The 55,674-nt window shown below is 70.2% G+C and carries 54 protein-coding genes (2 of these 54 running past the window's edge); 35 read left to right on the forward strand and 19 right to left on the reverse strand.

The genetic code is table 11. The features are described 5' to 3' along the window. The 7 genes from DLJ53_RS06180 to DLJ53_RS06210 form a co-directional block, all read left to right on the forward strand. On the forward strand, positions 1-499 hold the 3' portion of the coding sequence (locus DLJ53_RS06180; protein WP_111343199.1) for an ABC transporter substrate-binding protein. Its footprint begins 689 nt before the window's first position; only the last 499 of its 1,188 coding nucleotides appear in the window; the start codon falls outside the window, past its left edge; the stop codon is at positions 497-499. Between the two features lie 62 nt (positions 500-561). After that, complete coding sequence (locus DLJ53_RS06185; RefSeq protein WP_111344141.1) at positions 562-1,377, forward strand: ABC transporter ATP-binding protein; 816 nt, start codon at positions 562-564, stop codon at positions 1,375-1,377. 18 nt (positions 1,378-1,395) lie between these two features. After that, positions 1,396-1,719 (forward strand): hypothetical protein, encoded by a 324-nt coding sequence (locus tag DLJ53_RS06190; RefSeq protein ID WP_111343201.1) that lies wholly within the window; start codon positions 1,396-1,398, stop codon positions 1,717-1,719. A gap of 58 nt (positions 1,720-1,777) precedes the next feature. Then, complete coding sequence (locus tag DLJ53_RS06195) at positions 1,778-2,482, forward strand: ABC transporter ATP-binding protein (RefSeq protein WP_111343203.1); 705 nt, start codon at positions 1,778-1,780, stop codon at positions 2,480-2,482. A 3-nt stretch (positions 2,483-2,485) separates the two neighbouring features. Then, the gene (locus DLJ53_RS06200; protein WP_111343204.1) at positions 2,486-3,499 is read left to right on the forward strand and encodes a branched-chain amino acid ABC transporter permease; all 1,014 of its coding nucleotides are present in this window, start codon (positions 2,486-2,488) and stop codon (positions 3,497-3,499) included. Beyond that, positions 3,496-4,815, forward strand: coding sequence for a branched-chain amino acid ABC transporter permease (locus DLJ53_RS06205; RefSeq protein WP_111343206.1), 1,320 nt, complete (start codon positions 3,496-3,498; stop codon positions 4,813-4,815). Before DLJ53_RS06200 ends, DLJ53_RS06205 begins: the two co-directional genes overlap by 4 nt. Positions 4,816-4,951: 136 nt before the next feature. After that, entirely contained in the window at positions 4,952-5,680 is a 729-nt protein-coding gene (locus tag DLJ53_RS06210; RefSeq protein ID WP_111344143.1) for a class I SAM-dependent methyltransferase, read from the forward strand. A gap of 42 nt (positions 5,681-5,722) precedes the next feature. Here the strand turns inward: DLJ53_RS06210 and DLJ53_RS06215 are convergent, their stop codons facing one another. Beyond that, positions 5,723-6,406, reverse strand: coding sequence for a GTP cyclohydrolase II (locus tag DLJ53_RS06215; protein WP_162408942.1), 684 nt, complete (start codon positions 6,404-6,406; stop codon positions 5,723-5,725). Positions 6,407-6,609: 203 nt separating this feature from the next. Here DLJ53_RS06215 and DLJ53_RS35730 point away from each other — a divergent pair, with 203 nt between their 5' ends. After that, entirely contained in the window at positions 6,610-7,188 is a 579-nt protein-coding gene (locus tag DLJ53_RS35730; protein WP_111343209.1) for a cytochrome b, read from the forward strand. An 8-nt stretch (positions 7,189-7,196) separates the two neighbouring features. Next, a complete protein-coding gene (locus DLJ53_RS06225) occupies positions 7,197-7,874 on the forward strand; it encodes a RibD family protein (protein WP_111344145.1) in 678 nt (225 codons plus the stop codon). Here the strand turns inward: DLJ53_RS06225 and DLJ53_RS06230 are convergent. From DLJ53_RS06230 to DLJ53_RS06245, 4 genes are read right to left on the reverse strand one after another with little or no spacing between them, the layout of a single operon-like run. Beyond that, entirely contained in the window at positions 7,856-8,635 is a 780-nt protein-coding gene (locus DLJ53_RS06230) for a class I SAM-dependent methyltransferase (RefSeq protein WP_111343211.1), read from the reverse strand. The two genes, DLJ53_RS06225 and DLJ53_RS06230, sit on opposite strands and share 19 nt — an antisense overlap. After that, on the reverse strand, positions 8,632-9,675 hold the full coding sequence (locus DLJ53_RS06235) for a glycosyltransferase family 4 protein (protein WP_111343213.1): 1,044 nt from the start codon (positions 9,673-9,675) through the stop codon (positions 8,632-8,634). The genes DLJ53_RS06230 and DLJ53_RS06235 overlap by 4 nt, the downstream gene beginning before the upstream one ends. Position 9,676: 1 nt before the next feature. Beyond that, complete coding sequence (locus DLJ53_RS06240; protein ID WP_111343214.1) at positions 9,677-10,075, reverse strand: 6-pyruvoyl trahydropterin synthase family protein; 399 nt, start codon at positions 10,073-10,075, stop codon at positions 9,677-9,679. 3 nt (positions 10,076-10,078) lie between these two features. Next, positions 10,079-11,077, reverse strand: coding sequence for a zinc-dependent alcohol dehydrogenase (locus tag DLJ53_RS06245; RefSeq protein ID WP_202913012.1), 999 nt, complete (start codon positions 11,075-11,077; stop codon positions 10,079-10,081). Positions 11,078-11,195: 118 nt separating this feature from the next. Here DLJ53_RS06245 and mdoH point away from each other — a divergent pair, with 118 nt between their 5' ends. The 3 genes from mdoH (at position 11,196) to DLJ53_RS06260 (ending at position 13,845) form a co-directional block, all read left to right on the forward strand. Then, entirely contained in the window at positions 11,196-12,992 is a 1,797-nt protein-coding gene (mdoH, locus tag DLJ53_RS06250; protein ID WP_162408944.1) for a glucans biosynthesis glucosyltransferase MdoH, read from the forward strand. 81 nt (positions 12,993-13,073) lie between these two features. Beyond that, positions 13,074-13,382, forward strand: coding sequence for an NIPSNAP family protein (locus DLJ53_RS06255; protein ID WP_111343219.1), 309 nt, complete (start codon positions 13,074-13,076; stop codon positions 13,380-13,382). Between the two features lie 82 nt (positions 13,383-13,464). After that, a complete protein-coding gene (locus tag DLJ53_RS06260; protein ID WP_111343221.1) occupies positions 13,465-13,845 on the forward strand; it encodes a VOC family protein in 381 nt (126 codons plus the stop codon). Between the two features lie 6 nt (positions 13,846-13,851). Here DLJ53_RS06260 and DLJ53_RS06265 read toward each other — a convergent pair whose 3' ends face one another. Next, positions 13,852-15,681, reverse strand: coding sequence for a trypsin-like serine peptidase (locus DLJ53_RS06265; RefSeq protein WP_111343223.1), 1,830 nt, complete (start codon positions 15,679-15,681; stop codon positions 13,852-13,854). A 178-nt stretch (positions 15,682-15,859) separates the two neighbouring features. Here DLJ53_RS06265 and DLJ53_RS06270 point away from each other — a divergent pair, with 178 nt between their 5' ends. Further along, positions 15,860-16,642 carry an SDR family oxidoreductase gene (locus DLJ53_RS06270; RefSeq protein ID WP_111343224.1) on the forward strand — a complete coding sequence of 261 codons (783 nt, stop codon included), beginning with the start codon at positions 15,860-15,862 and terminating at the stop codon, positions 16,640-16,642. Between the two features lie 28 nt (positions 16,643-16,670). Here DLJ53_RS06270 and DLJ53_RS06275 read toward each other — a convergent pair whose 3' ends face one another. Beyond that, the gene (locus DLJ53_RS06275; RefSeq protein WP_111343226.1) at positions 16,671-17,525 is read right to left on the reverse strand and encodes a metallophosphoesterase family protein; all 855 of its coding nucleotides are present in this window, start codon (positions 17,523-17,525) and stop codon (positions 16,671-16,673) included. Further along, positions 17,522-18,409 (reverse strand): diacylglycerol/lipid kinase family protein, encoded by an 888-nt coding sequence (locus DLJ53_RS06280; RefSeq protein ID WP_111343228.1) that lies wholly within the window; start codon positions 18,407-18,409, stop codon positions 17,522-17,524. The genes DLJ53_RS06275 and DLJ53_RS06280 overlap by 4 nt, the downstream gene beginning before the upstream one ends. Positions 18,410-18,590: 181 nt before the next feature. Here DLJ53_RS06280 and DLJ53_RS06285 point away from each other — a divergent pair, with 181 nt between their 5' ends. The 5 genes from DLJ53_RS06285 (at position 18,591) to DLJ53_RS06305 (ending at position 24,296) form a co-directional block, all read left to right on the forward strand. Next, positions 18,591-20,000: a YcjX family GTP-binding protein gene (locus DLJ53_RS06285; protein ID WP_111343229.1), complete on the forward strand. Its 1,410-nt coding sequence runs from the start codon at positions 18,591-18,593 to the stop codon at positions 19,998-20,000. Then, positions 19,997-21,106 carry a YcjF family protein gene (locus tag DLJ53_RS06290; RefSeq protein WP_111343231.1) on the forward strand — a complete coding sequence of 370 codons (1,110 nt, stop codon included), beginning with the start codon at positions 19,997-19,999 and terminating at the stop codon, positions 21,104-21,106. The genes DLJ53_RS06285 and DLJ53_RS06290 overlap by 4 nt, the downstream gene beginning before the upstream one ends. A 78-nt stretch (positions 21,107-21,184) precedes the next feature. Beyond that, positions 21,185-21,586, forward strand: a complete 402-nt coding sequence (locus DLJ53_RS06295) for a RidA family protein (RefSeq protein WP_111343232.1) — start codon at positions 21,185-21,187, stop codon at positions 21,584-21,586. An 85-nt stretch (positions 21,587-21,671) separates the two neighbouring features. Then, positions 21,672-22,856: a vWA domain-containing protein gene (locus tag DLJ53_RS06300; protein ID WP_111343234.1), complete on the forward strand. Its 1,185-nt coding sequence runs from the start codon at positions 21,672-21,674 to the stop codon at positions 22,854-22,856. A 15-nt stretch (positions 22,857-22,871) separates the two neighbouring features. Then, entirely contained in the window at positions 22,872-24,296 is a 1,425-nt protein-coding gene (locus DLJ53_RS06305) for a DUF3754 domain-containing protein (protein ID WP_111343236.1), read from the forward strand. A gap of 31 nt (positions 24,297-24,327) precedes the next feature. Here the strand turns inward: DLJ53_RS06305 and DLJ53_RS06310 are convergent, their stop codons facing one another. Continuing rightward, positions 24,328-24,792, reverse strand: a complete 465-nt coding sequence (locus DLJ53_RS06310) for a SixA phosphatase family protein (protein WP_111343237.1) — start codon at positions 24,790-24,792, stop codon at positions 24,328-24,330. After that, positions 24,792-25,634: an AAA family ATPase gene (locus tag DLJ53_RS06315; protein ID WP_111343239.1), complete on the reverse strand. Its 843-nt coding sequence runs from the start codon at positions 25,632-25,634 to the stop codon at positions 24,792-24,794. Before DLJ53_RS06315 ends, DLJ53_RS06310 begins: the two co-directional genes overlap by 1 nt. A 353-nt stretch (positions 25,635-25,987) precedes the next feature. Here DLJ53_RS06315 and dksA point away from each other — a divergent pair, with 353 nt between their 5' ends. The 3 genes from dksA (at position 25,988) to recA (ending at position 29,828) form a co-directional block, all read left to right on the forward strand. Next, complete coding sequence (gene dksA, locus DLJ53_RS06320; RefSeq protein ID WP_111344147.1) at positions 25,988-26,353, forward strand: RNA polymerase-binding protein DksA; 366 nt, start codon at positions 25,988-25,990, stop codon at positions 26,351-26,353. 411 nt (positions 26,354-26,764) lie between these two features. Beyond that, positions 26,765-28,504, forward strand: a complete 1,740-nt coding sequence (locus DLJ53_RS35980; protein WP_342353581.1) for an ATP-binding protein — start codon at positions 26,765-26,767, stop codon at positions 28,502-28,504. A gap of 223 nt (positions 28,505-28,727) precedes the next feature. Continuing rightward, a complete protein-coding gene (gene recA, locus DLJ53_RS06330; protein WP_111343241.1) occupies positions 28,728-29,828 on the forward strand; it encodes a recombinase RecA in 1,101 nt (366 codons plus the stop codon). A gap of 485 nt (positions 29,829-30,313) precedes the next feature. On the opposite strand, the gene DLJ53_RS06335 is transcribed toward recA, so the two are convergent. Both DLJ53_RS06335 and DLJ53_RS06340 read right to left on the reverse strand, forming a co-directional pair. Then, positions 30,314-31,069, reverse strand: a complete 756-nt coding sequence (locus DLJ53_RS06335; RefSeq protein ID WP_111343242.1) for a CoA transferase — start codon at positions 31,067-31,069, stop codon at positions 30,314-30,316. Continuing rightward, positions 31,066-31,881, reverse strand: coding sequence for a CoA transferase subunit A (locus DLJ53_RS06340; protein WP_211100542.1), 816 nt, complete (start codon positions 31,879-31,881; stop codon positions 31,066-31,068). Before DLJ53_RS06340 ends, DLJ53_RS06335 begins: the two co-directional genes overlap by 4 nt. A 145-nt stretch (positions 31,882-32,026) precedes the next feature. On the opposite strand from DLJ53_RS06340, the gene DLJ53_RS06345 reads away from it, so the two are divergent. Then, on the forward strand, positions 32,027-32,452 hold the full coding sequence (locus DLJ53_RS06345) for a DUF4112 domain-containing protein (protein WP_111343244.1): 426 nt from the start codon (positions 32,027-32,029) through the stop codon (positions 32,450-32,452). A gap of 15 nt (positions 32,453-32,467) precedes the next feature. On the opposite strand, the gene DLJ53_RS06350 is transcribed toward DLJ53_RS06345, so the two are convergent. The 4 genes from DLJ53_RS06350 to alaS all read right to left on the reverse strand — a co-directional run bounded on the left by DLJ53_RS06350 (position 32,468) and on the right by alaS (position 37,364). After that, positions 32,468-32,725, reverse strand: a complete 258-nt coding sequence (locus DLJ53_RS06350; RefSeq protein ID WP_111343246.1) for a hypothetical protein — start codon at positions 32,723-32,725, stop codon at positions 32,468-32,470. A gap of 57 nt (positions 32,726-32,782) precedes the next feature. Next, positions 32,783-33,517 (reverse strand): SH3 domain-containing protein, encoded by a 735-nt coding sequence (locus tag DLJ53_RS06355; RefSeq protein WP_111343248.1) that lies wholly within the window; start codon positions 33,515-33,517, stop codon positions 32,783-32,785. After that, positions 33,514-33,789: a cysteine rich repeat-containing protein gene (locus DLJ53_RS06360; RefSeq protein ID WP_111343250.1), complete on the reverse strand. Its 276-nt coding sequence runs from the start codon at positions 33,787-33,789 to the stop codon at positions 33,514-33,516. Before DLJ53_RS06360 ends, DLJ53_RS06355 begins: the two co-directional genes overlap by 4 nt. 926 nt (positions 33,790-34,715) lie before the next feature. Beyond that, positions 34,716-37,364, reverse strand: a complete 2,649-nt coding sequence (gene alaS, locus DLJ53_RS06365) for an alanine--tRNA ligase (RefSeq protein WP_111343252.1) — start codon at positions 37,362-37,364, stop codon at positions 34,716-34,718. 363 nt (positions 37,365-37,727) lie between these two features. Between alaS and DLJ53_RS06370 the strand changes: the two genes are divergently transcribed. The 12 genes from DLJ53_RS06370 (at position 37,728) to larB (ending at position 52,273) form a co-directional block, all read left to right on the forward strand. Further along, positions 37,728-38,477, forward strand: a complete 750-nt coding sequence (locus DLJ53_RS06370) for an ABC transporter ATP-binding protein (protein ID WP_111343253.1) — start codon at positions 37,728-37,730, stop codon at positions 38,475-38,477. Further along, complete coding sequence (locus tag DLJ53_RS06375) at positions 38,474-39,178, forward strand: ABC transporter ATP-binding protein (protein WP_226574835.1); 705 nt, start codon at positions 38,474-38,476, stop codon at positions 39,176-39,178. The genes DLJ53_RS06370 and DLJ53_RS06375 overlap by 4 nt, the downstream gene beginning before the upstream one ends. Before the next feature lie 37 nt (positions 39,179-39,215). Further along, entirely contained in the window at positions 39,216-40,427 is a 1,212-nt protein-coding gene (locus tag DLJ53_RS06380; protein WP_111343255.1) for an ABC transporter substrate-binding protein, read from the forward strand. Positions 40,428-40,494: 67 nt separating this feature from the next. Continuing rightward, positions 40,495-41,418 carry a branched-chain amino acid ABC transporter permease gene (locus tag DLJ53_RS06385; RefSeq protein ID WP_404801130.1) on the forward strand — a complete coding sequence of 308 codons (924 nt, stop codon included), beginning with the start codon at positions 40,495-40,497 and terminating at the stop codon, positions 41,416-41,418. Continuing rightward, on the forward strand, positions 41,418-42,455 hold the full coding sequence (locus DLJ53_RS06390) for a branched-chain amino acid ABC transporter permease (protein ID WP_111343256.1): 1,038 nt from the start codon (positions 41,418-41,420) through the stop codon (positions 42,453-42,455). The genes DLJ53_RS06385 and DLJ53_RS06390 overlap by 1 nt, the downstream gene beginning before the upstream one ends. A gap of 3 nt (positions 42,456-42,458) precedes the next feature. Then, the gene (locus DLJ53_RS06395; protein WP_111343258.1) at positions 42,459-43,418 is read left to right on the forward strand and encodes an NAD-dependent epimerase/dehydratase family protein; all 960 of its coding nucleotides are present in this window, start codon (positions 42,459-42,461) and stop codon (positions 43,416-43,418) included. Positions 43,419-43,566: 148 nt separating this feature from the next. Next, the gene (locus DLJ53_RS06400) at positions 43,567-44,793 is read left to right on the forward strand and encodes a metallophosphoesterase family protein (protein ID WP_111344157.1); all 1,227 of its coding nucleotides are present in this window, start codon (positions 43,567-43,569) and stop codon (positions 44,791-44,793) included. After that, positions 44,793-48,260, forward strand: a complete 3,468-nt coding sequence (locus tag DLJ53_RS06405; RefSeq protein WP_111343260.1) for an ATP-binding protein — start codon at positions 44,793-44,795, stop codon at positions 48,258-48,260. The genes DLJ53_RS06400 and DLJ53_RS06405 overlap by 1 nt, the downstream gene beginning before the upstream one ends. 66 nt (positions 48,261-48,326) lie before the next feature. Continuing rightward, entirely contained in the window at positions 48,327-49,613 is a 1,287-nt protein-coding gene (locus DLJ53_RS06410; RefSeq protein WP_111343261.1) for a nickel pincer cofactor-dependent isomerase, group 22, read from the forward strand. Position 49,614: 1 nt separating this feature from the next. Beyond that, complete coding sequence (larC, locus tag DLJ53_RS06415) at positions 49,615-50,760, forward strand: nickel pincer cofactor biosynthesis protein LarC (protein ID WP_244935013.1); 1,146 nt, start codon at positions 49,615-49,617, stop codon at positions 50,758-50,760. After that, the gene (larE, locus tag DLJ53_RS06420) at positions 50,757-51,599 is read left to right on the forward strand and encodes an ATP-dependent sacrificial sulfur transferase LarE (protein ID WP_202913014.1); all 843 of its coding nucleotides are present in this window, start codon (positions 50,757-50,759) and stop codon (positions 51,597-51,599) included. Before larC ends, larE begins: the two co-directional genes overlap by 4 nt. A gap of 29 nt (positions 51,600-51,628) precedes the next feature. Further along, positions 51,629-52,273 (forward strand): nickel pincer cofactor biosynthesis protein LarB, encoded by a 645-nt coding sequence (larB, locus tag DLJ53_RS06425; protein ID WP_111344163.1) that lies wholly within the window; start codon positions 51,629-51,631, stop codon positions 52,271-52,273. 337 nt (positions 52,274-52,610) lie between these two features. Here larB and fghA read toward each other — a convergent pair whose 3' ends face one another. Further along, a complete protein-coding gene (fghA, locus tag DLJ53_RS06430; protein ID WP_111343263.1) occupies positions 52,611-53,441 on the reverse strand; it encodes an S-formylglutathione hydrolase in 831 nt (276 codons plus the stop codon). Positions 53,442-53,520: 79 nt separating this feature from the next. After that, positions 53,521-54,633, reverse strand: coding sequence for an S-(hydroxymethyl)glutathione dehydrogenase/class III alcohol dehydrogenase (locus tag DLJ53_RS06435; protein WP_111343264.1), 1,113 nt, complete (start codon positions 54,631-54,633; stop codon positions 53,521-53,523). 202 nt (positions 54,634-54,835) lie between these two features. Between DLJ53_RS06435 and DLJ53_RS06440 the strand changes: the two genes are divergently transcribed. Beyond that, complete coding sequence (locus tag DLJ53_RS06440; RefSeq protein WP_162408946.1) at positions 54,836-55,291, forward strand: MarR family winged helix-turn-helix transcriptional regulator; 456 nt, start codon at positions 54,836-54,838, stop codon at positions 55,289-55,291. Positions 55,292-55,306: 15 nt separating this feature from the next. On the opposite strand, the gene hemF is transcribed toward DLJ53_RS06440, so the two are convergent. Continuing rightward, a protein-coding gene (hemF, locus tag DLJ53_RS06445) for an oxygen-dependent coproporphyrinogen oxidase (RefSeq protein ID WP_111343267.1) crosses the window boundary here: on the reverse strand, positions 55,307-55,674 show its final stretch. 535 nt of this gene lie beyond the right edge of the window; the window shows 368 of its 903 coding nt (coding positions 536-903); its start codon lies beyond the right edge, outside the window; its stop codon occupies positions 55,307-55,309.

A 55,674-nucleotide genomic window follows, 5' to 3' on the forward strand; every position in this document is an offset into this window, starting at 1 on the left:
CCAGGGCGGCCGCGGCATCATCCAGGCGTCGCTGGACTCCGGCGCGTTCGACACCTTCTTCCTGCCGGACGGCATGGTCGGCGACGCGCTCGTCGAGGCCATTGGCGACGACCTCGACGGCTCCTACGGCGTGCTGCCGGGCTCCGACTCCGAGGGCTCGCAGATCTTCGCCGGCCTCGCCGAGAAGGCCGGCAACGTCACCGGCGTCTACGCGCCCGAGTCCTACGACGCGGCCGCGCTGATGCTGATGGCCATGCAGAAGAGCGGCTCCACCGATCCGGCGACCTACAAGGACGCCATCATGGACGTCGCCAACGCGCCGGGTGAGAAGATCCTCCCGGGCGAGCTCGGCAAGGCGCTCAAGATCCTCGCCGACGGCGGCGACGTCGACTACGTCGGCGCCAGCGACGTCGAGCTGATCGAGGGCGGTGAGAGCGGCGGCTCCTTCCGCGAAATCGAGATCAAGGACGGTGCCATCGAGACGGTGCAGTATCGTTGATCACCACCGCGACGCCGGCCGCTGAGACGGCCGGCTCCTCCACCATGGCTCGCGGCGATCCGATGATCGCCGTGAGGGGCCTCGACAAGTGGTTCGGCGGGATCCACGCCGTCCGCGAGGTGTCGCTCGACATCGGCCGCAACACCATCACGGGACTGATCGGCCCCAACGGCGCTGGCAAGTCGACCCTCTTCAACGTCATCGCGGGCCTCTTCGCGCCGACCGGCGGCACCGTCCACCTGGACGGCGAGGACGTGACGGGCCTCCCCCCGCACACGTTGTTCCGGCGCGGCCTCCTGCGCACGTTCCAGCTCGCCCAGGAGTTCCACTCCCTCCCGGTGCGCGAGAACCTCATGATGGTGCCGCCGCACCAGCCGGGCGAGAACCTCTTCAACGCCTGGTTCCGTCCCGGCGCCGTCGCCGCCCACGAGGCCGAGCTGCGCGACAAGGCCGACGAGGTGCTGGAGTTCCTCACCCTGTCCCACCTCGCCAACGAGCGCGCGGAGAACCTCTCCGGCGGCCAGAAGAAGCTGCTGGAGCTCGGCCGCACGATGATGGTCGACGCCAAGATCGTCTTCCTCGACGAGGTCGGCGCGGGCGTGAACCGGACGCTCCTCGGCACCATCGCCGAGGTGATCCAGCGCCTGCAGGCGGAGCGCGGCTACACCTTCTGCGTCATCGAGCACGACATGGACTTCATCGCCAGGCTCTGCGACCCGGTCATCGTGATGGCCGAGGGCGCGGTGCTGGCCCAGGGCACCTCCGACGAGATCATGGCCAACGAGCACGTCATCGAGGCCTACCTCGGGACCGGCTCCAAGCACGCCCGGCCGAAGCAGGCGGGCGAGGGCGCGGCGCGCCCCGGGTCCCCGTCGTGACGGCGCGGATGAACCGTGATGTCGAGCCTCACCCGCTACCTCCTGATCGCCTTCGCCGCCATCCTGATCGCGGCGGCGCTGGTGCCGCTGATGGGGTACCGCCTGTTCGTCATCGCGCCGCGGCCGGGGATACCGGACGGGTTCGTCGCGATCGTTCGCGGGGCGGAGCTGACGCCGTTCGATTCGCCCGAGGCGGTCTGCCAGCGCTGGGGCGCGCGGCCGGACAACGACTGCGTGACGCGCGCGATCACCGAGGTGAACAGGACCGGGCAGATCCTGATGCGGCTGCCCTACCACCCGGTCCTCGCTGCGCTGTCGGGCGTTCCGGCGGACGCGCGATGACCGGGGGCGGGACGCTGAACCACCTTCGGGCGATGAACCATGGGGAGACCGTGAGCCGATGAGCTTCCTCGTCGCCCGCGACATGCGCGGCGGTTACGGCGCCGAAGACATCCTGCAAGGCTGCACCGTGGAGGCCGACCGCGGCGAGATCGCGGTGATCGTCGGCCCCAACGGGGCGGGCAAGTCCACCGCGATGAAGGCGATCTTCGGCATGCTGCGCCTGCGTGCCGGGTCGATCACCCTCGACGGCGCCGACCTCACCAGGATGAAGCCGACCGACCGCGTCAGGAACGGCATGAGCTTCGTGCCGCAAGTGAAGAACGTCTTCCCCTCCATGACGGTGGAGGAGAACCTCGAAATGGGCGCCTTCATCCGCCGGGACGACTTCTCCGGCACGATGGACGAGGTCTATTCGCTCTTCCCCGTGCTCGCCGAGAAGCGGCGCCAGCCGGCGGGCGAGCTCTCTGGCGGCCAGCGCCAGCAGGTCGCCGTCGGCCGCGCGCTGATGACCAAGCCCTCCCTCCTGATGCTGGACGAGCCCACCGCCGGCGTCTCCCCCATTGTCATGGACGAGCTGTTTGACCGCATCATCGACGTCGCCAGGACCGGGATCGCCATCCTGATGGTGGAGCAGAACGCCAAGCAGGCGCTGGAGATCGCCACCCGCGGCTACGTCCTCCAGCACGGCCGCAACGCGCACACCGACACCGGGGAGGCGCTCCTCGCCGACCCGGACGTGCGCCGCACCTTCCTCGGAGGCTGACCGATGGAAGGCTTCCTCAACGCCATCGTCCTCCTCGCGAACTTCGCGCTCGTGCCGGGCCTCGCCTACGGCTCGCAGCTGGCGCTCGGGGCGCTCGGCGTCACGCTCATCTTCGCGGTGCTGCGCTTCTCCAACTTCGCCCACGGCGAGACGATGTCTATCGGCGCGATGGTGACGATCTTCTTCACCTGGGCGCTGCAGTCCTGGGGCGTCTCCATCGACCCGCTGCCGACGGCGCTCCTCGCGCTCCCGGTGGGCATCGTCTTCACGGTGGCGCTGGTGCTGCTGACGGACCGGCTGGTGTACGCCTATTACCGCGAGAAGCGGTCGGAGCAGGTGATCTTCCTCATCGCCTCCGTCGGCGTGATGTTCGTGACGGCGGGCCTCATCCGCTTCATCATCGGACCCAACGACCAGATCTTCACCGACGGCGCCCGCTTCGTCTTCTCCGTGCGGGACTTCCGCGACGCGACGGGTCTCGACGAGGGTCTGGCGCTGAAGACCACCCAGCTCGTCACGCTGGTGACGGCACTGGTCTGCGTGGTGGCGCTGTTCCTGTTCCTGCAGAAGACGCGCACCGGCAAGTCCATGCGCGCCTACGCCGACAACGAGGACCTCGCCACCCTGTCGGGCATCGACGCGGGCCGCGTGGTGACCATCGCCTGGACGCTCTCGGCGACGCTCGCGGTGATCGCCGGCGTCCTCTACGGGCTCGACAAGAGCTACAAGCCCTTCGTCTTCCAGGAGCTGCTGCTGCCGATCTTCGCCGCGGCGATCGTCGGCGGACTAGGCTCGCCCGTGGGCGCCATCGTCGGCGGCTACGTCATCGCCTTCGCCGAGGTGCTGACCACCTACGCCTACAAGCGCTTCCTCGGCCATCTCCTGCCGGACGACTGGCTGCCGGACGGCCTCGCCCAGCTCCTGGGCACCGAGTACAAGTTCGCCGTCGCGTTCGTGATCCTCGTGATCACGCTGCTCATCCGGCCGACGGGCCTGTTCAACAGGAGATCGGCATGACCCGGAACAGTCGCGCCCGCACGGTGCTGCCGTTCGTGGTGTTCTTCGTGCTCGTTGCCATGACGGGCTTCCTGCAGAGCTGGACCGTCGCGCTGACGATCATGAACATGTGCCTGGTCTCGGCGATCATGGCGCTCGGCGTGAACGTGCAGTGGGGCTACGCCGGCCTCGTCAACTTCGGCGTCATGGGCTTCACCGCGCTCGGCGGCCTCGCGGTCGTCCTCGTCGCGGTGCCGACGGTGGACGAGGCGTGGGACCTCGGCGGGCCGGGCGTCCTCTTCGGCATCTTCATCCTCTGCGCGACGGCGGCGGTGACCCTCGCCGCCCGCACGCTGGTCACCGGGCGGGCCGCGCGGGCGCTCGTGACCACGGTGCTCGTCCTCGCCGGCCTCTGGGGCGCGACGACGGTGCTCGGCCCGTCGACGGCGGCGATCGAGGGCGTGAACCCCGCGCTGCAGGGTTTCCTCGGCGGCCTGGGGCTGCCGGTGCTCCTCGCGTGGGTCGTCGGTGGGCTGCTTGCCGCCGGCGCGGCGTTCGTGATCGGCAAGATCGCGCTGGGCCTGCGGGCCGACTACCTCGCCATCGCCACCCTCGGCGTCTCCGAGATCATCATCGCCGTCCTGATGAACGAGGACTGGCTCGCGCGCGGCGTGAAGAACGTCGTCGGCCTGCCGCGCCCGGTGCCCTACGAGGTGGACATGCGCACCACCGAGTGGTTCCGGGACCTCGCTTCGACGCTCGGCATGGCGCCGATCCCGCTCTCGTCGGTCGTCGTGAAGCTCGCATACGTCGGCCTCTTCGCCGTGGTTCTCGGGCTGATCCTCTGGCTCGCCGAACGCGCGCTCGCCTCGCCCTGGGGGCGGACGATGCGCGCGGTGCGTGACAACGAGGTGGCCGCGAACGCCATGGGCAAGGACGTCAAGCGGCTGCACCTCCTCGTGTTCATCGTCGGGTCGGGGATCATCGGCATCGCCGGTGCGATGCTGACGACGCTCGACGGCCAGTTCACGCCCTCGACCTACCAGCCGCTGCGCTTCACCTTCCTCGTCTGGGTGATGGTGATCGTCGGCGGCGCGGGCAACAACTGGGGCGCGACCGTCGGTGCCTTCCTCGTGTGGTTCGCATGGGTGGAGGCCGAGCCCGTCGGCACGTGGCTCATCGACTGGACGACGATCGCCCTCGGCGAGGATTCCGAGATCCGCCGGCACCTCCTGCAGAACGCGGCCCAGATGCGCCACGTGGTGATGGGCGTCCTGCTCCTCGTCGTCCTGCGCTTCGCCCCGCGCGGCATCATCCCGGAAACGGACCGGACGTAGCGGCGGACCCGCCCCTCCCGGATCACGCGTGGAACCGGCGGGGCGGGCCGGCCATTCGGACATCGTGTTATTGCGACGCGGGCGGGGCCTCCGGGTCCCGTCCGCGTTCGCGTTCCTGGACGGGATGGGGGAAGCCGTGGCGCAGAATATCTACGACGACCCGGCTTTCTTCGCCGGATACAGTCAGCTCCCGCGGCAGGTCCACGGCCTCGACGGGGCGCCGGAGTGGCCGGCCCTTCGTGCCATGCTGCCGGACGTCCGCGGCAAGCGCGTCGTCGACCTCGGCTGCGGCTTCGGCTGGGTGTCGCGCTACCTGCGGGGGGAGGGGGCGGCGTCCGTCCTCGGCATCGACCTGTCGCGGAACATGATCGCCCGGGCGCGGGCGACCACCGACGACCCTGCCATCGTCTACGAGGTGGCCGACCTCGAGACACTGATCCTTCGGGAGGCCACGTACGACCTCGCCTTCAGCGCGCTCGCGTTCCACTACATCGCGGACTTCGCCCGGCTCGCCGGCACGATCCATCGCGCCCTGAGCCCCGGCGGCGTGCTGGTCTTCACGATCGAGCACCCGATCTACATGGCGGCCGATCGCCCGGACTGGATCGCCGGCGCCGGCGGACGCCGGACGTGGCCGGTCAACGGGTACGCCCTCGAGGGCGTGCGGCGGACGGACTGGTTCGCGCCCGGCGTCGCGAAGCAACACCGGACCCTGGCGACGACCCTCAACACGCTGATCCGCGCAGGCTTCACCCTGACGGCGGTGGAGGAGTTCGCCCCGACCACGGAGCAGGTCGCAGCCGCTCCGGAACTCGCCGACGAGCTGGAGCGGCCGATGATGCTGATGGTCTCGGCACGGCGCTGACCGGCTCCGGCGGCCGGTCGCCCCGTCAGGGGGCTCGCCGCCTCAGCGGTCGTAGATGTAGCCGCGTGCGATCTTCTCGGCGAACTCCTCGGCCGCGCGGGCGGACATCGTCCCCTGGTGGAGGTCCTTCGTCGAGGCGATCTTGACGCCCTCGGCCTCGAGATCGGCGATCTTGCGCGGGTTGCCGGTCACGAGCTGCACCGACCCGATGCTGAGAGCCTTGATGAGCTTGCCGGCGATGTTGAACGAGCGCTCGTCGACGTCGTGGCCGAGGGCGAGGTTGGCCTCGTCGGACGTATGCCGCCGCTCCACCCGCTTGCCGTCCACGTAGCCGTACTGGAGCGCCAGGCACTCCAGCTTGGCGCGCATGCCGATCCCGCGCCCCTCCTGCCGCAGATAGATGAAGACGCCCTCGCGGTTCTCGGCCATCTCCTCCATCGCGACGCGCATCTGGCTGCCGCAGTCGCACATCGACGACCCGAACGCGTCGCCCAGCAGGCATTCGGAATGGATGCGCGTCAGCACCCCCTTTGCGCCGCGGAACTCCCGCTCCACGGCCGCGGCGAGGTCGTACTCCTCCAGCCAGTTCCGGCGGCTGTACAGGATCGCCAGATGCGGCGCGTCGCCCATCGACACGCCGAGCGGCTCGAACGCGACGCAAAGCGCGATCTGGCGGCGAATCTCCACCGGCGTCACAGCGACGAGATTGAGCGCTGCGAATGACATGGATTCCGACAGAGGCATTCGGATCAAATCTCCCACCAGCACGCTGTTGCCACCCTCATAATCGTTCGGACGGCGTGCGGTTTCGTGTTGGCCAGCACAATACGACCACGACGCGCCCTGCCAACAACTACGTGCTGTACTAGTTTGGGGTTGAATGACGGGCCCGACCAGCCCGGTGACCAACCGTCGCACGGAGCTCCAGCATGACGACCACGACCGGAGAGAAAGAGGCAACAATGGAGCGCGGCTCGTACTCCTCCGTCGCCAAAATATTCCACTGGCTTACGGTTCTGGCCGTCCTCTTCATGCTGGTGACGGGATTTACCATGACGTACCGGGGCAACCAGCTCGATATCTGGGACGCTCTGACGAACGGGCTCTATTCGAGTCATAAGCTTGTCGGGTTCACGATCTTGTGGCTGACGGCCCTGCGGCTGGTCAACCGCCTGATCCGCGGAATTCCGCCGATGCGGCCGCGCCTGCCGGTAGCGCAGCGCGTCGTCGCGGCGGCAACGCACTGGGCGCTCTACGCGCTCCTGATCGTCATGCCGCTCCTCGGCTGGACGGCGGTGTCGATGTTCCCGGCGCTGCAGATCTTCGACTGGTTCTCGCTGCCCGCGCTCACCGCGCCTGACAAGCAGGCCTACGAGGTCGTCGCCGGATGGCACGTGGTCGGCGCGTTTGTCCTGATCTTCTTCGCCGCGCTCCACATCGGCGCGGCCCTCTTCCACCTGGTCATCAAGCGCGACGGCGTCTTCATGCGCATGTGGCCCGGACGCTGACCGGCCGCATGCGCATAATCGAAGCGCTGCGGGAGGCGGCGGCGGCCGGCGCCCCGCTCGTCGTGGCGCAGCTCGGCCAGTCCCTGGACGGACGCATCGCGACCCCGTCCGGCCACTCCCACTACATCAACGGGCCCGAGGCGATCACGTTGCTGCACCGCCTGCGCGCCGAGGTCGACGCGGTGCTGATCGGCGCCGGGACCGCGCGGGCTGACGACCCGCAACTGACCGTCCGGCACGTCGACGGGCCGAGCCCGGCCCGCGTCCTCATCGACCGGCGCCGCTCGGCGGGGGCCCGGCTCAAGCTCCTCGCCGACGACGGCCGCCGGCGCATCGTTTTCGGCGCGCCGCTGGCCGACGACCCACCCGGAGTCGAGACGATCCCGGCCGACGCGCCGCTGGCGCCCGCCGCCGTGCTGGCGGCGCTCGCCGAGCGGGGACTGAATCGCGTGCTGGTGGAGGGCGGGGCGACGACGGTGAGCCTGTTCATCGCGGCCGGGGCGATCGACCGCATCGCCGTCCTCGTCGCGCCGATGATCATCGGCTCGGGACCGACCGGTATCGCGCTGCCGCCCATCGACCGGCTCGACGGAGCGATCCGGCCGGTCGTCGCCACCGAGACGCTGCCCGGCGGCGACGTGCTGTTCGACTGCGACCTGAGGGGTGGTCAGAACGTCGCGAGATGATCGCTGTGGCCGACGAAGATCGCGCTCGCGTCCCGCCGGGCCTCGCGCCACGCGCGGATCTCGCCGGCCCGATCGGGCATGATCTCCAGCGCCGTCTCCGCCCAGCCGTCCAGCTTGGCGTTCATGAGGTCGGCGTCGAGGGGCGCCGTGAGGGTCCAGGGGCTGTCGGCCACCTCGACCGTGGCGCCGACGGACTGCAGCGTATCGGTCAGGGCGCCGGCGGCGTCCGGGCCGAGCGCGCGGCCGAAGGACTTCATGCCGCGCTGGTGCGCATTGAAGGCGTCGATCATCGCGCCGTCGAACGGATGCTCCGGCTCGACGCGCAGCCGCCCGTCAAAGGTCAGCATCGCCAGAAGCGGGATCCGGTGCCGCGCCAGCGCCTCCGCCAGCCGGTCCAGGAAGGCCTGCGAGGTGAGGTCGAAGAGGGCGGAGGCGGTGACCGCGTCGGGTGGCTCGGACCAGAGCGGATCGACCGTCAGGTCCGCGTGGTGGGTGGCGACCCGGAGTCCCTGGTAGTGCTGGAGGTTCTTCTGGGCGACCTGCAGCAGATCGGCGTCAGCGTCGACAAGGGTCCAGTCCTGCGGCGGGCGTATGTGCGGGAAGAGCTCGCGAACGGTGGCGCCGGTGCCGGAGCCGAGGTCGATCACCCGCAGCGGGCGGCGCAGCGTGTCGGTCAGCTTGGCGAAGTGCGTCACCAGCGGCGAACGGGCGCGCCGGTCCGCGCCGCTGCGCATGGCGAGCCATGCCGCGGAGAACGTCATGCCGCGCCCACGGCGCCGGACAGGCAATCCGCGATCGCAGCGGCGGACATCTCCCAGGTGGCGGCGTCCTTCGCGGCGGCGCGCGCGCCGTCGGACAGCCGGGCGGCGAGGGTCTCGTCCGTCAGGACACGGCGCAGCGCGTCGGCGAGCGCGACGGGATCGTCGACGTCCACCAGCACCCCCGCCTCGGGCGGGACGACGGAGGGCACGGCGCCGCCACGCGTCGCGACGATCGGAAGTCCCGACGCCATCGCTTCGAGAAAGACCATACCAAATCCCTCATAGCGCGTGGCCAGCGTGAACAGGGTCGACCCGGCGTAGTGCTGGCGGATGTCGTCCTCGTGGAGGGCGCCGGTCAACGTCAGCCTGTCCGCCATGGGTGCGGCCATGGCCTCGATCCCGGCTGCCGTCTCGGGATCCCAGGCGTTCGAGCCGATAATGACCCCTTCCCAGGGAATGTCCATGATCCGGCTCAGGGCGTCGAGGAGAACGTCGTGGCCCTTGCGCGCGATGAGCGATCCGACCGCGACGATCTTCGGCGGTGTCACGGGGGTCCGCGGCTGCTGCCAGCGCGGGTCGAGGCCGGGGACCGCGACGGTGATCGCCTCGCGCGGGACGGCGAAGTCGGACACCAGCGTGTCGGCCGTCGGCGGGCTCGTCACCACGACGCGGGTCGCGACGGTCAGCGCCGACCGCTCGGCGGCGCCATAGCGCGTGGCGTCCGCCTCGGAGAGGCCGGTCTCGAGCGCCAGCGGGTGATGCACCAGCGCGACGAGCGGCGCCTTGACCTGCCGCAGCGCGCTCGCGGGGAGGACCGAGTAGGCGAGGCCGTCCACCAGCAGCACGTCCGCGTCGGCGGCCCGAAGCGCGGCGATCGTCTCGTCGATGTCGGACGCGGAGGGGTCGGGGAAGCTCCCCGGCAGGACGAGGTGGGTCACCTCGTGGCCGAGCGCCCGCAGCTCGGCCAGCATGCGGCGGTCGTAGCGGTAGCCTCCCGAGGGCGCGTCGATGTCGCCCGGGATGGCGAACGCGATGCGCATCCTAGATTTTGGCCTCGTACCACGCCTTGGCGATGTGCGACTCGTTCAGCGTCACGCGGATCCGCGCGACGTTGCGCCCGTCGTCGCCGAGGGTGCCGTCCTTGGCCGCGGCGGCGAGGCGGTCGAAGATCCAGCGGCACAGGACCTCGGTCGTCGAGCGTGTGGACTTGAAGTCCGGCAGCTCGTCGAGGTTGGCGTAGTTGAGGGGCGCGAGCACCTCCTTCAGCGTCTCGGTCGCGAGGCCGATGTCGATCACGATGTCGTTCGGGCCGAGCGTCTCGGTGAAAAAGGTCGCGTCCACCACGAAGGTCGCGCCGTGCATGTTCTGCGCGGGGCCGAACGCCGGGCCCGGCAGGCTGTGGGCGATCATGATGTGATCGCGGACTTCGAGGGCGTACATGGTCTACTCCGGGGCGTAGTCGAGCGTGATCGCGAGCGGTCCGTCATCCTGGAGCAGGCCGGGGAGGCGGTCGGGCGCGTCGGCGAATGCAATGCGGTGGGTCAGAAGCACGTCCAGCGCCGGGTCGTCCAGCAACCCCAGGGCGGTATCGAGCCGGCGGGCGTTCGACCACCGCGCCGCGCGGTTCGCCGGAACCTTGCCGACCTGCGACGAGACCAGCGACAACCGCCGCGAGTGGAAGGCGCCGCCGAGGGGGATCGCCGTCGTCCCTTCGCCGACCCAGCTCGCCTCGACGATGCGGCCCTCCAGGCCGACCGCGTCGATCGCCGCGGCGAGGGCCGCGCCGCTGCCGCTGGCGTTGATGGCGACGTCGACCTCGCCCGACGCCGTCTCGGCGAAGGCCGCGCCCATCGCCTCCGCAAAGGGCCGCTTGGCGACGTCGCGGTCGATCACCGTGACCGTCGTCGCGGGGATGCGGGCGAGGAGACGTGCGACGAGGAGGCCCACCACGCCGGCACCAATGACGAGGATTTGATCCCCGGGAGCGGCCCCGCTGTCCCATACGACATTGAGCGCCGTCTCCATATTTGCGCCCAATGTGGCGCGACGCGGTGGCACCGCGAGGGGCAACGGGATGGCCGAGGCTTGAGGGACCGTCAGATGGGTCTGGTGCGGATGGAGCACGAAGACGCGCTCGCCGAGGCGTTCGGCCGGGCCGTCGACGATCTCGCCCACCAGCGCGTAGCCGTACTTCACCGGAAAGGGGAAGGCGCCCTCCTGGTTGGGGCAGCGCATGCGCTCGGCCTCCGATTCCGGCACCCGGCCCTCCAGAACGAGGCGCTCGGTGCCGCGGCTGACGGCCGAGTGCGTCGCGGCGACGCGCACCTCGCCCGCCTCGAGCGGCGGGAGGGGGGCAGGCTGCAGCGCATAGCGACCGGGCGACTCGCACCACAGTGCTGTCGCATGTCGCACCATGCTGGACGTGGGGAATGATTTGTCCATATCGCCCCGTCGATAGAACTGACCTGCCGGTGTTGTCGAGTGGCGTTTTCGGCCGCACATGCGGTTCAACCAGTAAGAGTGGCGCTAGAGGTAAAGGCCAATAGGACCGATGGCTGAGATGACGACACCGACCACGGCCCCTGCGACCATTTCGCCGGCATCGGAGCTGCCGCGACGACTTGCCGGTCGCCGGATCATCTTTGCCGCGCTCAATATTGCGACGATCGCCGGTCTCGCCGGGGCGATGCTGGCGCTGCTCGCGGCCGACGGCGTCGGCACCGTCGAGGGGCTGATGTGGGGCGCGTACGTCCTGACCCTGCCGTGGCTGTCGATCGGCTTCTGGAACGCCGTCATCGGCACCGCCGTCATTGCGCGGGGGCCGCGCCCCGGCGATCCGCTGGCCCTCGATGACGCGGCCGGAACGCCCATCGTCACCCGCACCGCCATCGTCATGACCCTGCGCAACGAGGCGCCGGCGGAGGCGATCGGCCGGCTGCGGCTCATGCTGGACGACCTCGAAAGCTCCGGCGAGGCGGAGCACTTCGACATCCATGTCCTGTCGGACACGAACGACCCGGCGATCGCCGCCGCCGAGGCGGACGAGATGGCCCACTGGCGCCACGGCGCAACCCGCCCCGACCGCATCCACTATCGCCGCCGCACCGACAATCGCGGCTTCAAGGCGGGCAACATCGAGGACTTCTGCGACGCGCACGCCGGCGACTACGACTTCTTCCTGACCCTCGACGCGGACAGCTTCCTGTCCGCCCGGGTGGTGCTGCGCCTGGTGCGAACGATGCAGGCCGCACCGCACCTCGGCGTCCTCCAGACCCTCGCCATCGGCACGCCGTCGACGTCGGTCTTCACCCGTACCTTCCAGTTCGGCATGCGCCACGGCATGCGCGCCTACACCGCCGGCTCGGTCTGGTGGACGGGCGACTGCGGTCCGTACTGGGGCCACAACGCGCTGATCCGCATGGCGCCCTTCCATGCCCACTGCCGCCTGCCCGAGCTTCCCGGCGACGGCCCGCTCGGCGGTCACGTGATGAGCCACGACCAGGTCGAGGCGGTGCTGATGCGCCGCGCCGGCTACCACGTCCGCGTCATCGCCGAGGAGAGCGAGAGCTGGGAGGAGAACCCGCCCACGCTGCCGGACTTCATCGGCCGCGAGCTGCGCTGGTGCCAGGGCAATTTCCAGTACTTTCAGCTTCTCGGCATGCCCGGCCTGAAGCCCGTGAGCCGCGTGCAGCTCGTGCTGGCGATCCTCATGTACGTCGGCGCGCCGGCGTGGATGGTGTTCATCCTGCTCGGCGCCGGCGCCGTGGCGGCCAACGGGGCGAGCGTGCCGATGGGGTGGGGGCTGGCGCTGGTCGGCGTCATCCTCTTCATGTGCTTCGCGCCGAAGATCATGGGGCTCCTCGGCGTTTTCGCCAGCCCGACGCAGTCGCGCCGTTACGGCGGGCGGTTCCGCGTGGCGCTTGGCGGCGCGTTCGAGCTGGTCGCGTCCACCCTGATGGCACCCGCGGTCGCCTTCGCCGTCGCGGTGTTCGCCTTCGGGCTGATGTTCGGCAAGCGGGTCGAGTGGCGGGCGCAGGCGCGGGCGGTCCGGCAGGTCACGTGGCGCGAGGCCTGGGCGAGCTTCCTGCCGCAGACCGTCTTCGGCATCGCCCTCCTGGCGCTGTTCGTGGTGGCGGCGCCGAACCTCATCTGGTTCGCGGCGCCGGTCGTCGCCGGGCTCGTCCTGGCGGTGCCGTTCGCGGTGCTGACGTCGGACCCCGGGCTGGGCCTCGCCATGACGCGCACCGGGGTCTGCGCCATCCCGGAGGAGGCCGTGGTGCCCGCCGCGCTGGTGCGGCTGCGGCAGATCAAGGTCTCGCAGGGCGGCGACCCGGGCGCGGTCAGCGCCACCGCGTGACCGGGCGACGGTTCGGCCGGGACCGAACCTTCGGCGCCTCGTCACCGACTATCGGTGGTCTCGCCAACGGGAGAGACCGCCATGCTGACATGCGTGATCCGCTACCATATCGACCCGACGAAGCGGGACGCGTTCCACCGCTACGGCGCGGCCTGGGCCGAGGCGATCCCGCGCTGCGGCGCCGACCTCGTCGGCTACTTCGCGCCGCACGAGGGCTCGACGACGCTGGCCTACGGCATCTACCACATCGAGAGCCTCGCCGCCTACGAGGCCTATCGCGCCCGCCTCGCCGCAGATCCGGTCGGCCGGAGCAACTACGAGTTCGCCCGGGCGGAGAGGTTCATCCTGCGTGAGGACCGCACCTTCCTGAAGCGGGCGGTGGCACCTTGAGGCACCGCCAATGCTGCACGATAGCGCTTGATGTTCCATAAATGTTCTGACTATCCTGCCCGCCAACGACAAGGGGTGGAACATGGCGCACAGAAGCCGGCTCGGGGCGATCGTGGTGGACTGCAGGACCGAGGATCTCAGCGAGGCGCTCGCCTTCTGGACCGCCGCGCTCGGCGCGCCGGGGACCATCGATCCGGACGGCAAGTACGCGGTCCTCGAGGGAGGGGACGGCCTGCCCAAGCTGCTGCTGCAGGCGGTCGACCACGACAGCCGCGTCCACCTCGACATCGAGACGGACGACATCCCGGCAGAGGTGGCGCGCATCACCGCGCTCGGCGGCAGGCCCGTGGCCGAGTTCCCGCGCTGGACGGTGATGGAGGCGCCGACCGGGCACCGCTTCTGCGTCGTCCGCCCGCAGCGCGACGGGCTGGAGGAGGACGGCACCCTCTGGAACGCGGACTGACCGCCCTCAGGGGCAGGCGCCGTCGACCCAGTCCATCGCCGCCGCGATGTCGGTGAGGGGGAAGGCGTAGTGCCAGGCGATGCCCTCGGCGGTGGTGGCGTCAATGGTCAGCGTCTCTCCCGTGCGCATCGCGGCGGCGAGCGCCTGCGACTCGCCCGGATCGGCGACGAAGGCATGGACCCCGCGCGAGGTCATCGCGAACGTGCGGGCGTCGACGGTGGCGGTGACCGGCACGTCGGCCTTGAGGTCGATGCCGAGGGTGAAGGTCGGTACCTGGCGGGTGCCGGTGCTCGCACGGTTGGTGACGAAGAACCAGACGCCGCCGTGCGGCGCCCAAACCGGCCGCTTCCGCTCCGGGGCGGCGAGCGTGTAGCAGGTGTCGCCGACGGTGGCGTCGGTGATCTTGTAGGTGTTCCACCCGTTGAAGGCGCCGGTCGCCGCGGTCTCCGACCCTCCCGGGACGGCGTCCGGAGAGCTTTCGGCCGCGGCGGCGGGTGTCGCGGTCGCCTGCGCCGCGGCAAGGTCGGTCACGCCGGCTTCGGCGACGGATGCCACCTGCAGCCCCGACGCCTCGCCGTCGGCCGCGGTGATCGCGATCGTGTCCGGCGCCGCCGCGTCAGAGGACGCCTCGCTGGCCTCCGCGACCTGACCCAGCGCCGGGTCGCGGCCGGAGGACTGCGAGCCGCCTGGCGCGGAAAGGGCGACCGCCGCCTCCGTGGCGGCCGCTTCGGTACCGGCCGCCGCAATGTCCTGCGCCGCGGTGACCGGCCCGGTATCGTCGGGCGAGGGCGCGGCGGCCTCCCCGGCGCGCTGGAGCTCCGCGATGCGCGCCTCGGCGAGGGCGGCGTACTCGGTGTCCCTGTACTGTGCCGCGAAAAACTCAAGCACGCGCACGGACGTCGAGGAGCTGAGGCTCTCCCAGGTCTTGGCTGCGAGCGTGTCGCGCTGGTTCCCGCCCGGAGAAGCCGCGGCGACCGGCGCGGCGGTGGCGGCATCCTCGCGCGGCCTGGCGCCGGCCGACAGCAGGGTCGTCAGTGTCGGCGACGCGGCGACGATCGCGGCCAGCGAACGGCCGGTGCCGCCATCCTCGACCGCCTCGGTGTGGAGGCCGACCATCATGCGCGTCGTCAGGTCGAACAGCGGGGCGCCCGACGAGCCTGCGGCGGTGGCGCAGGTGTGCCGCAATGTCCCGTCGCCGGCGGGCGTGTCGGCAAGGCCGCAGCCGTCGAGCGTGACCGACTGTTCGGCGCCCGCGGGATAATGGACCGCGAACAGCGGCGGGCGGTCCTCGAGCCGTTCCGGGTGGAGCGGCACCGTCCCCCAGTCCTCGCCGACGTTGCCGTGGACGCGCAGGATCGCGTAGTCGAGCACCTCGCTCGTCTCCAGCGCCGGCAGCTCGACATGGTAGGACGCGACGCCGCTGCGTTCGCCGGGGGTGAGGTAGCCCATCCACAAAAGCCCCGCGAGGGCATCCGCGGCGCACTGACGGCTCGTCAGGACGAGGTCGGTGGCGACGACGCTCGCGGTGCAGTAGGCGATCCCGCCCGCCTCACGCTGGACCGCCAGGCGGCCGACGGCGCGGGCGGTGATCCTGAGCACGTCGCGCTCGTGGAGCTTGCGGACGGGCGTGATGCTGTCCGATCCTGCCGGCGCGGCGAACCCGCGCGGCGACGGGTCGAGGTCGTAGATCGTTCCGGACGAGTAGAGGGCGACCTGCGCCGCCGAAGGGTCGGGCGTCGCAAGGAAGATGGCGAGGAACGCGGACGCGGCAATGCCGGCGCGGGCGAGCCGAATGGCGGTGCGAACCCGAGCGGTGGCGGCGATCAGCGTATGCATCGATCCGGCCTCCGGTCCAACTTGTGGCGGTGCGTTTCATATGCCGGGCCCTGCCGCAGAGTGCTGTGACTGACGTCACGAGGCCGCTGATATCTCAGGATCCGTGCAGTAAAGCTTGTGCGTCAACTCATGGGCGCGCCACCGCCAGATGAGAGTATCGATCCGAGCGGAGTACAATATGACCGAATTGCCAGACGGACTTGCGGCGTTTTCGCTCGTGGGCCGGACCGCGCTCGTCACCGGGTCGAGCCAGGGGATCGGCTACGCCCTCGCGGCCGGTCTCGCCGCTGCCGGCGCGCGGGTCGTCCTCAACGGGCGCGACGTCGAGCGCCTCGCCGCCGCCGCCGCGCGCCTCGCCGGGGCAGGCGCGGACGTCGCCACCGTCGCCTTCGACGCGACCGACCATGCCGCCGTGCGCGCGGCCGTCGACGAGATCGAGGCCGGGGGCCGCGCGATCGACATCCTCGTCAACAACGCCGGGATGCAGCACCGCGCCCCGCTCGAGGAGTTTCCCGCCGAGGCGTTCGAGCGGCTGATGGCGACGAACGTCACCAGCGTCTTCAACGTCGGGCAGGCGGTGGCGCGGCACATGATCGGCCGCGGCGCGGGCAAGATCATCAACATCGCCTCGGTGCAGACGGCGCTCGCGCGGCCGGGGATCGCGCCCTACACGGCCTCCAAGGGAGCGGTGGCGAACCTCACCAAGGGGATGGCGACGGACTGGGCGCGCCATGGCCTCAACATCAACGCCATCGCGCCCGGCTACTTCGACACGCCGCTCAACGCGGCTCTCGTCGCCGACGCGGCGTTCTCGGCGTGGCTCGCCGGCCGCACGCCGCAGGGGCGGTGGGGTCGCCTGCCGGAACTCGTCGGCGCATGCGTCTTCCTCGCCTCGGACGCGGCGAGCTTCGTCAACGGCCACACGCTGTTCGTCGACGGCGGCATCACGGCGAGCCTCTGACGCCCTTCGGCGCCGCTCGCCGGCGGGACTATTTGGTGGCAGACGACGGGCGCTCGATCACGACCAGCGGATCCGGGTTGCGCGCCCACTTCACGCCGCTCCACGTGACGGCCCGGACCTCCATGCGCCCGTCGGCGATCTCGATCAGGTTGAAGGCGTTCGCCTCGCCGCGCGTGCGGGAGGAGAGGGCGGTTCCGGCCTGGATCACCGTCACGCGGTGCGCCGCCTCGCCGGCCTCGGCGACTACGGCCGAGGTCGCCGGCGCCGTCTCGAACGCGGCGGCGTAGGTGCGGTGGAGGTGGCCGGCGGTGACGAGGTCGACGCGCTCGTCCACGAACACCTTCAGCGCCTTCTTCGCCCGCTGCACGATCGCCTTCGGGCGCGTGGCGAGGTCCGCCCCCTCCTCCTCGAGGAAGGGGTGGTGGGCGACGATGATCCGGAAGGCGCCGTCGGGCGCCACGACGAAACGCTCGTCGAGGGTCCGGATCTGCCCGCGCGACAGGCTGCCGTGCGACCAGTCGAGCTTCAGGCGCATCCGCCGCGCCGTGTTCAGCCCCACCACCGCGACGTCCGGCCCGAACCAGGCCGGCTCGAGGTCCTCGGCGATGTAGTGGCGCCAGCGCCGCCACGGGTGCAGCAGGCGCTCGGGAATGTTCCAGGGGGTGACGTCGTGGTTGCCCGGCACCGCCAGCGTGGGCGCCTTCAGGCGGTCGATGAACTCCCGGGCGCGTTCGAACTCGTCGTGGCGGGCGGCGAGGGTGAGGTCTCCGGAGAGAATCACGAGGTCGAGCTCGGCGACGTTGAGCTCGTGGATGAGGGTTTCCGTCGTGGCCGGGTCTTCCGATCCGAAATGGAGGTCAGAGACCTGGGCGATTGTCGTCACGGCTCCTCCTTGGGGGCGAAGACTTTGATTTCCCCGCGGACGATCTCAACCGTGCAGGGTGAGGCGATCAGCGTGCTTTCGCCGTCCAGCATGGCATGCATGCGGCGGCGGGGGCCGGCGATGGTGGCGCCGGTGGCGACGACCTTGTCGACGTGCTCGTCGCTGGCGAGCTGGCCGAAGGCGCCGCGCACGAGGAGCCGGGCGACGTCCGCGCCGGTCTCGGGGTGGATCGCGAACACCGTCATCTGCCCGTTCGCGAAGGAGACGCGGCGCGGTCGTGGCAGCATCCAGTCGCCGATGGTTCCGACGAGGAGGGCGAAGGACGGCGCGGTGAGGACCTTCTCCCCGCCGTCGGTCGCGGCGTTCAGCGTCATCTTCGGATCGCGCGGCAGTGTCGTCAGCGCGTGCGCGGCGAGCCAGATGCGGTCGAGGATGCGCATCCTGCCGCGGCGGGCCTCGCGGTGGACGCCGATGCGCACCGGCAGCCCGGTGAACAGCGTGTGCATGAAGACCCGGTCGCCGACGCGTCCGTAGTCGACGTCGCGCGTCACGCCGTCGGCGATGACCCTGGCGGCCGCCTCCGTGTCCTCCGGAATGCCGAAGTCGTAGGCGAGGAGGTTCATCGTGCCAGCCGGGAGGATCCCGATCGGCCGGCCACCGCGGTGAGCCTCGATCGCCGCGCGGATCGTGCCGTCGCCGCCGCTGACGACGATGATGTCAGCTTCGGCGTCGCGGCTCTGTTTCAGCTGCGCGGAGAGGTCGCCCCGCATGGGCGTGACGGTGATGCCGACGCGCTCCAGCGCGGCGACAGTGGTGTCGAGGGCGTCATGGTGTTCCAGGTGTCGCCCGGAGGAGGCGTTGAAAATCAAGGCTGCCGACGGCATCGAGGTCTCGCGTTCCAGTCGTACCTGAACGCGGGAGCGTTCAGATTTGTTGCCACCGGCTGCAATTTCGTGAGCGCATGGCTGGGCCGGGTGTTCATAAACCGTTTCGCGATCTAATGGAGCCGGGGAGAACGAGGGGGCGAGCGTGCGCGAGCGTTGGCGGCGAATCGGTGGTGAGGCGATGACGGCGGCGGGGGCCGTCGGCGAGCGCCTGGGCGAGGCGTTCTCGCCCACACTGCGCCTCGGCGTCACCGGGCTGTCGCGCTCGGGCAAGACGGTGTTTCTCGCCGCGCTGGTGCATAATCTGGTCCACGGCGGCCGCCTGCCGCTGTTCGCGCCCTATGCCGAGGGGCGGCTCTCCAGCGCCGGTCTCGCGCCGCAGCCGGACGACGAAGTGCCGCGCTTTCCCTACGAGGACCATGTGCGCGCGCTGGTGGACGAACGTGTGTGGCCGTCGTCGACACGCAAGATCGCGCAGCTGCGCGTGACGATCGAGTACGAGAGCGCGCGGGTGCTGACGCGCCGATTCGGCTCCGGACGGCTGCACCTCGACCTCGTCGACTATCCGGGCGAGTGGCTCCTCGACCTGCCGCTGATGCATCTCGACTATGCGGCCTGGTGTCGCGAGGCGATGGACGAGGCCGCCCGCCGCCCGGCCGACGCGGCACCCTTCACCACCGCGCTCCAGGGCGTCGACCCCTCCGCGCCCGCGAGCGAGGCGGTGGCGCAGGCCCTCGCGGAGGCCTTCACGCGGTACCTGAAGGACGCGCGGGCCGACCCCAACGCGCTCGCCTCGCTGCCGCCCGGGCGCTTCCTGATGCCGGGTGACATGGAGGGGTCCCCCGCGCTCACCTTCGCGCCGCTGCCGATCACCGCCAGCGAGGCCGCGCCGGGCTCGCTGCAGGCGATGATGGAGCGGCGCTACGAGTCCTACAAAACCCATGTCGTGCGGCCCTTCTTCAAGGACCACTTCGCCCGGCTCGACCGGCAGATCGTCCTCGTCGACGTGCTGGCGGCGCTCAACGGCGGGCCGCAGGCGCTCGACGAGCTGCGGCGGGCGCTGCGCGGCGTGCTGTCCTGCTTCCGCACCGGCAAGCTCTCCTTCCTCGGCGCGCTGGTGGACCGGCGCATCCAGAAGATCCTCTTCGTCGCCACCAAGGCCGACCACATCCACCACGCCGACCACGACCGCCTGGAGCGCATCCTGAAGCATCTGGTCGCGGAGGCGGTGCAGACGGCCGAGTTCTCCGGCGCGGAGGTGGACGTCGCCGCCATGGCCGCCGTCCGGGCGACGCGCGAGGCGAGCGTGACGCGCGGCGGCGAGACCTTCCTCACCATCGCCGGGACGCCCATGGAGGGCGAGCGCATCGGCGAGCGCGTGTTCGACGGGCGCAAGGAGGTGGGGCTCTTCCCCGGCGACCTGCCCGACGACCCGCGCGAGGTGTTCGAGACGCCGCGGGACGAGTACGGTGTGACGACCTTGCGATTCCGGCCGGGCAGGATCGAGACGGCCGGCGAGGTGACGTTGTCGCTCCCGCACATCCGGCTCGACCGGGTGCTCCAGTACCTCATCGGAGACCGCCTCCAATGAACAAGCGCCGCCCCATCGTGTTCGATATCGACGAGGTCGAGTTCGACGACGAGGCGTTCGAGCCGGAGGCGCCCGAGGTCGAGGCCTTCGAGCCGCTGCCCGAGCGGGAGGCGGAGCCCGAACCCGCGGCCGCCTCGCCGACGGGCGGCCGGCGGTCGGGCCGGCGGGGACGGCGGGAGGCGGACCCCATCAACGAGCCGGAGTCGCGCGCGGCCCCGGTCGTGACGCCGGCGCCGCTCAGGCGCAGGCGCCGCTGGAGCTGGCTGTCGGTCTTCACCGTCGGCATCTCCGGACTGGCCGCGCTGGCGCTGTCCATCTCGCTCTACGCCTTCGTCGAGGACCTCCTGGCGCGGATCCCGGCGCTCGGCTGGCTCGCCGCCGTCCTGACCGCGCTCGTCGTCGTCGGGCTGTTCGGCATGGTGCTGCGCGAGTGGCTGGCGATCCGGCACCTCAAGCAGATCGAGAACCTGAGGCGCCGCGCCGACGAAGCGGTCGCCACCGACGACCCGGCCGACGCGCGCGACGTCCTGGCCGACCTCATCGACCTCTACGGCGACCGCCCTGCCACCGCCCGCGGACGCAAGGCGTTGAAGAGCCACATGCGCGAGGTGATCGACGGGCGCGACCTCATCGCACTGGGCGAGCGCGAGGTGCTGTCCCCGCTCGACCGGCAGGCGACGACGCAGATCGTCGCCTCGGCGCGGCGGGTGGCGGCGGTGACGGCCCTGTCGCCGCGCGCGCTGGTGGATATCGCCTACGTCGTCTTCGCGGCGCTGTCGCTGGTGCGGCAGATCGCGATGATCTACGGCGGGCGGCCGGGTACGCTCGGCTTCCTGCGCGTCCTGCGCCACGCCATCGCCCACCTCGCCGTGACCGGTGGGATGGCGGCGACCGACTCGCTGATCGGCGAAGTGATCGGCAAGGGGATCGCGGCCAAGCTCTCCGCCCGCCTCGGCGAGGGCATCGTCAACGGACTGATGACGGCGCGGCTGGGGCTGGCGGCACTCGACGTCCTGCGCCCGCTCCCCTTCCACGGCACGCGCCGCCCGCGCATCAACGACGTCATGGCCGAGATCGCCAAGATCGCGCCGAAGGACGACAGGTAGCCGGGTCGGGCAACACGTGCCGCCTTTGGTTGAGAGATAATAATGTTATCCTCGGGCGCAGTTTTCCGAGGATCTGGCATGAGATACGAACGCGAACTCATCTCGAACGGCAATCCGATGGAGGCGATCGTCGGGTTCAGCCGAGCCGTGCGCGTCGGCCCGTACATCGCGATCGGCGGGACGGCTCCCGTGGACGCGAGCGGCAGGACGGTGGGCGTCGGCGACGCGGCGGCGCAGGCGCGCCAATGCCTCGAAATCATCAAGGCCGCGCTGGAGCAGGCGGGATCCGGCCTGCAGGACGTCGTGCGGACCCGCGTCATCCTGACCAACATCGACGACTGGAAGGCCGTGATCGACGTGCGCAAGGAATATTTCGCCGACGTGCGTCCGGTCGACACGATCATGGCGGTCGATCGCTTCGTGAACCCCGAGTGGCTGGTCGAATTCGAGGTTGACGCAGTCGTCGCCGATCGCACGTAGAAAGGGTGGCGGTGACGCGGCCGGATGCGGCTCGTCAGCGCCGGCCGCGATGCTATAACGGCCGTCGGCCCAAAGGAGTGTCGCGATGTTCACGCCGTTGTTCGAAGGCCTGCGCAAGGAAGGCGTGCCCGTGTCCCTGCGCGAGTACCTGACGCTTCTGGAAGCGATGCAGGGCGGTCTCGCCGACGACGATATCGAGACGTTCTACTACCTCGCCCGCTCCACCCTGGTGAAGGACGAGACGAAGATCGACGCGTTCGACCGCGTCTTCGGCCGCGTCTTCCAGGGTCTGCAGTCGCTGTCGGAGGCGGCGGACGGCGTCGACGTCGCCGAGCTTCCCGAGGAGTGGCTGCGCGCGCTCGCCGACCGGGTCTTCACCGAGGAGGAGAAGGCCCAGATCGAGGCGCTCGGCGGCTTCGAGAAGCTGATGGAGACGCTGCGCCAGCGCCTCGAGGAGCAGAAGGGGCGCCACCAGGGCGGCAACAAGTGGATCGGGACCGGCGGCACCTCGCCGTTCGGCCACGGCGGCTACAATCCGGAGGGCGTGCGCATCGGCGGGCCCGGGCGCCACCGCCGCGCGGTGAAGGTCTGGGACAAGCGCGAGTTCCGCGACCTCGACGGCGACGTCGAGATCGGCACCCGCGCGATCCGCATCGCCCTGCGCAAGCTGAGGAAGCTCGCCCGCACCGGCGCGGCGGAGGAGCTCGACCTCCCCGAGACCATCGAGGCGACCGCGCGCGAGGGGTTCCTCGACGTCCGCACCCGGCGCGAGCGGCAGAACGCCATCCGCGTGCTCCTGCTGCTCGACATCGGCGGCTCGATGGACGACCACGTGAAGGTCTGCGAGGAGCTGTTCTCGGCAGCGAAGTCGGAATTCAACTCGCTGACGCAGTTCTACTTTCACAATTGCGTTTATGAGGGGCTGTGGACCTCCAACGCGCGCCGCCGCACGGAGGTGACCTCGACGATCGACATCATCCGCCGCTTTCCGCCGGATACGCGGCTGATCTTCGTGGGCGACGCGGCGATGAGCCCGTACGAGATCGTCGCCCCCGGCGGCTCGGTGGAGCACTGGAACGCGGAGGCGGGGGCGATCTGGCTGCAGCGACTTCTCGGTCATTTTACCAAGGCTGCGTGGATCAACCCGGTCCGGGGTGATCTATGGAAATACACGCAGTCGACCGAGCTGCTGATGGACATCATGGACGGGCGGATGTTCGAGCTCACGCTGTCCGGTCTCGACGCTGCCATCGACGCGCTGAGGCGGTAGGGCCGCGGGACGACTATGGACGCGAGAACTTCGGGCGAGACCACGGCCGCGCGGCAGAAGTCGCTGTCGGTCCTGCTGCGGGAGCTGGCCGGCTTCCCGTTGCCGCCCGAGCACGAGCGCCCGCACAGGCCGATCGCCGCCTCCCGGTTCATCCCGCTGTCGCGTCAGGCGGTGATGGCGCACCTCTGCCGCCACATCGAGGGCGAGAAGGACGGCGAGACCTTTGCGATGGCGGCGCTGCGGCTGGAGCGGCACCGCAACCACGACTACCGCCGCCTCGCCTCGGAGGTGCGCCGCGTCTACCTGCCGTTCAGCCCGGACAACGACACCGTCAACGTCCTCCAGTTCGAGCCGGCGGTGCGCGAGGAGATGGAGGACCACCTCTCCGGCCTGACGCGGCACCTGCTCACCCGGGCGAACTATACCGCGCTCGAGATGGACGAGATCGACGCCATCCTCTCCGAGCAGTCGAGCTACTCGCTCCGCATCGAGGTGGACCTCGACGAGTACGACCTGCTGCAGGTCTACGTGCGCGACGTCTACATGAAGCCGCATCACGTGCGCCGGCCGGAGACGGCCTACCTCAAGTCGTACACGTACAACATCCGCGCCTACCGGCGCCTCTTCATCCTCCTCAAGCTGAAGACCGACGAGGAGCGGGCGGCCGAGATCGCCGAGGTAGAGCGCGTCTCGCTGAAGACGGCGCGCAAGCGGGTGGCGAAGCGCCGCCGGCAGCTGCCGTCCGGGCTTTCGACGGACAACATCTACATCAAGGTCTTCAAGGACATGCCGGAGCATGACCTGCAGATCCTCTTCCCGCTGCGCCGCGTCCAGTTTCGCCCGTTCGACAAGCTGAAGTTCTATGCGACGGCCGGCAGCGGGACGATGTTCGGGATCGTCTCCACCACCGGCAAGGTGTTCGCGGCGACGAACCCGATCGCGGCGGTGGGTGCGCTCGTCGGCTTCGGCGGCATCCTGGCGCGGCAGGTGGCGGGGTTCTTCAACCAGCGCACGCGCTACCAGATGGAGCTTGCGCAGAAGCTCTTCTTCCACAACCTCGCCAACAACCGCGCCGCCCTCACTCTCCTCCTCGACCGCGCCGAGGAGGAGGACGTGAAAGAGGACCTCATCACGCTCTATTTCCTCGCCGGGGAGAGCGTCGACGAGAGCGAGCTTTCGGGTCACAAGCGGCGGATCGAGGCGGCGATCGAGGAGCAGTGCGGCGTCGGCGTGGACTTCGAGCTCGACGATGCGCTGCGCCGGCTGAAGCGCGACGGCATGGTGACAGTGCGAGGGACGACGCTGACTTTCGGCACCTTCGCCGACGCCGTCGCCCGTTACGACGCGCTCGCGGAGGAGCACGACGTCGACGACGCGCGCCACATCCAGGACCTGGAGACGTTCGACGTCTGCGAGTGCGCGGCCGCGAACGAGGCGTGAGCCCGCGACCGCCGCTCCCGGCGCGGCGGCGTCAGGGGGTGATCAGGCCGTCGAAGCGGATGGTGTCGAGGCCGAAGCCGAGGGTGAAGACGGCCGCCGTCGACGTCGGGAAGCCGTGGGCGAGCGCGGCGCCGTCCTGTCCCGCGAATTCCAGCGCCAGCTCGTGGACGGTCGGGTTGTGGCCGATCACGAGGACGCGCTGGCCGGTCACCTTGCGCAGCGCGTCGCGCAGGTCCGTCACGTCCGCCTCGTAGAGCGAGCGGCGCAGGTGGACGATGCAGTCGCCGGTCACGTGCGGCATCACGGCCGACAGCGTGTCGCGCGTGCGGCGCGCGGCCGAGCACAGGATGGTGTCGGGCGTCAGGCCATGCTCGGCGAGCTGGCGGGCGGTGGAGTCCGCCTCGTTCCAGCCGCGCTCGACGAGCGAGCGGTCGAAGTCCAGCTTGTTCTCGCCGGCCTCGGCCTTCGCATGGCGCATGATGATGAAATAGCGCATCAGCGACGCGCCCGGTCGAGGAAGGCGAGGCGCTCGAACAGGTGGACGTCCTGCTCGTTCTTGATCAGCGCGCCGTGCAGCGGCGGCAGGATGTTGCCGGACTTCTTCTCGGCGATCGCCTCGGGGTCGAGATCCTCCACGACGAGGAGCTTGATCCAGTCGAGCAGCTCGGACGTGGACGGGCGCTTCTTCAGGCCCGGCACCTCGCGCAGCGCGAAGAAGCTCTCCAGCGCGACGCGCAGCAGCTCCTTCTTGAGGTTCGGGAAGTGGACCTCGACGATGGCGGCGAGCGTCTCGGCGTCCGGGAACTTGATGTAGTGGAAGAAGCAGCGGCGCAGGAAGGCGTCCGGCAGTTCCTTCTCGTTGTTGGACGTGATGATGACGACCGGGCGGCGGACGGCGCTGATGTGCTCGCCGGTCTCCAGCACGTCGAATTCCATGCGATCGAGCTCGAGGAGCAGATCGTTCGGGAACTCGATGTCGGCCTTGTCGATTTCGTCGATGAGGAGCACGGGCCGCTGCTCGGCCACGAACGACTCCCAGAGTTTGCCGCGCCGGATGTAGTTCGAGATGTCCGACACGCGGGGGTCGCCGAGCTGACTGTCCCGAAGGCGGGCGACCGCATCGTACTCGTAGAGGCCTTCACGCGCTTTTGTGGTGGATTTGATATGCCACTCGATCAGCGGTGCGCCGAGGGTCTTGGCGACCTCGTGGGCGAGCACGGACTTGCCCGTTCCGGGCTCGCCCTTGACGAGGAGCGGTCGCTCCAGGGCGATGGCCGCGTTGACGGCGACGGATAAATCCCTGGTCGCAACGTAGCTCGCCGAGCCTTCGAATCGCATGGCACCTCACACGGACTTGCGCAGTCGGGCCCGGACGGCGTCGTCCCAGGCGCCATGTTGCATGAGCCTTGCCTACAGCTCCGAAGTCAAGGCGAGGCAGGGCAATTTCCGGCTCGGCCGCCCCGCCGGAGGGATAAGGAGAGACTTGGTGTGAGTTGATTTTGACGATGATTGCAAGGGGGCAACACCAGAGGTTAACCGCGTAACGGTTTGTGATGCTTGCCCCTTCCGCCTTGCATTTGTTCCATAAGAGTGTATAGCGACGGCGCAGTAGCGGGGGTGATACGCGCGTGGTTGAGACGGTCGAAGAACGGGTCAACGACGATTATCGTCCGTCCGAGGACGAACCGTTCATGAATGAGCGGCAGAGGGAGTATTTTCGCAAGAAACTGTTGGACTGGCGGTCCGATATCTTGCGGGAAGCGAAGTTCACGTTGGAGCAGCTCGCCGAGCGCGAGCGCAATCATCCGGACCTGACGGATCGCGCAACGTCCGAAGCGGACCACGCGATCGAGCTTCGGGCCCGCGACCGGCAACGCAAGCTGATCGCCAAGATCGACGCGGCGCTCGCCCGGATCGAGGACGGCTCCTACGGGTACTGCGAGGAGTCGGGTGAACCCATCGGCCTTCGCCGGCTGGATGCCCGCCCCATCGCGACCCTCTCCATCGAAGCGCAGGAGCGGCACGAACGCCGCGAGCGCATCCACCGGGACGACTGATCCCGGAGGACCGTCGATCCTCTGGATCGACACAGGCCGAAGGCGCGCCAACGCGCCTCGGCTCCACGAATCAGGCATAAGGACGGTATGAACGCCATACCGCCTCGTTTGGTCGAAGATCCTGCCGACGCGCCCCGGCGCGCCGAGGGGAGCGCGATGTCGCAAGGTGGCCCGTCGTCCGGGAGCCGGGCCGGCGGCAGGGCGGCGCTCGAGACGAGCCTCGCCACGGCCGGCGCGTTCACGGCATTGTCCGGATCGGCCGCGAGCATCGCCTTCGGCGCTCCGTCCGCGCTTTCGGGTGTACTGGCGGCTCTCGCGATCGGCGCGGCGGGCTATTGCGCGTGGCGCCATATCCGCCCCGCCGTGCCTCAGTCGGTGGCCGGGCCCTCTCCGATTTCCTCAACGAGTCCAATGGCCGTCACCACAGTGACCGGCACGCTGGTCGCGTCCAACGCAGCCTTTGCCCAGATGATGGGCAGTCGCGGGCAGGAAGCGCACCCGGACGCCCTCGCCACCGGGCCGGCCGCGGCGCTGGCGCTCTTTTCGCTGCGTCGGCAGTCGATCGCCGAGGGGAGTGCCGAAGGGTTCGTTCCGCCTTCCACATTCGCGCGGCTCGACTGCCGCGACGGGCGCATCGTCCACGTCTTCGAGCCCGCCGGGACCGAGGCGGGCGGCGACCACCCGGGGCTCGAGGAGACGCTCGTCGCCATCGTCCCCGCGGCGGCGGTCGTGGTCGGCGTCGACGGGGCGATCCATGCGGCGAACGCCCGCTACCGCGCCCTCGTCGGGGAAGGCTCCAACCTCGCCGACGGCCTCGCGGCGGAGGACGGCGTCGTCGCCCGCCTCGTGCGGCAGGCCCACCAGCACCACACCAGCCGCGTCGATGCGACGCTGCGGCATACGCCCGGCCGGCGCATCCGCCTCTCGGCCAACCCGTTCCCGGGCTCCGACGACCGGGCGATGATCGTCCTCTCCGACGTCACCGACCAGTCCGAGCTCGAGGCGCAGATCGCGCAGAGCCAGAAGATGCAGGCGATCGGTCAGCTCGCCGGCGGCATCGCGCACGACTTCAACAACGTGCTGCAGGCGATCATCGGCTTTTCCGACCTGCTGCTGCAGAGCCACCGGCCGTCGGACCCCGCGTTCCGCGACATCATGAACATCAAGCAGAGCGCGCAGCGGGCCGCGGGGCTGGTGAAGCAGCTCCTCGCCTTCTCGCGCCGCCAGACCCTGCGGCCGACGGTCCTCAACCTCAACGACGTGATCGCGGACCTGTCGATCATGCTCGACCGCCTGCTCGGCGAGACGGTGCGTCTCGATGTCGCCTACGGGCGCGACCTCTGGCCGGTGCTCGCCGACCAGTCCCAGGTCGAACAGGTCGTCATCAACCTCGCCGTCAACGCCCGGGATGCGATGAAGGGCGGCGGGACGCTCACCATCCGCACCCGCAACGTGCCTGCCGGCGAGGTCGAGAGCGACGGCGCCGACGAGGTGCAGGTCGACGCGGTGCTGATCGAGATCGAGGACGTCGGCACCGGCATGCCGCAGGACATGCTGGACAAGATCTTCGAGCCGTTCTTCACCACCAAGGCGACCGGGGAGGGGACCGGCCTCGGCCTGTCCACCGTCTACGGCATCGTCAAGCAGACCGGCGGCACGCTGTCGGTGAAGAGCGAGGTGGGGAAGGGGACGACGTTCCGGATCTACCTGCCCCGCACCGAGGTCGAGCAGCGCCCGGCCGCGGTGTCGGACGGGGAGCGGGCCCCGGCGGCGAGCGGGGACCTCACCGGCTCGGCGACGCTCCTGCTGGTGGAGGACGAAGAAGCGATCCGCACCTTCGCCGCCCGCGCCCTCACCGCGAAGGGCTATCGCGTGCTGTCGGCCGAATCAGGCGTCGAAGCCGCGGAGATCTTCGCCGAGGAGGGCGATACGATCGACCTCGTGGTCACCGACGTGATCATGCCGGAGCTCGACGGGCCGGGCCTCGTGCGGAAGATCCGCGCCGAACGGCCGGACCTCAAGGTGCTGTTCATGTCGGGCTATGCGGACGGTGCCTCGCTGGACGAACTCCCCGAGGCTCAGTTCCTGCCGAAGCCTTTTACGCTCAAGGCGTTGGCGGAAGCGGTCAAGCGCGAGCTGGGCCGGAGCTGAGCCCCGCCCGCGTGCACCGATTGTTCCTGTGAGAATCGTGCCGGGGGGCTCTTCGCGAGGCTCCTGTCGCGCTAGGTTAATCATGCCAAAGCGATCGATGGCGCGATACACCGTATCGTTAACGCAATCTTAACGTGTCGAACAGATTGCGAACGCCGTGGTTTTGTGAAACACTGAAATCCAGTCAAGGTGGGCCTTAAGAATGAAGCGCAAGGGATCAGCGATGGCGCAATCAGATCTACGCCTGGTTGAGGGGTCGTCCGTGGACAAGACGAAGGCGCTGACGGCTGCGATCAGCCAGATCGAGCGCTCGTTCGGCAAGGGCTCGATCATGAAGCTCGGCGCCGGACAGACGATCGAGGTGGAGACGGTGTCGACCGGCTCCCTCGGCCTCGACATCGCGCTCGGCATCGGCGGCCTGCCCAAGGGCCGCATCGTCGAGATCTACGGGCCGGAGTCGTCGGGCAAGACGACGCTGGCGCTCCACACCATCGCCGAGGCGCAGAAGAAGGGTGGCATCTGCGCCTTCATCGACGCCGAGCACGCACTCGATCCGATCTACGCCCGCAAGCTCGGCGTCCAGGTCGACGATCTCCTGATCTCCCAGCCGGACGCCGGCGAGCAGGCGCTCGAGATTGCCGACACGCTGGTCCGCTCCGCCGCGGTCGACGTGCTGGTGATCGACTCGGTCGCCGCGCTGACGCCGCGGGCCGAGCTAGAGGGCGAGATGGGCGACCAGCTCCCCGGCCTCCAGGCGCGCCTGATGTCGCAGGCCCTGCGCAAGCTGACGGGCTCGATCTCCCGCAGCCACACCATGGTCATCTTCATCAACCAGATCCGCATGAAGATCGGCGTGATGTTCGGCTCGCCCGAGACGACCACCGGCGGCAACGCGCTCAAGTTCTATTCGTCGGTGCGCCTCGACATCCGCCGCGTCGGCTCCATCAAGGACCGCGACGAGGTCGTGGGCAACCAGACCCGCGTGAAGGTGGTGAAGAACAAGCTCGCCCCGCCGTTCCGCGAGGTCGAGTTCGACATCATGTACGGCGAAGGCGTGTCCAAGCTCGGCGAGCTCCTCGACCTCGGCGTCAAGGCCGGCATCGTCGAGAAGTCGGGCGCGTGGTTCTCCTACGACAGCCAGCGGCTCGGCCAGGGGCGCGAGAACTCCAAGCAGTTCCTGCGCGACAACCCCGAGATCGCCAACGAGATCGAGCAGGCCGTGCGCCAGTCCGCCGGCATCATCGCCGACCGGATTGCCGGGAACCCCGAGCCGGACGGCGACGCCGACAGCCCGGACGAGGACGGCTACGACGCCGCCGAATAAGCCCTGACGCCGGGGCTGCCCGGCGTCTCGCCCCGCAGGGGCACCGCAGCGGCCTCACGGCCATGCCACGAAGGCGCGAGGGCGTTGCCCCTCGCGCTCCTTCGTCCCGCCCCCCACTCAGCTTGCAGATGGTCGGGTTTGCCGAACAGGCGGCCGCCGCGCGCTCGCCTATCAAATCCGATCCACGCAGGGCCGGCGGACGGCGGCCTCGATCAGGGGGCGCAGCGCGCCCGTCTTCGCCATTCTCACTGTGCTGCGCGTCGCTCCGTGCAGCGCATCGCCCCTGCCGCCCGCCCGAAGCCGCCTTCGGTCGCACGTCAATCGGGCGACCGTCGGGGTGGACCTTGGGTTTCGATCCGCGAGGGGCGGGCGACGGTGATCCGGCGTCCGGCACGTCAGCATGCGTGCCGCCAACGCGTGGCCCCCGGGGTGAGGCGCCGGGGACCGGATTTGCGGGGCAGACGGACGACGCCGTCCGGCGCGGGTCAGGCCGCGGCGGCTTCCATGTCGCTGCGGAGGCTGGCGGCGAAATCGGGATAGGTCTCCGACAGCTCATCCAGCACGCGGGTCCGCAGCAGGTCGAGGATCGGCCTGGGGGGGCGCGGCGTCACCGCCGGCTCCGCGGCGTGGTCGAAGGCAAAGCCCGTCGCCGCGGTGATGTCGGCAAGGTCCGACCCCGGGTGCACCGAGCGCAGCGAGAACCGGCGCCGTCCCTTGTCGAAGTCGAAGAGACCCTTGCCGGTCAGCAGCGCATGCGGCCCGCCCGGCCGGTAGACCCCGGGATCGCTGACCCCCGGCGCGGACACGAAGTCCACCTTCGGCACGAACACCCGCGGCGAGTGCTCCTCGCGGAAGAGGATCACGCGCGGCACCACGTAGTAGAGGTAGGCCGAGCCGAACGAGCCCGGCCAGCGCACGTCCACCTCCGGGTAGGTGCCCGCGCCGACGAGGTTGATGTTCGCCTCCCCGTCGATCTGCCCGCCGCCGAGGAAGAAGGCGTCGATCCGCCCCTGACCCGCGCAGTCGAACAGCTCCACCCCGCCGTTGGTGAAGAAGTTGTGCCGCACCGACCCCAGGATCGACAGCCGCACCGGCGGCCGGCCCGCGGCCTCGTTGAGCGCCCGGCGCAGCATCGCGCCCGCCGCCGGAATCGGCGACGACGCCCCCACCGCGACGTGCCGCACCCCGTCGAGGAGCTCGGCGATCGTGGCGATCAGGATCTCGCGGTTCCCCCCGCTCATGCCGGCACCCGGCCGGCGAGGGCGTCGATGTAGTCGGCGAGCGCCTCCGGCGAGCGCGCGGCCCTGGCGTAGGCCTTCATCGCCTCGACGTCGGTCTCGTACTCGCCCCACAGGGTGCAGGGCGCCGCGCCGCGTGGCGCGACCCCGATGGCGTCGACGTAGAGCGCGGGTAGGGTACCCGCGGCGCTGGCCTCCGTCGCCATCAGGTCGCCGTCGACGATGCGCTCGACCGTCACGATCGTGCGCCGCGAGGCGTACGCCATGGTGGCGAGCTCGCGCCGGCGGCCGATCTGCACGTTGCCGAAGCGGTCCGCCGCCGGAGCGTGGAACAGTGCGACATCCGGTGTGATCGCGGGGATGAGGACGACCGGATCGGGCGCGTCCGAGAACGGGTTGTCGATCACCTTCCAGTCCGGCCGGTTGGCGAGGATGTCCGACCCGATGAGGCCCCGCATCGGCAGGAACGGCGCTCCCTTCTGGGAGGCGATCAGGCCGGAGTGGATCGCCGGGCACGTCGCGTCCATCACCCGGATCGTGCCGGACTTCACCGCGCGGTTGAAGGCCGGCGCGCCGCCCGCCTCGCCGAGGGTGAGGGCGCTGGTTTCCACCGTCGCCACGGCGCCGGCGCCGATCAGGATGTCGGCCTGGATCCCGGCCGTCGGCACGCACACGAGGTGAAGGTCCTTCGCCCCGCGCCGCAGCAGCGGCGGCACCATTGCCATGGAGACGCCCGCATATTCGGCCGGGATGGCGAGCTTCGCACCGTCCTCGATCAGCTCGGCGAGGCGCTCGAGCGGCATGTCGATCGTCATCTGGGGCTCCCTGCTGCGGCTGCTTTTTATGCGCTTTGCGGCCGTTGTCCCGCGTTTGGTCCCGACGGGCAAGGGCGCAGAACGGCACACACAATTGGAACCTGTGGCGCCTCCGCAGAATTGAGTACGCGAAGGAGATTGCACAATGGCACCGACCATTACGATGAGCCGTGGCCGTGATCGGACGTATTCTTCGTCGGCGCCCTCGACGGCCGAGCTGGACCGCCTGGCGAACCTTTTGGACAGCAAGTTCAGCGTCCTCGGTGTCCGCTTCGGCATGGACGCCGTTTTGGGCCTGGTGCCGGGCATCGGCGACATGGCCGGTCTCGCCATCTCGGCCTACCTGATCGGCCAGGGCTACCGCCTCGGGGCCCGCAAGCGCACGCTGGCGCGCATGGCCGCCAATGTCGCCGGCGATTCGCTGATCGGCTCGATCCCGCTGCTGGGCACCGTCGCCGACGTCATGTGGAAGGCGAACAACGCCAACATGCGCCTCCTGAAGCGCGATCTGGCGCGGCCCGGCGTCACCCGCCGACATCAGACCTGGCGCGCCCCCTCCGGCGCGCCCTGACGCCCTGCCGGGAAGTCAGACGCCGGGCGGTGGCAGGTCCACCGCCGGCTCCTCGCCGCGCGGGGCGAAGAGGCAGCTCTCGACATCGTTGCCGACATCGAGGAGGCAGACCTCCAGCCCGTCGCCGTCGACCGTGGCCGTGATGCAGATCGTCGCCATGCGGTCCTCGGTGGCGAAGCAGAGCTCCTCCGGCGAGTCCGGTTGCGCCATCGCCGGAGGTGACGCGTCCGTGAGCGAGGCGAGGACGTAGGCGACCAGGCTAACCGCGCGCATGGGCGTCGTCCGGGAGGCGAGGACGCTGGGCGACGCGGCCGATCCGCGCGCGGGCCGTCACCGGACGACGCCGTGGCGGACGGTGCCGCCGTTCGGGCCGACGCGGACCGAGCCGCAGCCGACGCCCTTGGCGCACCCGCCGGCGGCCACCGCAGTTCGACCTCCCGGCCCTTCCACCACCCGCGCCCCGCCGCAGTGGCCGTTGCCGCATGATCCTGCCCGCGTGACCGAGCCGCCGTTGCTGCCGGTGACCTGCGTCGCGCCGCGGCACGCGCCGCCCGAGCATGACCCTGTCGCGGTGCGGTGGACGACCGTGGGAGGCGGCGGCGGGCCGGGATAGGCCCGGTAGTACGGCCGGTACACGGTCCAGCGGCCGTACCAGGGATAGGCCGTATAGTACGTGTCCCAGTAGGTCTTGGAGAAGCCGACGACCGTGATGCCGATGCGCGGCGCGGTCGCCGCCGTGACGGTGACCACCGAGGAATTGACCCTGGCCGTGATGTAGCCGGACGAGACCCAGCCGCGCGCGGTGCCGTAGCTGACGTCGCACCAGTCGAACGTGTTCACGCAGCCGTACGTGACGATGCTGGCGCCGACGGGGACCACGGTGATCACCGGGTAGCCCGTCGACGGGCCGGCCCGCATGTTGACATTGCCGGTCGCGACCGAGGGCGTCGCCGCCGAGGCCGGGCCGCTGATCGTCGCGAGCGACACCAGCAGCGCGAACAGCCAGAAGCCGGGGACGGAGCGGCGCAGCGAGGCGGCGCCTATATCTTCAGCACGGGTCCTCATGGGTTCATCACCTTGGCCAGAGTGTCACGGCAGTCGGGCGAGACGCTCTGCGCGTTCTCGCGCAGGCAGGCGGCGATCCGCCCGTCGCCGCGCTGGACGTTGGGGCAGAGCCGCTGCACGTCGGCCTTGCAGGCTGTCGCCACCGCCCGCGCGTCGGCGCGCGATATCTGCGGGACCTGCTGCGCCAGGGCCGCGCCTGTCGCCACCAGCGTGACGGTGGCCGCGACGAGGGCGTGGCGGAGGACGGACGTCAGGGTGAAAGTGCGGTTCATCTCAGAAGTCTCCGATAGGTCGTGGCCCGCGCCTGGCGGGCGGGGCCGATCGCGCCCGGTGGGCGGATCGGCGGCCGGGAAGGAAGGGTGGGTCGGCGCGCCCGGCGTTCGGGCGCTTGGACAGGCGCGCCGACCCGCGGGCCGAGTGGCGGTGCTCGGCCCGATGCGGTGCAGTCCGGGCGTCAGCGCCGGGAGAACCCGCGTCGACGTCGCGTCGGGGGATGGCAGAGGGGTGTCATGGTAGGTGTGCCTCCGTCTGTCGCCCGGCGTGTCGGACTTGATGAGGAGGAGACTGCGCCCGCAATGTCATCGCCCTTTGAAGCGGGCGAAACAGTCGGTCTCAAATTGTCGCCGTTGAATAACAGCCTGTAACAACTGTCCAATTCGGGACGGTCCAGTCGCGTTAGGGCAAAGATCACCGACACGGGCGCGGCGGCGCCGGTGGTCCCGGGCGCCGCGGAGCGGGAGCGACGGGTTGGCGCCCGGGCCCGGCCGACCGGCGTACCGCGATCCTCGCCATTCCATGCCGACGCTGTCGCAGCATGGATTCGGCGATGCGCGAACGTTGGTGGCACGCGGCGGCCGGCACCTGCCATCCCCTCCGGGATGCTGTCGTCCCTCCGGCAGGGGTGCTCCGGTCCGGCAATGGCGCCCGGCCGGTGGGCGAGGAGCGGGCGTTTCGTGCTGGTGTCGAACGTCGCCGGGGAGGGGGCAGCCCGGACGGCGTCGGGGCGCACGTCGCCGTCTCGTGTCGTACGGGTAGCCGGAGGCTCCGCGCCTGGCGCCGATGCACGCCGGCTCGATCTCTTGGGGGCAGGGGGAGCGCGGCGGCGGTCGCCGGGCCGTCGGAGCGCCGGCGCCGCCGGGGTGTTCCCGGTCGGTGGGGGCCGCGCCGGGGTGCCGGCGCGGCGTTTCGGGATGTCGAGCTAGGCTGCGGCTTCCATGGCTGTCGCGATGGCGGCGATGGCCTCGTCCGCCTTGTCCGCGTCGGGACCGCCGGCCTGGGCCATGTCGCGGCGGCCGCCGCCGCCCTTGCCGCCCAAGGCGGCCGAGCCGACCCGCACCAGCTCCACCGCGTCGAAGCGCTCGGCGAGGTCCGGGGAAATCGTGACGACCACGGACGCCCGGCCTTCCTCGCGGCCGACGATCACCACGACCGCCGAGCCCGCCGCCTGGCGCGCCTCGTCGGCGAGACCCTTGAGGGCCTTGCCGGGGAGGCCGTCCACCACGCGGCCGACGAAGTTGACGCCGGCGATCTCGCGCGCGGCCTCGGCCTGAGCCGGGCCGGCGAGGGCGAGCTTCTTCTTCGCCTCCTCCAGCTCGCGCTCCAGTCGGCGGCGCTCCTCGACGAGGACCTCCACCCGGGCCGGAGCGTCGTCCGGAGCGACGCGCATCGCGCCGGCGACGGAGCGCAGTCGGTCGCGCGCGCCGGTGAGGTAGCGGCGCGCGGTCTCGCCGGTCAGCGCCTCGATGCGCCTGACGCCGGAGGAGACGGCCGCCTCCTCGACGATGGTGATGAGGCCGATGTCGCCGGTGCGCGTCACATGGATGCCGCCGCACAGCTCCACCGAGAACCGGCGGTTGCCGTCGCGTCCCATGGAGACGACGCGGACCTCGTCGCCGTACTTCTCGCCGAAGAGGGCGCGGGCTCCGGACTCGATGGCGTCGTCCACGCCCATGACGCGCGTGTCGACCGCATCGTTCTCGCGCACGCGCTGGTTGGCGGCGCGCTCGACCGCGGCGATCTCCTCCTCGGTGATCGGCTTGGGCTGGGCGAAGTCGAAGCGCAGCCGCTCCGGCGCCACCAGCGAGCCCTTCTGCGCGACGTGGTCGCCCAGAACCCGGCGCAGGCACTCGTGCAGGATATGCGTCGCCGAGTGGTTGGCGCGGATCATGTCGCGCCGCTCGTCCTCCACCTGGAGGGTCAGCGCGTCGCCCACGGTCAGGGTGCCCGCCTCGAGCGTGCCGCGGTGCACGAAGAGGCCGTCGGCCACCTTCGTGGTGTCGGCGATGGCGAACCGCGTCTCCCCGGCCGTGGCGCTGCCGGTGTCGCCCACCTGGCCGCCCGACTCGGCGTAGAACGGGGTCTGGTTGAAGACGATGCGGGCTTCCTGGCCGGCACCGACCGTCTGGACCTCGGCCCCGTCGACGACGATGGCGGCGACGGTCGCGTCGGCGCGGGTCGTGTCGTAGCCGAGGAACTCGGTGGCGCCGACGCGGTCGCGAACGCCGAACCAAACGCGCTCGTCCGCGGCGTCACCGGAGCCGGCCCAGTTCGCGCGCGCCTTGGCCTTCTGCTCGGCCATGGCGGACTCGAAGCCCTCCCGGTCGACCTTGATGCCGCGCGGGCGCAGGGCGTCCTCGGTGAGATCGTAGGGGAAACCGTAGGTGTCGTAGAGCGTGAACGCGGTCTCGCCGGAGAACGAGGCGCCCTCGGTGAGCCCGGCCGACGCCTCCTCGAGGAGGGACAGGCCGCGCGTCAGGGTGCGGCCGAAGCGGACCTCCTCGGCCTCCGTGGTCTCGACGATGAGGCCCTCGGCGCGGGAGAGCTCGGGGTAGGCCTGGCCCATCTCGCGCACCAGCGCGGGGACGAGGCGGTGCAGCACCGGCTTCGTCGCGCCCAGCATGTTCGCGTGGCGCATCGCCCGCCGCATGATGCGGCGAAGGACGTAGCCGCGCCCCTCGTTGGAGGGGAGCACGCCGTCCGCCATCAGGAAGCCGAGCGCGCGCAGGTGGTCCGCGATCACCTTGAAGGACGGGTTGAGCGTGCCGTCGGCGTTGCGCGCCCTGACGCCGAGCGCGTCCTCCGTCGCGCCGATCAGGGCGCGGAAGAGGTCGATCTCGTAGTTGTCATGGACGCCCTGCAGGATGGTCGCGATGCGCTCCAGCCCCATGCCGGTGTCGATCGACGGGCGGGGCAGGTCGAGCCGCTTTTCGGGCAGCTGCTCGTACTGCATGAAGACGAGGTTCCAGATCTCGATGAACCGGTCGCCGTCCTCCTCCGGGGAGCCCGGAGGGCCGCCCCAGATGTGGTCGCCGTGGTCGTAGAAGATCTCCGAGCACGGGCCGCAGGGGCCGGTGTCGCCCATGCGCCAGAAGTTGTCGTCCGTCGCGATGCGGATGATTCGATCCTCGGGCAGGCCCGCGATCTTCCTCCACAGCTCGAACGCCTCGTCGTCCTCGGCGTAGACGGTCGTCAGCAGGCGGTCGGCGGGGAGGCCGAACTCCTTGGTGACCAAATTCCAGGCGAGCTCGATTGCGCGTTCCTTGAAATAATCGCCGAACGAGAAGTTGCCGAGCATTTCGAAGAACGTGTGGTGCCGCGCGGTGTAGCCGACATTCTCGAGGTCGTTGTGCTTGCCACCTGCGCGGACACACTTCTGTGACGTCACGGCACGCTGGTAGGGGCGGTGCTCGGCGCCGGTGAAGACGTTCTTGAACTGGACCATGCCCGCGTTGGTGAACAGCAGCGTTGGGTCGTTGCGCGGCACGAGCGGGGAGGAGGCGACGATCTCATGACCGTTGCTTCCGAAATAATCCAAAAATTTCGTGCGGATCTCGTTCACGCCGCTCACGAATGACCCTCCAGCGGTCAGCGCCGTCCGACCCTTTTCGGGAGCCGGGCGCGCGTTGGTTCTCAATCTCCCCCTGAGGTAGCGACAGTCCGTGCCGATGTCGACAGCGACAGTTGGGCGAGTGTGGCAGCCTCGCCCCTCAAACGCCCGATTTGCCTAAGACTTGGACTTGCGAAAGGCGTTTCCGCATGCATTGTAGCGGCAAGTGAAAAAGTGGATCACTCAAGATCCAATGGGAGGATAGGTGGCGTTCGAGCAACTCGATTGTCCACGCGGCAAGGACGGCGATGGCTGGTTGAGCCGGCTTAGTCTCGCGCGCGCGGGCGTTCCATCGGAGGACATCGCGGAGCGGGGCGAGGAACGTTGAGCGACATTGCGATTGAGACTGAGGGACTGACGAAGCAATTCGGCGGTTTCTATGCCGTGCAGGGTGTCAATCTCAAAGTTCGGCGCCATTCGATCCACGCGCTGATCGGCCCGAACGGGGCCGGGAAGAGCACCTGCTTCAACCTGATCACCAAGTTCCTGACGCCGAGCGCGGGCACGATCCGCCTCGAAGGCAAGGACATCACCCACGTCAAGCCGGCGGCGCTGGCGCGGCGGGGCATGGTACGCTCGTTCCAGATCTCGTCGGTGTTTCCGCACCTGACGTGCCGGGAGAACGTGCGCGTCGCCCTGCAGCGGCAGATGAAGAACTCCTACCAGTTCTGGACGCCGGAAAGCGTTCTCAACGCGCTCAACGACGAGGTCGACGCGATCCTGCAATCGGTCGGCCTATTCGACATGCGCGACACGCTGGCTGTCGAGTTGTCCTATGGTCGTAAACGACTCCTTGAACTAGCCACCACGCTCGCGCTGAAGCCCGACGTGCTGCTGTTCGACGAGCCGATGGCGGGCATGTCCACCGGCGACATCCAGCGCGTCGTCGACCTCATCCGCACCGCCGCCGAGGGCCGCACCGTGCTCATGGTCGAGCACAACATGGGCGTGGTCGCGGACCTTTGTGACACCATCACCGTGCTGCAGCGCGGTCAGGTGCTCGCCGAGGGGTCCTACGAGGAGGTCTCGAAGAACCCCGAGGTGATCGCCGCCTACATGGGAGGCCATGCGTGAGCGAGCCGCTTCTGAAGGTCGCGGGCCTCAACGCCTGGTACGGCGAGAGTCACATCCTGCACGGCATGGACTTCGAGGTGCGCGCCGGCGAGGTCGTCACCCTCATCGGGCGCAACGGCGCGGGCAAGACCACCACCTTGCGCGCGGTGATGGGCCTGGTGAAGAACCGCACGGGCTCGGTCCGCCTCGAGGGCCACGAGACCGTGAAGATGCCGGCCGAGCAGGTGGCCCGCCTCGGCATCGCCATCTGTCCGGAGGAGCGCGGCATCTTCTCCTCGCTCAACGTGACGGAGAACCTGACGCTCCCCCCCGTGATCGCCGAGGGCGGGATGTCGCTCGAGGAGATCTACGGCCTGTTCCCGATCCTCAAGGAGCGGGGCAAGAGCCAGGGCACCAAGCTCTCGGGCGGCGAGCAGCAGATGCTCGCCATCGCCCGCATCCTGCGCACCGGCGCCAAACTCCTGATGCTCGACGAGCCGACGGAGGGTCTTGCGCCGGTGATCGTCGAGCAGATCGGTCGCACGATCCAAGAACTTAGAAAAAGAGACTTCACCATTCTCTTGGTGGAACAAAACTTCCGGTTCGCCTCGTCGGTGGCCGATCGGCATTACGTCGTCGAACATGGTAACGTGATCGACGAGATCGCCAATGAGGCGATCGAACAGAACCGCGAGAAATTGACCCAATACTTGGGCGTTTGACGGTTCGGCAAACGAATAATGAAAGGGAGAGAGTAATATGGGTCTGAAGAAGGTCCTTCTGGCAGGTGTCGCTGGTCTCGCCATGACCATGAGCGCCCACGCCCAGTATTCCAACGACGGCATCACGCTCGGCGTGCTCACCGACATGTCCGGCGTCTACGCCGACGTCGGCGGCCAGGGTTCGGTGGTCGCCGCGCAGATGGCGATCGAGGATTTTGGCGGCACCTTCAACGGCCAGCCGATCAAGCTTCTCTCCGCCGACCACCAGAACAAGGCCGATATCGGCGCCAACATCGCCCGCCAGTGGGCCGATACCGACGGCGTCGACGCGATCTTCGACATTCTGAACTCCGCCGTGGGTCTCGCGGTGCAGCAGGTCGCGACCGAGAAGAACATCGTCTCGATGAACTCCGGCGCCGCCACTACCGCGCTCACCAACGAGCAGTGCTCGCCGAACGGCGTCCACTACGTCTACGACACCTACGCCCTCGCCACCGGCACGGGCGGCGCGATGGTGAAGGAAGGCGGCAAGAGCTGGTTCTTCATCACCGCCGACTACGCCTTCGGCCACGCCCTCGAGGCCGATACGTCGAACGCCGTGAAGGGCGCCGGCGGCGAGGTGCTCGGCTCGGTCCGCGCGCCGCTGTCCAACCAGGACTTCTCGTCCTTCCTGCTGCAGGCGCAGGCCTCCGGCGCGGACGTGATCGGCCTCGCCAACGCGGGCGGTGACACCGTCAATTCCATCAAGCAGGCGCAGGAGTTCGGCATCGTCGCGGCCGGGCAGAAGCTCGCGGGTCTGCTGATCTTCCTGACCGACATCCACGCGCTGGGCCTCGAGACCACCGCCGGCCTCACGATCACCACCGGCTGGTACTGGGACCTCAACGACGACACCCGCGCGTTCGCCAAGCGCTATTCGGAGAAGATGGGCGGCTCCATGCCGACCATGGTCCATGCCGGCGTCTACTCGTCGATCATGAACTACCTGAAGGCGGCGGAAGAGGCCGGCACCGACGATGGCAAGAAGGTCGTCGAGCAGCTGCGCAAGATGGAGATCAACGACGTCTTCGCGCAGGGCGGCAAGATCCGCGAGGACGGCCTGCACTTCCACGACATGTACCTGGCCCAGATCAAGTCGCCCTCCGAGTCGAAGGGGCCGTGGGACTACTACAACATCGTGACGAAGATCCCGGCTGCGGAGGCGTACCAGGCCCTCGAGGACGTGCGCTGCCCGCTGCTGAAGAAGTAATCCACCCGTCCGGTAACGAGAGCCGGCCCCACGTCTCGGGGCCGGCGATCCCGCGAAAGGTTTCGTCGTGATCGAATTCCTTGGCGTCCCGCTGCCGCTGTTCATGGGCCAATTGCTCATCGGGCTCATCAACGGGTCGTTCTATGCCGTCCTTTCGCTGGGGCTGGCTCTGATCTTCGGCCTCCTCAACATCGTGAACTTCGCGCATGGCGCGCTCTACATGGTGGGGGCCTTCGTCGCCTATCTGCTGCTGCAGTACATCGGCGTCGGCTACTGGCCGGCCCTGATCCTGGCGCCGATCATCGTGGCCGGCTTCGGCATGGTGATCGAACGCTTCCTGCTGCGCCCGCTGCACGACCTCGACCACCTCTACGGCCTGCTGCTGACGTTCGGTCTGGCGCTGGTCCTCGAAGGCAGCTTCCGCCACTTCTACGGCGTGTCGGGCCTGCCCTACAGCATTCCCGATTCCCTCTCCGGCGCGCAGCGCCTGATGCTGCCGTCCTGGATCACGGGCGGGGATCCGGCGTTCATGATGGCGCTGCCGAACTACCGCGCCTGGGTCATCGTCGCCTCGCTGATCATCTGCACGGCGACCTACATCCTGATCGAGCGGACCAAGCTCGGCGCGCTGATGCGCGCGGCCACCGAGAACCCGGACCTCGTGCGCGCCTTCGGCGTCAACGTGCCGATGCTCATCACGCTGACCTACGGCCTGGGCGTGGGGCTCGCGGCGTTCGCCGGCGTCCTCGCCGCGCCGATCTACTCGGTCAATCCCATCATGGGCTCGCACATCATCATCGTGGTGTTCGCCATCGTCGTCATCGGCGGCCTCGGCTCGATCGGCGGCGCCATCATCTCCGGCTTCATGCTGGGCGTGATCGAGGGCATCACCAAGGTCTTCTACCCGGAAGCGTCCAACGTCGTGATCTTCGTGGTGATGGCCATCGTCCTCATCGTTCGCCCCGCGGGCCTGTTCGGAAAGGGAGCGTGATGGCCACGAACACTTCCAGCACTTGGCAGGGCTGGGCCAAGTTCGCCGTCGCTGTCGCGGTCCTCATCGCGCTGCCGCACGTCCTCTACCCGGTGTTCCTCGCCAAGGTGCTGTGCTTCGCGCTCTTCGCGGCGGCCTTCAACCTGCTGCTGGGCTACGCCGGCCTCCTGTCCTTCGGCCACGCCGCCTTCTTCGGCTTCGCGGCCTACGTCTCGGCGCACACCGCGAAGGAGTGGGGCTTCACGCCGGAGCTCGCGATCATCGCCGGCACGCTGGTCGCGGCGGTCCTCGGCGTGCTGATGGGGCTGCTCGCCATCCGCCGCCAGGGCATCTACTTCGCGATGGTCACGCTGGCGCTGGCGCAGATGGTCTTCTTCATCTGCGTGCAGGCACCGTTCACCCACGGTGAGGACGGCATCCAGGGCGTGCCGCGCGGGTACTTCCTCGGGCTCTTCAGCCTGGAGTCGAACTTCGCGATCTACTACTTCGTGCTCGCGGTCTTCCTGATCGGCGTCATCATCATCCACCGCACGGTCCACTCGCCGTTCGGGCAGGTGCTGAAGTCGATCCGCGAGAACGAGCCGCGGGCCATCTCACTCGGCTACGACGCGGACCGCTACAAGCTGCTCGCCTTCATCCTGTCGGCGACGCTCGCGGGAATGGCCGGCTCCACCAAGGTGCTCGTCTTCAAGCTCGCCTCGCTGACGGACGTCGCGTGGCAGATGTCCGGCGAGGTCGTGCTGATGACGATGCTCGGCGGCGTGGGCACGATGCTGGGACCGATCGTCGGCGCTTCCATCATCGTCACCATGCAGAACTATCTCGCCGAGATCGGGCAGCTCACGCTCATCATCCAGGGCCTGGTGTTCGTGTTCTGCGTGCTGCTGTTCCGCCGCGGCATCGTCGGCGAGATCAAGCACTGGTGGACCAGGTTGCGCGGCGGCAAGGACGAGCCGGCCCACCTCGGCCCGTCCGGCTCCACGGGCCTCTCCGACGGCGACGCGGAAGCCGCGCACGCTCAAGAGCGAGCCTCCTAGGCGATGGCCCGCATCCTCATCACCGGTGCGGCCGGGTTCCTCGGCCGCACGGTGGTCGAGGCGCTGGTCCGGCACGGGGAGCTCGACGGCCCGGCGGGGTACGAGCCGGTCACCACCGTGACCCTCGTCGACCGCGTCCCGTCATCGCCGCCGGACACCCCGTTCGAGGTTCGCGTCACCGTCGCGAGCCTCACCGACACCGACCTCGCGCCGCTCGTCGCGGAGGCGGACGTCATCATCCACCTCGCCGCCTCGCTGACCATCGCGTCGGAACGGGACGTGCCGGCGGGCTACGACCTCAACCTCCAGGTCCCGATCCGGATCCTGGAGGCGGCGCGCCTGAGCGGGCGCAATCCCCGGGTGATCTTCCCGTCGTCCATCGCCGTCTTCGGCGGGACGCTGCCGGACCGGGTGTCCGAGGCGACGGTCACGACGCCGCAGACGTCCTACGGCACCGCCAAGGCGATGGTCGAGCTGATGCTCTCCGACTATGCCCGCCACGGCTACGCCGACGGTCGGGCGATCCGCATCCCCATCGTGGTGACCCGGCCGGGGCTGCCGCATCCGGTCGTGTCGGACATCGTCAGCGAGGTCATCCGCGGGCCGATCGTCGGGCGCAAGGTCGTCTCGCCGCTCGACCCGGACATGCCGTTCCCGCTGGTGACGGTCGAGCGCGTGGCGCAGAACATCATCGCCCTGGCGGAGCGGCCGACGGCGTCCTTCGGGGCGAGCCGCGCGCTGCACCAGCCGGGCCTCAAGACGACCCCGCGCGAGATGGTGGACAGCCTGCGCCGCATCGTCGGCGAGAAGGCGGCGAGCCGCGTCTCGTTCCAGCCGGACCTCGCCGTGACGCGGGTCGTCGCGAGCTGGCCGAGCGATTTCACCTCCGACGTCGACCAGCCGCTCGCGGGCGACGAGGACGTCGACGGCATCGTGCACGCCGCCGTCGCCCGCTTCAGCTGAGGGCGCAGCGGGGCGGGCGGGGAGCGCCCCTCCGTCGCGGTCACACATGGCGTCGGCCGGAAAGCTGGGGATCAGGCGCAACCACAGCGCGACCTTTCTTCCACCCGGGGGGCCGGATGCCGTAACCGTGGCGGTCGCGGAGGGTGCCGTGACGACGTTTCGGTTTTTGCATGCTGCGGATCTCCACCTCGGCAGCCCGTTCAGGGGCCTCGCCGTGCGCGACGAGGCCGTGGCCGGCCGCTTCGCCCAGGCGACGCGTACCGCGCTGACCCGCCTGATCGACGAGGCGCTGGCGGCGGAGGTCGCCTTCGCGGTGATCGCCGGCGACGTCTATGACGGGGCGTGGAAGGACAACAGCGTCGGGCTGTTCTTCAACCGCGAGATCTCGCGTCTCGCCCGGGCGGGGATTCCGAGCTACGTCCTGCGCGGCAATCACGACGCGGACAGCGTCGTCACCCAGACCATCGCACTGCCCGAGGCCGTCCATGCGTTCGAGACGCGCAAGGCATCGACCTTCGTGCTGCCGGACCTCGCCGTCGCGCTGCACGGCCAGGGGTTCGCATCGCGCGCCGCGGAGGAGAACCTCGTGCGCGCCTATCCCGCTCCGGTGGCGGGACATTTCAACATCGGCGTCCTGCATACCTCGCTGACCGGCCACGCGGCCCACGCCACCTACGCGCCGTGCACCGTCGAGGACCTCAGGAGCCGCGGCTACGACTACTGGGCCCTCGGCCACGTCCACGACTTCGCGGTGATGGCGGAGGACCCGATGGTGGTCTTCCCCGGCAACCTGCAGGGCCGCAGTGTGCGCGAGACCGGCGCGAAGGGGGCCGTCATCGTCACGGTGGAGGACGGGCGCGTCGCCGGGTTCGAGCGCGTCATCGTCGACGACGCCCGCTGGGCGCTCGCCGAGGTCGACATCTCCGACTGCGCGGATCTTCCGGCGGCCCTGCGGCTCGTCGAGGAGCGCATCGCCGAGGAGGCGGCGGACCTCGGCGACCGAACCATGGCGCTGCGCGTGCGGCTGACGGGGCGGACCGGGCTGCGCTCGGCGATCCTCGCCGCGAAGGGGCAGTTGTCGGACGACATCCAGGCCGCCGCGCACCGGATCAACGCCGACGTCTGGCTGGAGCAGGTGAAGCTCGACCTCACCGCTCCGGAGACGGCGCCGGTGGATTTCGGCTTCGACCTCGCCGCCGCGCTGCGCGACCTCTCGGCCGACCCGGAGATGCGGGCGCGGGCCGAGGCGATCATCGGCGAGATCGCGACGCGTCTGCCGTCGGGGCGGGCCGCCGACGAGGCGCCGCTCGGCGAGGACACGGATGCGCTGATCGCCGAGGCGGTCGAGCTCGTCGCCGTCAGGGCGCGCGGCTGATGCGCTTCACCCGCCTCGACCTCATCCGTTACGCCGCCTACGAGAACAAGCGGCTGACGTTCGACCCGGGCGCGGCGCTCCACGTCGTCTACGGTCCGAACGAGGCCGGCAAGTCCTCGGCGCTCGCCGCGATCTCCGATCTCCTGTTCGGCTTCTCGCGCGCCAAGGACGCGCCGAAGGTCGACTTCCGGCACGAAGGCAAGAACCTGCGCCTCGGCGCCGCGCTGACGAGTGCCGCGGGCGAGGAGATCGCCTTCCGTCGCCGCCGCGGCAACAAGGCGACGCTGCTCGACGACACCGACGACGAGAAGGCGCTCAACGACGACGCCCTGGCGCCCTGGACCGGCGGCCTGACGCGCGAGATCTTCACCGCCTCCTTCGGTCTCAACTCCGACACGCTGCGCGCGGGGGCGGAGGACATGCTGCAGCCGGGCGGCGAGCTCGGCTCCATCGTGATGGCGGCGGCGTCGGGTCTGATCGGCCTGTCGGACCTTCGCGCGAGGCTCGATGCGGAGGCGGACGAACTCTACGCCAAACGCGCCTCGACCCGGGCGCTCAACAAGGCGGAGGAGCGGTTCAAGGTCGCACGCGAGGCGGAGCGGGGAGGGGAGCTGAAGTCGAGCCGCTGGCGCGAGCTCAACCAGTCCATCGACGCCGCGGAGGAGGCGCTCGCCGAGACGCGCCGGTCCCGCCAGTCCGTGCTGACGGAGGAGAAGCGGATCGAGGCCCTGCGCGCGCTGCGCGGCGTGGTCGCCGAGATCGACGGCGGCGCCGGGACGCTCGCCGCGTTCGGCGATCTCGACGCCGTCCCGCGCGGCCTGAGCGCGTCGCTCGCCGAACATCTCGCCGCGCTCGCCGAGGCGGATCGCCGGCTGGCGGACGCGCGCACCGGCGCGGAAGCCGCGCGGCGGCACCACGAGGGGATCACCGTCGACGAGGCGATGCTGGCTCACGCGGCGGAGGTGCAGGCCGTCTTCAAGGACAGCGGCGCCTACGCCCAGCTTGCCGACGACCTGCCCACCGCCGCCGCGGACCGGGAGGCGGAGGCGGCGCGCATCGCCGACCGCGCGCGCCGCCTCGGCACCCCGCCCGACGCGGTCGCGAGCCGCCAGCCGACCGACGCGGCGCTGGAGCGGGCCGCGACGTCGGCCGCCGCGCTCCGCGCGCTCGATGCCCAGCGGGAGGAGACCGCCAAGGCGCTCGCGAGGGGCGAGGAGGCGCTGGCCGAGCTCGACCGCGACCGCTCCGCCGCCCATCTGGTGGACCCGCAGGCGGCCAAGGCGAACCTCGCCGCCCTGCAGCCCCGCCTCGACGCGCTGAAGGGGCGCGACAGGATCACCGCCCGGCTCCGCGCGCTCGAGCGCGACGTCGATACCGGGGCGGCCGCGCTCTCTCCCGCCCCGAACCTCGCCGCGCCGGGGCTGGCGAGCCTGCCCGCCGTGCCCCGCCTTGCCGAGCAGGCCGAGTCGCTGCGCGAGATCGAGCGCGACGGCCGGGCCCGCCTGGAGCGGCTGCGCGAGCAGCAGGCCAAGTTGAAGGGGGTCGAGCGCCGCATCGCCGAGGCGGAGGCCGCCGGCCCCGTGCCGAGCGCCGAGACCGTGGCCGGCGCCCGCCGGGCCCGTGACGTCGCGCTGGCGGCCGTCGGCCGCGCCGCGACCGGCGAGGAGCCGCTCGGGCACGACGCCGCCGTCTCCGCGGTCGCCACCGCCGGGCGCCTCACCAGCGAGGCCGACGCCCTCGCCGACCAGGCGCTCGGCGAGGCCTCCCGGGTGAACCTCTACCTGACGCTGAAGTCCGAGGCCGCCGAGCTTGGCGACGACATCGAGCGGCGGGAGGCCGACCTTGCCGACCTTCGCGTCCAGCTCTCCGCCGAGAAGGAGGCCTGGCGCTCCCCCTTCACCGCGATCGGCCTGGAGCCGGGCCGGCCGGACGAGATGGTCGAGTGGCGCCGCCGGCTCGACGCCCTGCTGGAGGAACGCGCGGAGGCGCACGGCCTCGCCGACGAGCTGGCCGCGCTCGCCGAGGAGGAGAAGGCCACCGCCGGCGCCCTCGCCGCGATCGCCGGGTCCATCGGCTTCGCGCTGCCGCCGCTCCCGACCGACGCCCTCGCCGCCCGGCTGGCCGAGCGGATCGCCGAGCTGGGCGAGGCCTGGCTCGCCGGACAGCAGACGACGCGCCTTCGCGTCCACCACGAGACCGACATCGAGCGCCACACCGCACGCCTCGCCGGGATCGACGCCGAGCGCGCCGCCGAGGCCGACCGCCTCGCGCGCGCCGCGGTGGACCTCGGCCTCCCGGCGGACGCGACCGCCGCCGAGGTCGACGCCACCATCGCCCTCTGGCGCGAGCTGCCGGACCTCATCGACCGGCGCGACACGGCCGAGCGCCGCCATGCCGCGCTCCTCGCCACCCGGGAGCGGTTCGAGAGCGCGGTCGGGCACCTCGTCGCCACGCTGGCACCCGACCTTGCCGACCTCCCGCCCGCCGCCGCCTGCGCCGAGCTCGCCGACCGCGCCGGCGCCGCCCGGTCCGCCAAGGAGCGCCGCGACGCCGCCGCCGAAGCCCTGCGCGCCGCCGATGAGGCGCTGGACGACCTCGCGGCCCAGTACGAGACCGCCGTGGCGGCGGCCGATGCCGCGTTCGCCGGACTTCCGGAGGGCGACCGCGCACGCCTCGTCGAGCGGCTCGGCGAGCGGGACCGCGCCGCGGCCGACCTTGCCGCCTGCCGCCGCCGCTTCGCCGAGATCGCGCCCGGCGAGGACGAGGCCACCGTGCGCGACGCGCTCGCCCGCCTCGACCCCGCCGCCGCCGACGCGCGCCGGGACGAGCTCGCCCGCGAAGCCGCCCGCCTCGGCGAGGAGGAGAACGTCGCCTACGCCACCCTCAGGGAGCGCCAGCGCGAGCGCGACGCCCTCTCCGCCGGGCAGGGCGCCGAGGCGGCCGCCTTCGAGAAGAACGCCGCCGCCGCCGAGATGGAGGGGATCGCCCGCAACTGGGCCGTCCTGCGCATCGCCTCCCAGCTCCTCGCATCGGCGATCGAGCGGCAGCGCCAGCGCCATCACGCCCCGCTGATCGAGCGCGCCGGTGCCCTCTTCGCGACGCTTACCAACGGCGCCTACGGCGGCCTCGCCCAGCGCTTCGACGAGACCGACCGCATGCAGCTCTACGCCCAGCGCGGCGAGGAGATCCTGGAACGCTCGGCGCTCTCGGACGGGACGCGCGACCAGCTCTTCCTCGCGCTGCGCCTCGCCATCGTCGAGGATTTCGCGAGCCGCAACGAGCCGGCGCCGTTCATCGGCGACGACATCTTCCAGACCTTCGACGACGACCGGACCGCGGCCGGCCTCGTCGCGCTGGCCGACGTCGGCGCCAGGGTGCAGCCGATCCTCTTCGCCCACCACCGCAGCGTGGTGGAGATCGCCCGCGACCGGCTCGGCGAACGCGTGGACGTGATCGAACTCGCCTGACCGGCTTCGCCTCCTCGCAAAGCGCGTGCTATAGCATCAGGCAAACAGCTCGGTGGGAGGGGCAAAATGGAGGTTCTGGAGCGTCTGGTCGGTGACATCGCGCTGCCGAAGATGGTTCGCGTCCGCCAGAAATTCGCGGACGATCATATCGCCGACGTGGCCGGCGCGGTCCTTCAGGGCCTGAGGAAGCCCGAGATCGCCGGGCGCGTCACGCCGGGCATGTCGATCGCCATCGCGGTCGGCAGCCGCGGCCTCGCCGACCTCCCGATCCTCGTCGCCGCCACCGTAAAGGGCCTCAAGGAGGCCGGCGCGGAGCCGTTCATCGTCCCCGCCATGGGCAGTCACGGCGGCGCCACCGCCGAGGGGCAGGCCCTGCTCCTCAACGGCCTCGGCGTCACCGAGGAGGCCGTCGGCGCGCCGATCCGCTCCTCGATGGAGACGGTCTCGCTCGGCAAACTCCCCAACGGCCTGCCGGTCCTCATGGACAGGCACGCGATGGAGGCCGACGGGATCGTCGTCCTCAACCGCGTGAAGCCGCACACCTCGTTCTCCGCGCCGATCGAGAGCGGGCTCGCCAAGATGATCACCATCGGCCTCGGCAAGCAGGAAGGGGCGGCGAGCTGCCACGCCATGGGCTTCGGCTACATGGCCGACAACGTGGTCGACATGGCGAGGATCAAGCTCGACAAGTGCAGGATCCTCTTCGGCATCGCCACCGTCGAGAACAGCTACGACAGGATCTGCCGCGTCGAGGTCGTGCCCGCCGAGTCGATCCTCGACGAGGAGCCGGCCCTCCTGAAGGAAGCCAAGCAGCGGCTGCCGCGGATCATGTTCAACCCGCTCGACGTCCTCGTCGTCGACCGGATGGGCAAGGAATTCTCCGGCACCGGCATGGACCCGAACATCACCGGCCGTGCCTCCACCTCGCTGGTCCAGGGCTCGCTGACCACGGCCCGCATGGTGGTGCTCGACCTGACCGCCAAGGGCGGCGGCAACGCCACCGGCATCGGCCTCGCCGACGTCACCACGCGCAAGCTCTTCAACAAGATCGACCTCGTCGCGACCTACGCCAACCACATCACCTCGACGGTGCTGTCGGGTGCCAAGATCCCGATGATCATGGAGACCGAGCGCCTCGCGATCATGGCGGCGGTCCGCACCTGCAACGCGCTCGACATGAGCAAGCTGCGGATGGTGCGCATCCCGAACACGCTGCACATCGGCGAGATCCAGATCTCCGAATCCCTCCTCGGCGAGGCGAAGGCGAACCCGGCCGTCGAGATCCTCGGGGAACCGGAGGCGATGACATTCGACGCGGCCGGGGAGCTCGCAGAGTTCGCGGCCGCGCACTGAGGTGACACCCTTCCACGTCCATCTGGATCCCGTCGGCGGCGTCGCCGGGGACATGTTCGTCGCCGCGATGCTGTCGGCCCGGCCGGAGCTCACCGAGCGCGTGATGGCCGACGTCCACGCGGTCCTGCCGCCCGATGCGGCGGCGATGCTGACCGAGGGCTCGTCCGGCGCGCTGTCGGGCTACCGCTTCGGACTGGAGCGCACGAGCCTTGCCGACCGCCCCGTCAGCTACGGCGCCTTCCGCACGATGATCGGCGATGCCAGGCTCGCGCAGGGCACCCGCCTCGCCGCGCTCGACATCATGGAGCGGCTCGGCTGGGCGGAGGCCGCGATCCACCGCGTCCCCCTCGACGACGTGCATTTCCACGAGATCGCCGACTGGGACACGCTGATGGACGTCGTCGCGGCGGGCTCGATCTCCGCCGCGCTCGCTGCGACCTGGAGCATCGCGGCGTTGCCGCTGGGCGGCGGCCTTGTGCGGACGGCACACGGCCTGCTGCCAGTGCCGGCGCCCGCCACGACGATGATCCTCACCGGCTACGACTGGCGCGACGATGGGGTCCCAGGCGAGCGCGTCACGCCGACGGGCGCCGCGATCGTCGCACACCTCACGGCCGGCGCGGGCAGCGGGGCGCGCCGGGGCGGCCGGCTCGCGGCCATGGGCACCGGCCTCGGCACGCGCGAGCTGGAGGGCGTTCCCAACGTCCTGCGCGTTACGGTGTTCGAGACGGACGGCCCGCGCTCGGAGCGCACCGAGATGATGACCTTCGAGGTCGACGACATGACCGGCGAGGAGATCGCCACGGCCGCCGACCTCCTGCGCAAGGTGCAGGGCGTGCGCGACATCGTCCTCGTCCCCGCGTTCGGAAAGAAGGGCAGGCCGGTGACGCGGGTGGAGCTTCAGGCCGACCCGGCTGCCGGCGATCGGGTCCGCGACGCGGTGTTCTCGCAGACCTCGACCCTCGGGGTGCGGCGCCAGGAGATGCGGCGCGACATCCTCCCGCGCGCCAAGGGGCTAGAGAAGGGGCAGTCGGTGAAGCATGCCGTACGGCCCGGCGGCGTCGTCACCACCAAGGTCGAGCAGGACGAGCTGACGGCGGAGACGCTCCAGGCCCGCCGCCGCGCCGCCCACGAGGCGGAACAGTGACGCTCGTCGACCGGGACCGCGGCGAGACGCCGGACGCGGCGTTCGACGTCGCCGGGGCGCTCGGCCGCCTCGACCGCGCCTTCGGCGGACACCAGTGGACCATCGCGGTGTCCGGCGGTGTCGATTCGATGACGCTCGCGACCCTCGCCCACCGCCGCCTCGCTGTCCGTCCGCGGATGGTCCACGCCACCTCGCCGGCGGTCCCGTCGGAGGCGCGTGGACGCGTCGAGCGGCACGCGGGGGCCGAGGGGTGGTGGCTCGAGGTCATCGACGCCGGCGAGTTCGCCGACCCGGACTACCGCGCCAATCCGGTCAACCGCTGCTATTTCTGCAAGTCCCGCCTCTACGGCTCGATCGATGCGGTGATCCGCGCGGCGGGCGGCGGCCTCGTCGCCTCGGGCACCAATCAGGACGACCTCGGCGACTTCCGGCCCGGCCTCGCCGCGGCCGAGGAGCGCGGGGTGCGCCACCCCTTCGTCGAAGCCGGGATCGGCAAGGCCGCGATCCGCGGGCTCGCCCACGCGCACGGGCTCGACTTCGCCGACCTGCCGGCCCAGCCGTGCCTGTCGAGCCGTGTCGAGACGGGGCTCGCGATCCAGCCCGCGGACCTCGCCTTCGTCGACGCGCTGGAACAGCGACTGCGCGGCGCGGCGCCCGACGGACGCGCGATCCGCGTGCGCCTGCGCCACGGCGGCGTCGCCGTGGAGACGGATTGCGGCGAGGCGCTCTGGGGCCGCCTGGGGGCGATCGCCGAAGCCGCCTGCGCCGGCGCGGGGCGGCCGTTCCTGGGCGTGGAACGCTACCGGATGGGATCCGCCTTCCTGAAGGGCCCGCTTTGACCCTCTCGACCCGAACGCCGGGCGCCGTGATGGACTGGGACCGGGAGGCACGTACGGGGCTGCCCGAGGCCGTCTTCTGTGCCGGCAAGACCCCGGCGCAGATCGACGCCATCTTCGCGAGCGCCGTCGCCGGTGGCCACCGCCTCCTCATGACGCGGCTCGACGCCGGGCGCCACGCCGCCCTCGCCGGGGAAACGCGCGCCACACTCGACTACGACGCGCTCTCCGCGACCGCGATCCACGGCGGGGTGGCGCCCGCCCGGCCCGGGCGCATCGCGATCGTCACCGGCGGACTGGCGGACCTCCCCGCCGCCACCGAGGCCCTCAGGACCCTGGCGTTCTGCGGGATCGACGCCGAACTCGTCGCCGACGTGGGCGTCGCCGGCCTCTGGCGGCTGCTCGAGCGCATCGAGGAGATCCGCGAGGCGGATGTCGTCATCGCCGTCGCCGGGATGGAAGGGGCGATCTTCTCCGTCCTCGCCGGCCTCGTCGCCGCACCCATCATCGCGCTTCCCGTCTCCGTCGGCACCGGCGTCAGCGCGGGCGGGCGGCTCGCGCTGGAATCGGCGCTCGGGAGCTGCGCCCCGGGGCTGGTCGCGGTCAACATCGACAACGGCTTCGGCGCCGCACAGGCCGCGATCCGGATGCTGGGGCGAACCGCCGCGGGGGTGTGACCGGGAAGCGCCGCGCGGGCTCCGGCTTCACCAGGAAACAGGGCGCGCCGCCTGTGTCCCGGAGCCACCCATCGCTGATTGAAGCCCTGCACCGGGCCGCGACGGGGTGCAAGGCACACTTCGTTCTTCGGCCTTGCACCCCGTCGCGCCCCGGCGCCTGCCGGGCTTCAGCGATGGCTGGCTCCGGGAAACAGGCTGAGGCCGTGCCGTCAGGTGGCGGGGGGGACCGGGCCGTTGGTGCGCCGGGAAAAGATCAGGAAAGAAGAAGGGGAGCGCGTTTGCGGCGCTCCCCTTCGGGCCGTTCGTCCCGTGGTCTGGTAAGGCGGGTTCCGCGGCCTCAGGCGAGGCGCTCGGCGTGCCAGGCGATGTGCTCGGCCATGAACGTCGAGATGAAGTAGTAGGAGTGGTCGTAGCCCTGCTGCATGCGCAGGGTGAGGGCGATGCCGGCATCCTCGCACGCCTTGACGAGGAGTTCCGGGCGCAGCTCCGTGATGACGAAGCTGTCCGACTCGCCCTGGTCCACCAGGATCTCCGGTACGCGCGCGCCGTCCTCGATCAGCGCCACCGCGTCATGCCGGCGCCACGCCGCCGGATCCTCGCCGAGATACTCCGAGAACGCCTTTACGCCCCACGGGACCTGGCTCGGCGCGACGATCGGCGCGAAGGCCGAGACGCTGCGGTAGCGGTCCGGGTTGCGCAGCGCGACGGTCAGCGCGCCGTGCCCGCCCATCGAGTGGCCGAAGATCGACTGCCGGTCCGCGGCCACGTTGAAGTTGGCCCTGATGAGGGCCGGCAGCTCCTCCTCGACGTACGTCCGCATCCTGAAGTGCGGCGCCCAGGGGGCCTCGGTGGCGTCGACGTAGAAGCCGGCGCCCTGGCCGAGGTCGTACGCCTCGTCGTCGGCGACGTCCTCGCCGCGCGGGCTCGTGTCCGGGCAGACGACGACGATGCCGAGCTCGGCCGCCGCCTGGCGGTACTCGCCCTTTTCCATCACGTTGGCGTGGGTGCAGGTCAGGCCGGAGAGGTAGGTCAGCACCGGGCACGGGGTCTCGAGCGCCTGCGGCGGGACGAATACGCCGAGTGTCATCGGCGTGCCCGTCGCCGAGGATGTGTGCCTGCAAACGAGCTGTTCGCCACCGAAGGCGGTCCAGCGCGATACGATCTCCATGAGTGCGCCCGTCGTTTCTTTCGCCGTTACGAGGTGGGGTGGGGGCCGTTTGCGGCCGGCGGTCCGGACCGGTCCGTCGTCAGTAGAGGACGACGGAGCGGATCGAGGAACCGGCGTGCATCAGGTCGAAGCCCTTGTTGATGTCCTCGAGCGGCATCGTGTGAGTGATGAGATCATCGATATTGATCTTCCCCTCCATATACCAGTCGACGATTTTGGGCACGTCCGTTCGGCCGCGGGCGCCACCAAAGGCGGAGCCGCGCCACACGCGCCCGGTCACGAGCTGGAACGGGCGGGTCGAAATCTCCTGTCCGGCGCCGGCGACGCCGATGATGACGCTCTCGCCCCAGCCCTTGTGGCAGCACTCGAGCGCCTGGCGCATGGTGTGGACGTTGCCGATGCACTCGAACGAGTAGTCCGCGCCGCCGTTGGTGAGGTCGACGATCGCCTGCACCACCTTGTCGCGGCCGACCTCGTCGGGGTTGATGAAGTCGGTCATGCCGAACTTCCTGGCGAGCGGCACCTTCGCCGGGTTGAGGTCGACGCCGATGATCTTGTCCGCGCCGACCATCCGCGCGCCCTGGATGACGTTGAGGCCGATGCCGCCGAGGCCGAACACCACGACGGTGGAGCCCGGCTCGACCTTCGCGGTGTAGATCACCGCGCCGATCCCGGTCGTGACGCCGCAGCCGATGTAGCAGACCTTGTCGAACGGCGCGTCCTCGCGGATCCTGGCGAGGCTGATCTCGGGCAGGACCGTGTGGTTCGAGAAGGTGGAGCAGCCCATGTAGTGGAAGATGGGCTTGCCATCGATCGAGAACCGGCTGGTCCCGTCGGGCATCAGCCCCTGGCCCTGCGTGGCGCGGACCTTCTGGCAGAGGTTCGTCTTCGGGTTCAGGCAGTACTCGCACTCGCGGCACTCGGCCGTGTAGAGCGGGATGACGTGGTCGCCCTTCTTCAGCGACTTCACCCCCGGGCCGACGTCGACGACGACGCCCGCGCCCTCGTGGCCGAGGATCGCCGGGAAGATCCCTTCCGGGTCGGCGCCGGAGCGCGTGAACTCATCGGTGTGGCAGATGCCGGTCGCCTTGATCTCGACCAGAACCTCCCCCTCGCGCGGGCCGTCGAGTTGGACGGTGGCAATTTCGAGCGGCTGGTCGGCCTGGAATGCGACGGCGGCGCGGGTGTCCATAAGGGGTGCCTCTCGGTTGTCCGGGGCGCGACGTCGCGCCCGCGCGGGACACAAAGCAACTTCGCCGGATCGACGCAACCCTCTGTCTTCGTTAAGACTACGGTTGAATGATGCTGTCGTAGCCCTTTCGAATTGGCTCATGTTTGAATTGATGCTTGCGCTTGCCTTCGCTAGAAAACGTTATCGAACTATAGAGTGAATGATGCTGGATCGCGGATTTGGGCTGGAGCTCGACAATCAGCTCTGCTTTGCGCTTTACGCGGCAACCAACGCCGTAACGCGGCTTTACCGGCCGCTGCTGGCGAAGGTCGGCATGACGTACCCGCAGTATCTGGTGATGCTCGTGCTGTGGCAGGACGGGCCGCGGCCGATCGGCAAGATCGCCGAGCGGCTGCGCCTCGGGCCGAGCGCGGTGGTTCCGCTGGTCGACCAGCTCCAGCGCGCCGGCTTCGTCCAGCGCCGCAAGGACAGCACCGACCGGCGCATGGTCTACATCGAGCTGACCGAGGCCGGCGCCGGGATCGAGCGGCAGGTGGCCGACGCCCGCGAGGTCGTCGTGTGCCGCCTCGGCATGAGCGAGTTCGAGATCGCCAAGCTCCGCAGCGAGCTCGTCGACCTCACCGCCCGCATCAACGCCGTGGACGCCGAGACCGCCTGACGGCGACGCCCGGCGTCAGGGCCAGCGCACCGTCGGTGGCATCGACGACAGGATCGACGCCACGTTTCCCCCCGTCTTCAGGCCGAACAGCGTCCCGCGGTCGTAGAGCAGGTTGAACTCGACGTAGCGGCCGCGGCGGACCTGCTGCTCCTGCCGGTCGGCCTCGGTCCACGGCTCGTTCATCGTGCGGCGCACGATTTCGGCGTAGACGTCCATGAAGGTGGTGCCGAGGTCCCTGACGAGGGCGAAGTCGGCGTCCCAGTCGCCGCTCGCCATGTAGTCGGTGAAGACGCCGCCGATGCCGCGCGCCTCCTTGCGGTGGGGCAGGTAGAAGTACTCGTCGCACCAGGCCTTGTCGCGCGCGTAGTCGCCGGTCGGGTGAC

Source organism: Acuticoccus sediminis (genome assembly GCF_003258595.1).
Lineage (GTDB): Bacteria > Pseudomonadota > Alphaproteobacteria > Rhizobiales > Amorphaceae > Acuticoccus > Acuticoccus sediminis.

Coding starts and splice junctions, on each gene's coding strand:
- DLJ53_RS06270 (WP_111343224.1), top strand. CDS start 15,860: ATGACCGAATTGCCAGACGGACTTGCGGCGTTTTCGCTCGTGGGCCGG.
- DLJ53_RS06300 (WP_111343234.1), top strand. CDS start 21,672: ATGTTCACGCCGTTGTTCGAAGGCCTGCGCAAGGAAGGCGTGCCCGTG.
- DLJ53_RS06285 (WP_111343229.1), top strand. CDS start 18,591: ATGACGGCGGCGGGGGCCGTCGGCGAGCGCCTGGGCGAGGCGTTCTCG.
- DLJ53_RS06360 (WP_111343250.1), bottom strand. CDS start 33,789: ATGAACCGCACTTTCACCCTGACGTCCGTCCTCCGCCACGCCCTCGTC.
- DLJ53_RS06260 (WP_111343221.1), top strand. CDS start 13,465: ATGGCGCACAGAAGCCGGCTCGGGGCGATCGTGGTGGACTGCAGGACC.
- DLJ53_RS06395 (WP_111343258.1), top strand. CDS start 42,459: ATGGCCCGCATCCTCATCACCGGTGCGGCCGGGTTCCTCGGCCGCACG.
- DLJ53_RS06410 (WP_111343261.1), top strand. CDS start 48,327: ATGGAGGTTCTGGAGCGTCTGGTCGGTGACATCGCGCTGCCGAAGATG.
- larB (WP_111344163.1), top strand. CDS start 51,629: ATGGACTGGGACCGGGAGGCACGTACGGGGCTGCCCGAGGCCGTCTTC.
- DLJ53_RS06310 (WP_111343237.1), bottom strand. CDS start 24,792: ATGCGCTATTTCATCATCATGCGCCATGCGAAGGCCGAGGCCGGCGAG.
- DLJ53_RS06435 (WP_111343264.1), bottom strand. CDS start 54,633: ATGGACACCCGCGCCGCCGTCGCATTCCAGGCCGACCAGCCGCTCGAA.
- recA (WP_111343241.1), top strand. CDS start 28,728: ATGGCGCAATCAGATCTACGCCTGGTTGAGGGGTCGTCCGTGGACAAG.
- DLJ53_RS06390 (WP_111343256.1), top strand. CDS start 41,418: ATGGCCACGAACACTTCCAGCACTTGGCAGGGCTGGGCCAAGTTCGCC.
- DLJ53_RS06230 (WP_111343211.1), bottom strand. CDS start 8,635: ATGACGTTCTCCGCGGCATGGCTCGCCATGCGCAGCGGCGCGGACCGG.
- DLJ53_RS06245 (WP_202913012.1), bottom strand. CDS start 11,077: ATGGACAAATCATTCCCCACGTCCAGCATGGTGCGACATGCGACAGCA.
- DLJ53_RS06380 (WP_111343255.1), top strand. CDS start 39,216: ATGGGTCTGAAGAAGGTCCTTCTGGCAGGTGTCGCTGGTCTCGCCATG.
- DLJ53_RS35730 (WP_111343209.1), top strand. CDS start 6,610: ATGACGACCACGACCGGAGAGAAAGAGGCAACAATGGAGCGCGGCTCG.
- DLJ53_RS06235 (WP_111343213.1), bottom strand. CDS start 9,675: ATGCGCATCGCGTTCGCCATCCCGGGCGACATCGACGCGCCCTCGGGA.
- DLJ53_RS06315 (WP_111343239.1), bottom strand. CDS start 25,634: ATGCGATTCGAAGGCTCGGCGAGCTACGTTGCGACCAGGGATTTATCC.
- DLJ53_RS06185 (WP_111344141.1), top strand. CDS start 562: ATGATCGCCGTGAGGGGCCTCGACAAGTGGTTCGGCGGGATCCACGCC.
- DLJ53_RS06335 (WP_111343242.1), bottom strand. CDS start 31,069: ATGAGCGGGGGGAACCGCGAGATCCTGATCGCCACGATCGCCGAGCTC.
- DLJ53_RS06345 (WP_111343244.1), top strand. CDS start 32,027: ATGGCACCGACCATTACGATGAGCCGTGGCCGTGATCGGACGTATTCT.
- DLJ53_RS06205 (WP_111343206.1), top strand. CDS start 3,496: ATGACCCGGAACAGTCGCGCCCGCACGGTGCTGCCGTTCGTGGTGTTC.
- DLJ53_RS06240 (WP_111343214.1), bottom strand. CDS start 10,075: ATGTACGCCCTCGAAGTCCGCGATCACATCATGATCGCCCACAGCCTG.
- DLJ53_RS35980 (WP_342353581.1), top strand. CDS start 26,765: ATGGCCGTCACCACAGTGACCGGCACGCTGGTCGCGTCCAACGCAGCC.
- DLJ53_RS06195 (WP_111343203.1), top strand. CDS start 1,778: ATGAGCTTCCTCGTCGCCCGCGACATGCGCGGCGGTTACGGCGCCGAA.
- DLJ53_RS06200 (WP_111343204.1), top strand. CDS start 2,486: ATGGAAGGCTTCCTCAACGCCATCGTCCTCCTCGCGAACTTCGCGCTC.
- DLJ53_RS06340 (WP_211100542.1), bottom strand. CDS start 31,881: ATGACGATCGACATGCCGCTCGAGCGCCTCGCCGAGCTGATCGAGGAC.
- DLJ53_RS06290 (WP_111343231.1), top strand. CDS start 19,997: ATGAACAAGCGCCGCCCCATCGTGTTCGATATCGACGAGGTCGAGTTC.
- DLJ53_RS06265 (WP_111343223.1), bottom strand. CDS start 15,681: ATGCATACGCTGATCGCCGCCACCGCTCGGGTTCGCACCGCCATTCGG.
- DLJ53_RS06440 (WP_162408946.1), top strand. CDS start 54,836: ATGCTGGATCGCGGATTTGGGCTGGAGCTCGACAATCAGCTCTGCTTT.
- fghA (WP_111343263.1), bottom strand. CDS start 53,441: ATGGAGATCGTATCGCGCTGGACCGCCTTCGGTGGCGAACAGCTCGTT.
- DLJ53_RS06305 (WP_111343236.1), top strand. CDS start 22,872: ATGGACGCGAGAACTTCGGGCGAGACCACGGCCGCGCGGCAGAAGTCG.
- DLJ53_RS06405 (WP_111343260.1), top strand. CDS start 44,793: ATGCGCTTCACCCGCCTCGACCTCATCCGTTACGCCGCCTACGAGAAC.
- DLJ53_RS06215 (WP_162408942.1), bottom strand. CDS start 6,406: ATGTCATTCGCAGCGCTCAATCTCGTCGCTGTGACGCCGGTGGAGATT.
- DLJ53_RS06280 (WP_111343228.1), bottom strand. CDS start 18,409: ATGCCGTCGGCAGCCTTGATTTTCAACGCCTCCTCCGGGCGACACCTG.
- DLJ53_RS06355 (WP_111343248.1), bottom strand. CDS start 33,517: ATGAGGACCCGTGCTGAAGATATAGGCGCCGCCTCGCTGCGCCGCTCC.
- dksA (WP_111344147.1), top strand. CDS start 25,988: ATGAATGAGCGGCAGAGGGAGTATTTTCGCAAGAAACTGTTGGACTGG.
- mdoH (WP_162408944.1), top strand. CDS start 11,196: ATGACGACACCGACCACGGCCCCTGCGACCATTTCGCCGGCATCGGAG.
- DLJ53_RS06295 (WP_111343232.1), top strand. CDS start 21,185: ATGAGATACGAACGCGAACTCATCTCGAACGGCAATCCGATGGAGGCG.
- DLJ53_RS06225 (WP_111344145.1), top strand. CDS start 7,197: ATGCGCATAATCGAAGCGCTGCGGGAGGCGGCGGCGGCCGGCGCCCCG.
- DLJ53_RS06255 (WP_111343219.1), top strand. CDS start 13,074: ATGCTGACATGCGTGATCCGCTACCATATCGACCCGACGAAGCGGGAC.
- DLJ53_RS06350 (WP_111343246.1), bottom strand. CDS start 32,725: ATGCGCGCGGTTAGCCTGGTCGCCTACGTCCTCGCCTCGCTCACGGAC.
- DLJ53_RS06190 (WP_111343201.1), top strand. CDS start 1,396: ATGTCGAGCCTCACCCGCTACCTCCTGATCGCCTTCGCCGCCATCCTG.